This is a genomic window from Arthrobacter sp. UYCu712, from assembly GCF_040547005.1.
Lineage (GTDB): Bacteria > Actinomycetota > Actinomycetes > Actinomycetales > Micrococcaceae > Arthrobacter.
This window is the reverse complement of the sequence record NZ_JBEPOZ010000009.1, coordinates 114846-170963: the sequence shown is the minus strand read 5'-3', so window position 1 is coordinate 170963 and position 56118 is coordinate 114846. Positions and strand designations below refer to the sequence as shown.

The 56118-nt window shown below is 66.6% G+C and carries 50 protein-coding genes and 4 pseudogenes; 27 read left to right on the top strand and 27 right to left on the bottom strand.

The features are described from left to right. Positions 1-59: 59 nt before the first annotated feature. Entirely contained in the window at positions 60-1472 is a 1413-nt protein-coding gene (locus ABIB51_RS11480; RefSeq protein ID WP_354188055.1) for an aminotransferase-like domain-containing protein, read from the bottom strand. Between ABIB51_RS11480 and ABIB51_RS11475 the strand changes: the two genes are divergently transcribed. The 4 genes and pseudogenes from ABIB51_RS11475 to ABIB51_RS11460 all read left to right on the top strand — a co-directional run bounded on the left by ABIB51_RS11475 (position 1471) and on the right by ABIB51_RS11460 (position 3704). Continuing rightward, positions 1471-2412 carry a DMT family transporter gene (locus tag ABIB51_RS11475; protein WP_354188054.1) on the top strand — a complete coding sequence of 314 codons (942 nt, stop codon included), beginning with the start codon at positions 1471-1473 and terminating at the stop codon, positions 2410-2412. The two genes, ABIB51_RS11480 and ABIB51_RS11475, sit on opposite strands and share 2 nt — an antisense overlap. 46 nt (positions 2413-2458) lie before the next feature. Next, entirely contained in the window at positions 2459-3085 is a 627-nt protein-coding gene (locus ABIB51_RS11470; protein WP_354188053.1) for an FMN-binding negative transcriptional regulator, read from the top strand. A gap of 27 nt (positions 3086-3112) precedes the next feature. After that, a pseudogene (locus ABIB51_RS11465) lies at positions 3113-3541 on the top strand (DUF2975 domain-containing protein). Further along, positions 3513-3704 (top strand): hypothetical protein, encoded by a 192-nt coding sequence (locus ABIB51_RS11460; protein ID WP_354188052.1) that lies wholly within the window; start codon positions 3513-3515, stop codon positions 3702-3704. Before ABIB51_RS11465 ends, ABIB51_RS11460 begins: the two are co-directional and overlap by 29 nt. Before the next feature lie 46 nt (positions 3705-3750). Here the strand turns inward: ABIB51_RS11460 and ABIB51_RS11455 are convergent, their stop codons facing one another. Next, positions 3751-4167 (bottom strand): DUF4259 domain-containing protein, encoded by a 417-nt coding sequence (locus tag ABIB51_RS11455; RefSeq protein WP_354188051.1) that lies wholly within the window; start codon positions 4165-4167, stop codon positions 3751-3753. Between the two features lie 85 nt (positions 4168-4252). Here ABIB51_RS11455 and ABIB51_RS11450 point away from each other — a divergent pair, with 85 nt between their 5' ends. Both ABIB51_RS11450 and ABIB51_RS11445 read left to right on the top strand, forming a co-directional pair. Continuing rightward, positions 4253-4447, top strand: a complete 195-nt coding sequence (locus ABIB51_RS11450) for a hypothetical protein (RefSeq protein ID WP_354188050.1) — start codon at positions 4253-4255, stop codon at positions 4445-4447. 21 nt (positions 4448-4468) lie between these two features. Then, positions 4469-5056, top strand: a complete 588-nt coding sequence (locus ABIB51_RS11445; protein WP_354188049.1) for a hypothetical protein — start codon at positions 4469-4471, stop codon at positions 5054-5056. A gap of 256 nt (positions 5057-5312) precedes the next feature. Here ABIB51_RS11445 and ABIB51_RS11440 read toward each other — a convergent pair whose 3' ends face one another. Beyond that, positions 5313-6434, bottom strand: coding sequence for a 3-isopropylmalate dehydrogenase (locus ABIB51_RS11440; RefSeq protein WP_354188048.1), 1122 nt, complete (start codon positions 6432-6434; stop codon positions 5313-5315). Further along, positions 6431-7117, bottom strand: a complete 687-nt coding sequence (locus tag ABIB51_RS11435) for a GntR family transcriptional regulator (RefSeq protein WP_354188047.1) — start codon at positions 7115-7117, stop codon at positions 6431-6433. Before ABIB51_RS11435 ends, ABIB51_RS11440 begins: the two co-directional genes overlap by 4 nt. Positions 7118-7424: 307 nt before the next feature. Between ABIB51_RS11435 and ABIB51_RS11430 the strand changes: the two genes are divergently transcribed. The 3 genes from ABIB51_RS11430 (at position 7425) to ABIB51_RS11420 (ending at position 10617) form a co-directional block, all read left to right on the top strand. After that, a complete protein-coding gene (locus ABIB51_RS11430; protein ID WP_354188046.1) occupies positions 7425-8873 on the top strand; it encodes an aldehyde dehydrogenase family protein in 1449 nt (482 codons plus the stop codon). A 39-nt stretch (positions 8874-8912) separates the two neighbouring features. Next, positions 8913-9722 carry an SDR family NAD(P)-dependent oxidoreductase gene (locus ABIB51_RS11425; protein ID WP_354188045.1) on the top strand — a complete coding sequence of 270 codons (810 nt, stop codon included), beginning with the start codon at positions 8913-8915 and terminating at the stop codon, positions 9720-9722. Between the two features lie 79 nt (positions 9723-9801). After that, positions 9802-10617: a FadR/GntR family transcriptional regulator gene (locus tag ABIB51_RS11420; RefSeq protein WP_354188044.1), complete on the top strand. Its 816-nt coding sequence runs from the start codon at positions 9802-9804 to the stop codon at positions 10615-10617. Between the two features lie 75 nt (positions 10618-10692). Here ABIB51_RS11420 and ABIB51_RS11415 read toward each other — a convergent pair whose 3' ends face one another. The 5 genes from ABIB51_RS11415 to ABIB51_RS11395 all read right to left on the bottom strand — a co-directional run bounded on the left by ABIB51_RS11415 (position 10693) and on the right by ABIB51_RS11395 (position 17487). Continuing rightward, complete coding sequence (locus ABIB51_RS11415; protein ID WP_354188066.1) at positions 10693-12117, bottom strand: amidase; 1425 nt, start codon at positions 12115-12117, stop codon at positions 10693-10695. 70 nt (positions 12118-12187) lie between these two features. Continuing rightward, the gene (locus ABIB51_RS11410) at positions 12188-14086 is read right to left on the bottom strand and encodes a dipeptide ABC transporter ATP-binding protein (protein WP_354188043.1); all 1899 of its coding nucleotides are present in this window, start codon (positions 14084-14086) and stop codon (positions 12188-12190) included. 3 nt (positions 14087-14089) lie between these two features. After that, entirely contained in the window at positions 14090-14971 is an 882-nt protein-coding gene (locus tag ABIB51_RS11405; RefSeq protein WP_354188042.1) for an ABC transporter permease, read from the bottom strand. Next, the gene (locus ABIB51_RS11400) at positions 14971-15918 is read right to left on the bottom strand and encodes an ABC transporter permease (protein WP_354188041.1); all 948 of its coding nucleotides are present in this window, start codon (positions 15916-15918) and stop codon (positions 14971-14973) included. Before ABIB51_RS11400 ends, ABIB51_RS11405 begins: the two co-directional genes overlap by 1 nt. Before the next feature lie 51 nt (positions 15919-15969). Next, a complete protein-coding gene (locus tag ABIB51_RS11395; RefSeq protein ID WP_354188040.1) occupies positions 15970-17487 on the bottom strand; it encodes an ABC transporter substrate-binding protein in 1518 nt (505 codons plus the stop codon). A 206-nt stretch (positions 17488-17693) separates the two neighbouring features. Here ABIB51_RS11395 and ABIB51_RS11390 point away from each other — a divergent pair, with 206 nt between their 5' ends. Then, the gene (locus ABIB51_RS11390; RefSeq protein ID WP_354188039.1) at positions 17694-18455 is read left to right on the top strand and encodes a FadR/GntR family transcriptional regulator; all 762 of its coding nucleotides are present in this window, start codon (positions 17694-17696) and stop codon (positions 18453-18455) included. Between the two features lie 176 nt (positions 18456-18631). Then, a pseudogene (locus ABIB51_RS11385) lies at positions 18632-19336 on the top strand (leucine zipper domain-containing protein); the annotation flags it as partial. A gap of 202 nt (positions 19337-19538) precedes the next feature. On the opposite strand, the gene ABIB51_RS11380 reads toward ABIB51_RS11385, so the two are convergent. Further along, positions 19539-20387 (bottom strand): hypothetical protein, encoded by an 849-nt coding sequence (locus tag ABIB51_RS11380; protein ID WP_354188038.1) that lies wholly within the window; start codon positions 20385-20387, stop codon positions 19539-19541. Between the two features lie 546 nt (positions 20388-20933). Here ABIB51_RS11380 and ABIB51_RS11375 point away from each other — a divergent pair. Beyond that, positions 20934-21659, top strand: coding sequence for a haloacid dehalogenase type II (locus ABIB51_RS11375; protein ID WP_354188037.1), 726 nt, complete (start codon positions 20934-20936; stop codon positions 21657-21659). Between the two features lie 232 nt (positions 21660-21891). Here ABIB51_RS11375 and ABIB51_RS11370 read toward each other — a convergent pair whose 3' ends face one another. The 4 genes from ABIB51_RS11370 to ABIB51_RS11355 form a co-directional block, all read right to left on the bottom strand. Continuing rightward, positions 21892-23655 (bottom strand): acetyl/propionyl/methylcrotonyl-CoA carboxylase subunit alpha, encoded by a 1764-nt coding sequence (locus tag ABIB51_RS11370; RefSeq protein WP_354188036.1) that lies wholly within the window; start codon positions 23653-23655, stop codon positions 21892-21894. After that, positions 23655-25343 carry a 5-oxoprolinase subunit B/C family protein gene (locus ABIB51_RS11365; protein ID WP_354188035.1) on the bottom strand — a complete coding sequence of 563 codons (1689 nt, stop codon included), beginning with the start codon at positions 25341-25343 and terminating at the stop codon, positions 23655-23657. Before ABIB51_RS11365 ends, ABIB51_RS11370 begins: the two co-directional genes overlap by 1 nt. Positions 25344-25391: 48 nt before the next feature. Next, entirely contained in the window at positions 25392-26729 is a 1338-nt protein-coding gene (locus ABIB51_RS11360; protein ID WP_354188034.1) for an MFS transporter, read from the bottom strand. Positions 26730-26822: 93 nt separating this feature from the next. Continuing rightward, entirely contained in the window at positions 26823-27581 is a 759-nt protein-coding gene (locus ABIB51_RS11355; RefSeq protein ID WP_354188033.1) for a LamB/YcsF family protein, read from the bottom strand. Positions 27582-27688: 107 nt separating this feature from the next. Between ABIB51_RS11355 and ABIB51_RS11350 the strand changes: the two genes are divergently transcribed. From ABIB51_RS11350 to ABIB51_RS11330, 5 genes and pseudogenes are all read left to right on the top strand, one after another. Beyond that, positions 27689-28393 (top strand): GntR family transcriptional regulator, encoded by a 705-nt coding sequence (locus tag ABIB51_RS11350; RefSeq protein WP_354188032.1) that lies wholly within the window; start codon positions 27689-27691, stop codon positions 28391-28393. Positions 28394-28727: 334 nt separating this feature from the next. Next, the gene (locus ABIB51_RS11345; protein WP_354188031.1) at positions 28728-29753 is read left to right on the top strand and encodes a LacI family DNA-binding transcriptional regulator; all 1026 of its coding nucleotides are present in this window, start codon (positions 28728-28730) and stop codon (positions 29751-29753) included. Positions 29754-29832: 79 nt separating this feature from the next. Continuing rightward, the gene (locus ABIB51_RS11340) at positions 29833-30777 is read left to right on the top strand and encodes a ribokinase (RefSeq protein ID WP_354188030.1); all 945 of its coding nucleotides are present in this window, start codon (positions 29833-29835) and stop codon (positions 30775-30777) included. An 8-nt stretch (positions 30778-30785) separates the two neighbouring features. Then, positions 30786-31256: an RpiB/LacA/LacB family sugar-phosphate isomerase gene (locus ABIB51_RS11335; RefSeq protein WP_354188065.1), complete on the top strand. Its 471-nt coding sequence runs from the start codon at positions 30786-30788 to the stop codon at positions 31254-31256. A gap of 176 nt (positions 31257-31432) precedes the next feature. After that, positions 31433-32692, top strand: a pseudogene (locus ABIB51_RS11330) (MFS transporter). A gap of 98 nt (positions 32693-32790) precedes the next feature. Here the strand turns inward: ABIB51_RS11330 and ABIB51_RS11325 are convergent. Continuing rightward, on the bottom strand, positions 32791-33858 hold the full coding sequence (locus ABIB51_RS11325; RefSeq protein WP_354188029.1) for a LacI family DNA-binding transcriptional regulator: 1068 nt from the start codon (positions 33856-33858) through the stop codon (positions 32791-32793). Positions 33859-34042: 184 nt separating this feature from the next. Here ABIB51_RS11325 and ABIB51_RS11320 point away from each other — a divergent pair, with 184 nt between their 5' ends. From ABIB51_RS11320 to ABIB51_RS11300, 5 genes are all read left to right on the top strand, one after another. After that, on the top strand, positions 34043-34903 hold the full coding sequence (locus ABIB51_RS11320) for an ABC transporter substrate-binding protein (RefSeq protein ID WP_354188064.1): 861 nt from the start codon (positions 34043-34045) through the stop codon (positions 34901-34903). Positions 34904-34982: 79 nt separating this feature from the next. Further along, the gene (locus tag ABIB51_RS11315) at positions 34983-35771 is read left to right on the top strand and encodes an amino acid ABC transporter permease (protein ID WP_354188028.1); all 789 of its coding nucleotides are present in this window, start codon (positions 34983-34985) and stop codon (positions 35769-35771) included. Beyond that, the gene (locus ABIB51_RS11310; RefSeq protein ID WP_354188027.1) at positions 35768-36538 is read left to right on the top strand and encodes an amino acid ABC transporter ATP-binding protein; all 771 of its coding nucleotides are present in this window, start codon (positions 35768-35770) and stop codon (positions 36536-36538) included. The genes ABIB51_RS11315 and ABIB51_RS11310 overlap by 4 nt, the downstream gene beginning before the upstream one ends. After that, on the top strand, positions 36538-37578 hold the full coding sequence (locus ABIB51_RS11305) for a Gfo/Idh/MocA family protein (RefSeq protein WP_354188026.1): 1041 nt from the start codon (positions 36538-36540) through the stop codon (positions 37576-37578). Before ABIB51_RS11310 ends, ABIB51_RS11305 begins: the two co-directional genes overlap by 1 nt. Positions 37579-37622: 44 nt before the next feature. Continuing rightward, positions 37623-38744, top strand: coding sequence for an NAD(P)/FAD-dependent oxidoreductase (locus tag ABIB51_RS11300; RefSeq protein WP_354188025.1), 1122 nt, complete (start codon positions 37623-37625; stop codon positions 38742-38744). A 48-nt stretch (positions 38745-38792) separates the two neighbouring features. On the opposite strand, the gene mmsB is transcribed toward ABIB51_RS11300, so the two are convergent. From mmsB to ABIB51_RS23215, 9 genes and pseudogenes are all read right to left on the bottom strand, one after another. After that, a complete protein-coding gene (mmsB, locus tag ABIB51_RS11295; RefSeq protein WP_354188024.1) occupies positions 38793-40082 on the bottom strand; it encodes a multiple monosaccharide ABC transporter permease in 1290 nt (429 codons plus the stop codon). A 5-nt stretch (positions 40083-40087) separates the two neighbouring features. Next, entirely contained in the window at positions 40088-41617 is a 1530-nt protein-coding gene (mmsA, locus tag ABIB51_RS11290) for a multiple monosaccharide ABC transporter ATP-binding protein (RefSeq protein WP_354188023.1), read from the bottom strand. 107 nt (positions 41618-41724) lie between these two features. Continuing rightward, positions 41725-42852, bottom strand: coding sequence for a multiple monosaccharide ABC transporter substrate-binding protein (chvE, locus tag ABIB51_RS11285; protein WP_354188022.1), 1128 nt, complete (start codon positions 42850-42852; stop codon positions 41725-41727). Between the two features lie 252 nt (positions 42853-43104). Next, positions 43105-44013 (bottom strand): aldose 1-epimerase family protein, encoded by a 909-nt coding sequence (locus ABIB51_RS11280; protein ID WP_354188021.1) that lies wholly within the window; start codon positions 44011-44013, stop codon positions 43105-43107. After that, positions 44010-45530: an L-arabinose isomerase gene (gene araA, locus ABIB51_RS11275; RefSeq protein WP_354188020.1), complete on the bottom strand. Its 1521-nt coding sequence runs from the start codon at positions 45528-45530 to the stop codon at positions 44010-44012. Before araA ends, ABIB51_RS11280 begins: the two co-directional genes overlap by 4 nt. A gap of 44 nt (positions 45531-45574) precedes the next feature. Next, positions 45575-46285 (bottom strand): L-ribulose-5-phosphate 4-epimerase, encoded by a 711-nt coding sequence (locus ABIB51_RS11270; protein WP_354188019.1) that lies wholly within the window; start codon positions 46283-46285, stop codon positions 45575-45577. Beyond that, complete coding sequence (gene araB / locus ABIB51_RS11265) at positions 46282-48006, bottom strand: ribulokinase (protein ID WP_354188018.1); 1725 nt, start codon at positions 48004-48006, stop codon at positions 46282-46284. The genes ABIB51_RS11270 and araB overlap by 4 nt, the downstream gene beginning before the upstream one ends. 110 nt (positions 48007-48116) lie before the next feature. Further along, complete coding sequence (locus ABIB51_RS11260; RefSeq protein ID WP_354188017.1) at positions 48117-49139, bottom strand: LacI family DNA-binding transcriptional regulator; 1023 nt, start codon at positions 49137-49139, stop codon at positions 48117-48119. A gap of 229 nt (positions 49140-49368) precedes the next feature. Beyond that, positions 49369-51366: pseudogene (locus tag ABIB51_RS23215) on the bottom strand (beta-galactosidase). Here ABIB51_RS23215 and ABIB51_RS11245 point away from each other — a divergent pair. Then, entirely contained in the window at positions 51322-51864 is a 543-nt protein-coding gene (locus ABIB51_RS11245; RefSeq protein ID WP_354188016.1) for a LacI family DNA-binding transcriptional regulator, read from the top strand. The pseudogene ABIB51_RS23215 and the gene ABIB51_RS11245 overlap by 45 nt on opposite strands. Before the next feature lie 84 nt (positions 51865-51948). Next, on the top strand, positions 51949-52284 hold the full coding sequence (locus tag ABIB51_RS11240; protein ID WP_354188015.1) for a hypothetical protein: 336 nt from the start codon (positions 51949-51951) through the stop codon (positions 52282-52284). A 16-nt stretch (positions 52285-52300) separates the two neighbouring features. On the opposite strand, the gene ABIB51_RS11235 is transcribed toward ABIB51_RS11240, so the two are convergent. Beyond that, a complete protein-coding gene (locus ABIB51_RS11235) occupies positions 52301-53062 on the bottom strand; it encodes a LysR family substrate-binding domain-containing protein (RefSeq protein WP_354188014.1) in 762 nt (253 codons plus the stop codon). 163 nt (positions 53063-53225) lie between these two features. Between ABIB51_RS11235 and ABIB51_RS11230 the strand changes: the two genes are divergently transcribed. Then, positions 53226-53630: a DUF5997 family protein gene (locus ABIB51_RS11230; protein WP_354188013.1), complete on the top strand. Its 405-nt coding sequence runs from the start codon at positions 53226-53228 to the stop codon at positions 53628-53630. 59 nt (positions 53631-53689) lie between these two features. Here ABIB51_RS11230 and ABIB51_RS11225 read toward each other — a convergent pair whose 3' ends face one another. After that, on the bottom strand, positions 53690-54073 hold the full coding sequence (locus tag ABIB51_RS11225) for a VOC family protein (protein ID WP_354188012.1): 384 nt from the start codon (positions 54071-54073) through the stop codon (positions 53690-53692). A gap of 92 nt (positions 54074-54165) precedes the next feature. On the opposite strand from ABIB51_RS11225, the gene ABIB51_RS11220 reads away from it, so the two are divergent. After that, complete coding sequence (locus ABIB51_RS11220; protein ID WP_354188011.1) at positions 54166-54855, top strand: hypothetical protein; 690 nt, start codon at positions 54166-54168, stop codon at positions 54853-54855. Then, on the top strand, positions 54852-55490 hold the full coding sequence (locus tag ABIB51_RS11215; RefSeq protein ID WP_354188010.1) for an NADPH-dependent F420 reductase: 639 nt from the start codon (positions 54852-54854) through the stop codon (positions 55488-55490). The genes ABIB51_RS11220 and ABIB51_RS11215 overlap by 4 nt, the downstream gene beginning before the upstream one ends. 27 nt (positions 55491-55517) lie before the next feature. On the opposite strand, the gene ABIB51_RS11210 is transcribed toward ABIB51_RS11215, so the two are convergent. Then, positions 55518-56000 (bottom strand): pyridoxamine 5'-phosphate oxidase family protein, encoded by a 483-nt coding sequence (locus ABIB51_RS11210; RefSeq protein ID WP_354188009.1) that lies wholly within the window; start codon positions 55998-56000, stop codon positions 55518-55520. Positions 56001-56118 lie beyond the last annotated feature (118 nt).

Genomic DNA, 56118 nt, shown 5'->3' with positions numbered 1-56118 from the left:
CTGCGGCGACGCCCGACCGCAAATTCCCGGTGCGGCCCGAAGAGTGCCCCCGGTCCTGGCTAGCGGCTGTTGCGTTCGATGGCCTGGCCGATGATGCGCGCGCCTTCCGGGAAGGCGCCGGGGTTGGGGCCGGCGTAGTTCAACCGGATGAACGGGCCCGCCGGTTCGGCCGGGAACCATTCGGTGCCGGCCGCGATGATGACGCCGGCACTCTCGCAGTCGCGGGCCAGCCGTTCGAGGTCGGTCCCGTCGGGCAGGCGTGCCCAGAGGTTTAGCCCGCCCTTGGGGACGTGGCTGAGGTGGGCTTGCGGGGCGTGCTCCCGCAGACTGCTCACCAGGAGGTCGCGGCGCGCCTGAAGCTGGTGGCGCAGGCTGCGCAGATGCGTCTGCCAGGCAGGCTGGGTGACGACATCCAGGGCAGCGGCCTGGAGGAGGCCGCTGACGTACATTGACTCGGCTGCACGGTCGGCCAGGATGCGTTCACGGGCCGGTCCCCGGGCGATGACGGCGGCGACACGGATGGCCGGGGACACGCTCTTCGTCAGTGAGCGCAGGTAGACGACGTGGCCGGAGTCGTCGCGCGCTGCGATGGGCACGGGGGTGGTGGTGATGCTGAAGTCGTGGGCCCAGTCGTCCTCGACGAGGAACGCGCCGTACTGGCGGACCACCTCCAGGACCAGTTCGCCCCGTTGTGCGGCCCATTGTGCCCCGGTGGGGTTCGCATAGTTGGGTTGTGCGTAGAACAGGCGTGCGCCGGTCTCCTCGAAGGCCCGGGCCAGCTCCTCCGGGTCGGGGCCGTCGGGCCCGCTGGGCACCGGGATGACGCGGACGCCCGCTTGCGCGGCGGCCAGGAGCGCCCCCCAGTAGGTCGGGGATTCCACGAGCAGGGGCTGCCCATGGCCGACCAGCGCCCTGAATATGGAGCTGAGTCCGCTCTGGCTGCCGGGCAGGACGACGACGTCGCTGGGTTGCGGCGGAGTGACCCCTGCCGGGGTCGAGGCGCCGAGTTCGCGCGCAAACCAGGACTGCAGTTCGGGAAGCCCCGGCGCTGGCGGACGCGACAAGGCCGCATCGCTCCGGACCGCCCTGGTGAGTGCCGCACGCACGAGGCGCTCTGGCAGGAGCTCCCCGTCCGGGTAGCCGGAGTGGAACGCAATGACATCGTTCGCTGAGCTGCGCATCGTGGTGGAGGCCGAGCGGGCGGGCGCCTGGGGTGAACCCAGCGCCGCCGTCTGCCAGCCGTAGTCCGACGGACGCGCCGTGCGGACGGCCCGCACGAAAGTCCCGACGCCGGGCCGGCTCTCGATCAGGCCCTGCGCGGTGAGGGCCTGAAGGGCCTTCTGCACCGTCACGGGGCTGGCCTGGTACTCGGCAACCAGTGACCTTGTGGACGGCAGGCGGGCGCCCGGCGCGGCCCCGGCGATCCAGGTCCGTAGCCGCACCGCAATCCGGGAACTGCTATCGTTGTCCATGAGAGACAATAGTAGCGCTACTACGCTCGTTCGGCCAGTGATACCGCCCAGGCAGCCCAACGGCCTGTGGTGGGGCCTCCTCGGAGTAGCGGCGTTCTCGTTCACCGTGCCCTTCACCAAGGTGGCCGTCGAGGGACTCTCGCCGCTGTTCGTCGGATCCGCCCGTGCCGTGATCGCCGCAGTCCTGGCCGCCGTCGCCCTTTCACTCACCCGGCAGCGTTTTCCCCGCGGCGCACAGTGGACGCGGCTCGCGGTGGTCGCCGGCGGGATTGTGGTGGGCTTCCCGCTGCTCACCTCCTTTGCCCTCACGACGACGCCCGCCACCCACAGCGCCGTGGTCATCGCGCTGCTTCCGGCCGCGACGGCAACGGCAGCAGTCCTCCGCGCCCGCGAACGTCCACGGGCAGCCTTCTGGGTTGCGACAGCCATTGGTGCGCTGGCGGCGATAGCCTTCGCCTTTGCGCAGTCCGGAGGCCTCGGGCAGCTGCACTGGGCGGATCTGCTGCTCCTCGGCGCTGTCGTGGCCGCCGCCATCGGCTACGCGGAAGGCGGCCTGCTCGCACGCGAACTCGGCGCGTGGCAGACGGTGTCCTGGGCCCTTGTCCTCGCAGCCCCCCTCATGGTGTTCCTGGCGGCGCTCTCCGCGGCCCAGCATCCGCCGTCGGGCACGCCGGTCCAGTGGGCCGCCCTTGCCTACCTTGGCATCGCCAGCATGTTCCTCGGCTTCTTCGCCTGGTACCGCGGCCTCGCCATCGGCCCGATGGCCCAAGTGAGCCAGATCCAACTCGTCCAGCCCGTACTGACCATCTGCTGGGCCGGACTCCTGCTGGGCGAATCCCTGACCTGGACCACCACCATCGGCGGCCTCGCCGTCATCCTCTGCGCCGGCGCCGCTGTCCGCGTGCGACAAAACCCGCCGTCCGCGGCACGGAATCCCTGACGGTACCCAAGCCTCGACGATCCTGCATCCCACAAAGGAGCAACCCATGTACATCCCAGCGCACTTTGCAGCCGAGCCCGACGCAATCCACACCCTCCTGGCCCGGCCGGCCGCATCCAACCTGGTCACCATGACCTCGCAGGGCCTGCTCGCCACCCTGCTACCCTTCATCTTCGACCCCTCGGTGGGCGAGCACGGCGCCCTGCTTGGGCACGTCGCCCGGAACAACACCCAGTGGCCCGAACCCGCCATCGGGGAGTCCCTCGTCATCGTCCAGGGCGCGGACGCCTACATTTCGCCCTCCTGGTATGCGTCCAAGGCCGAACACGGGCGCGTCGTCCCGACCTGGAACTACTCCACGGCCCATGTTTACGGGAACCTCATCGTCCACGACGATCCGGCCTGGCTCGGCAGTCTCGTCCGGCGGCTGACCGATCTTCACGAGTCCGGATCAGAACGGCCTTGGGCCGTGGACGATGCGCCCGAGCGCTTCATCGCCGGCCAGCTGCGCGCCATCGTCGGCGTAGAACTGCTCATCACCAGGATCGAAGCGAAGACAAAACTCAGCCAGAACCGGCCCGACGCCGACATCGACGGCGTGGTGGCCGGGCTAGGAACCCGTGGCCACGCGGAGAGCGCCGCAGACGTCCAGCGGGCGAGGCTAAAAGAATAGCCCCGCCAGCCCCGCCGCGCGGCGTACTTGAGATGGCCGCTGCTGACGTTCTCGGTACTGGAGTTGCTGTGCGTCCAGGTGGTGATTGTGTCCACCTGGCTGCTGCTCACCATGGTCAAGGACGACCGCATCTGAAGCGAGAAATCCCTGGTGTGGGTGGACGCGATCGTATGGGCGATCGTCGCCGCCTGGGTGATGCTGATGGCCGTGTTCACCTACTTCGCGCTGAGCTGGGGTATTGATCCCGGTCTGCCGATGTTGGTGATGGTGATGCTGATGGCCGGAGCCGCGCTGGTCCTGCTGATGGTGGTGATGCGTGCACTGCTGCGGCAGGCCACGATCCAACCTCCGAACAGCATCAGGTGCAGAAAGCCCTTGGCTCTTCCCCGGAAGCCGGGCAGGCCAGCACCTCCACCCGAACACGATCATGCTCAGGCTCCGTGGCCTCGGAATTGAACTGCTCGGATCACGGAACACGGCACTGGACGAGCACCTCTCCGTCACCCCGCCACCACTGGTCGCCGACGCACTCGGCTACAGCTACCAAGTCGCATTCCTCCATGCCGACGCCGCAGGCGAAGGATGGTCTCGCTACGTCGATCGGCGGACTGAAGCCTGAATGGTTAGTCATCCTAGGGAAACCGTGAACGGGCCGGTTACCGTCCTCAGGGCAGGCGTGAGCGCCAGCGGTCGATTTCAGCAGTGAACTCGGAGGTTTGTCCCGATTCCCCCCAAAGTTGGGCCAGTTCATTTCCTGCTGCCTCTTTCATACGGTCAAGCACGGCCGCGGCTTTCGTCTTCAAATACGCAGGCAGGGGATCGGACGTCCGCGGCCATGGCTCCGGGGCATAGGCGGCATCGCTGCCAAGCATCTCCGGTTCATTCCACGCGACAAAGAGTGCAGCGGCTGCCAGCCCTATCGAACCGTCTGGTGCCTCCAGGTCTGGCGTGGACTCAAGGACTGCGTCCAGTGCGTTTTCGATGACCGGCGCAATTGTCGCTACGGTGTTGGCGCCATCGAATTCGTAGGAGAAGTCCGCTGCGTCGTCGTTTCCAAAAACCGATCCATCCCATGCGCCCATAATGAATGCCCCCTGAGTCGACTGTTTGACCGACGATGAGCGGCCTCGCTGAGATTCTTGCACGCATACCAGTGGAGGCCAACCAATGGTTCTGCCCGTAAGCAAGGCAGGCCAGCACCTCCACCCGAACAACATCATGCTTCAACTCGGCAGCGTCGCACTTGAACTGCTCAGCGCAGGAACCACCGCCATGGACGAACACTTCTGCGTCACCCCGCCGCCGCTGGTCGCCAACTCACTCCGCCACAGCCGCCAGGCCGAATCAGGCGCGATTTGGTGAGGCTATGCGACACTTCCAAGCATGGTAGCTGCCGCTTTCTATTTCGCGGCCCCAGAGGACCACGCGGGGCTGCTCGACTACCTGGGGGAACCTGACAAAGCCACTTTGCGTCCGTGGCCGGTTGTTCGAACTCCCCTGGAGATCCTCAGCCGCGGGAAAGCCCTCGCCTCCCCGCAGGTGATGGTGATCAATCGGGACCTCGGCCCACCGGTCTCTCTTCGCCTGGGTGACGGCGCAATGGATGGGCCGACGAGGGCTGGCCTCTTCAACCGCCTCAATTGGGACCGGTTGCGCCCTTCCCTCGACGAAGCTCTAGTGGACCCGAATACCTCCCCGGTGCTCTTCTGGGAGCCCGCCGAAATCTCCATTGAAGTCTTAGGTGTGAGCAAGCTCGGGTCGCAGGCCGATGCAATGGCCGCGATATCGGAGGAATATGAACGCTGGGTCAACCGGACGATCGGCTGGATACGCCGCAATGGGACGAAAGTGCGGGGACTTGAGGGAGGGGCGGTTCGGCCGGACCTCGATATCCAGCTCGGCTTCGTTAACAGTGTTTACGCACTTCCTAGAGCGCTTCGAGCACTCGAGCACGGCGCGGTCGGCCGCTAAAAATCGCTGGAACATCCCTAATGTGTGCCATTTCCGAAGCGAATACGCACAAACCTGATACGCAGGGGTGCCAGTAGAACAATGAACATTGCATCTGATGCAGGATCGCATCCGGAACCTCTCCTCCACGCGACCGCCTCCAGGGACGTTGAAGTCCCCCCCGGAGTGTTAGACAGGGATTAGTCTGTTGGTCAACAATCATCGCTTGATGCGAATTCGTCGCTTTGCAACGCTTGGCAGAGTCGACGCCCTGCCCTCAGCCCCGCATCCCCGCCAGTTCCCCCATGAGTGACCTCCCTGGCACTGCTGGCACGGATTCCCCGGCGCCCACCAGCGCCGCGATCTCCAGACCCAGTTCCATAGTCGATCGCCCCATACCTGCGCCCGAGGGCGCGGGTAGCTGGGCCAGTACGTGCACGGCGGAGGCCTCTACGGCGAGGGCCGCTGCCTCCTCGCCCAGATGTGCCAGCATCAGGGCGGTGGAAAGGATAGAGCCGATGGGATTGGCCCAACCCCTGCCCGCTATATCCGGGGCGGAGCCGTGAATGGCCTCGAACATGCTGGGCGCCGAACCATCCAGATTAAGGTTGGCGCTCGAGGCGATGCCCAGGCCGCCTTGGATGACGGCGCCCAGGTCCGTGATGATGTCACCAAACAGATTGTCGGTGACCACCACGTCAAAGCGCTCGGGCGAGAGCGGAAGGTGGAAGCACATCGCATCCACGTGCACGTAGTCCAACTCGACGTCGGGGTACGTCTTGCTGAGGTCGTTGACCGTGTCCTGCCACAGTCTTCCGGCTTCGACCAGGATGTTGGTCTTGTGGCAGAGCGTCAGTTTGCCGCGCCGTTTCTGGGCCAGCCGGAAGGAAAAGTCCACCACGCGCTCCACTCCGACCCGGGTGTTGACCGATTCCTGCACGGCCACGGCGTAAGGTGTGCCGGCATGCACCGTGGAGCCCCGACCCACGTAGGCGCCCTCGGTGTTTTCCCGCACAATAATCATGTCGCATCGCTCGGGCGTCAGCCCGGTGATGGGCGTCTTGACCCCGGGATAGAGCTTCACTGGTCTCAGGTTCACAGCCTGCTGGAAAGTCCGGCGCATCTCCAGGATGAAGCCGCGCTCGAGAATTCCCGGGGCCACGGCCGGGTCTCCCATGGCGCCGAAGAGGATCGCGTCCTGACTACGCAGCCGCGCCTGCAGATTCGGCGTCCACAGCTCTGAAGTGCGCAAATAGTGCTGGGCGCCGGCAGTCACTTCCATCCGCTCAGTGCTGAATCCGAAGGCGGATTCGGCAGCGTCGAGGACCGCCAGCGATGCCTCGATGACTTCCGGGCCGATCCCGTCTCCGCGGATGACGGCAATCTTGTGGGTGCTCATGGGGCTCCTTGCTCTGATGATGCGGATGAAGTCATTTCGCGGCGGATCAGGGCGGCGGCAGCGCGCAGCCGTGCGCGGGCCAGCCGTTCGGCGTCGTCAGCGTTTCCGGTTTCCAGCGCGACCACGAGAGCGGCATGTCCGGCCTGCGCGGCAGCCGCGGCCTCGGGCGTGCAGAGGGCGTGCGGTCTGAAGAGTTGCTCGGTCAGCCGGACGACGGCGCTCTGCCGCTGCACGAAACCGTTGCCCGATGCCCGCAACAGGCGCTCATGGAATCTGCCGCTGAGCAGTGCGAAGCGCTGCTCCCGGCCCGGCAGCAGTTCCCGGGCCTCCGCCCCCGCAAGCTCGCGAAGTTCCGCCAGAGCGGGCGGCTCGGTCGATGAGACTCCCCTGGCAGCGGCAATTCGGTCGCAGGCGAGCCGGGCGGCCATGCCCTCCACGGCCTCGCGAAATTCCAGTGCGGCGAGCACCTCCTCAGGGCCCATCGTGGACACCCGTGCCCCGCCGCGGTCATCCGTGCGGACCAGGCCCTGTTCCTCCAGCAACCGCAGAGCCTCCCGCAGGGGTGTCCGGCTAACGCTCAGCTCGGCGGAGAGCTCGGCCTGGGGCAGCCGCTCCCCCGGCGTATAGCGGCCATCGAAGATGCGTTCCCGCAACAAGGCGGCCGTCTCTTCCACAAGCGACACCGCGCTGCGCCAAGCCGCCCTCTGGACCATCTACACCGCCTCTTTCGGTTCGTAGTCAGGGAATGCATGCGGCGGGCCAAGGAGATGTCCGGCGGTCAGGACAGCGAATCTGTCGACGCCAGCGAAGTGCCCGCGGGATCCCATTCCGGTTCTTCACTGCGACCCTGCCGGTTTACATAGGTAATTGTCAATACAACTCCAAAAATTGAGGCACCAGCATGCGGATTATGGCCCGAGCGTTGACCGCGAGCTCTGCCCACGTCTAACCTGAGACTGTTACTGGTCAGACCACTAAGGAGCGGGCACTATGTCCACCTTCACGATTCCCTACCCGGACGGACTCCCCATCGGCGAGGGCTGGGTCGATTGTCCGGACCATCAGAAGGTCGTCTTCCCGTATGATGGCTCCCTCGTGGCGGATTCCCCTGTGGGCAGCGTCGATCACGCCCGCCGTGCTGTGGAGGCCGCGGCCGCTGTGCGCAGCGAAGTAGCGGCCCTGAGCACCGGCGCCAGGCGATCCCTCTTGATGGCGATCCACGGTGCTCTGGCCGCGCACGGCCCCGAACTCATCGAGCTGCTGATTCTGGAAACCGGCAAGCCGCGCATCGACTGCAACACAGAGCTGGCCAGGTCTTTGACCACGTGGGCCGCCAGCGCCGAGGAGGTGGCGCACACGCACGGGGAGACCGTCCCGCTGGATCTGCAGCCGCTCGGCGAAGGCATGATTGGTTATTGGACCCGCCGACCGGCCGGCGTCGTCGTCGGCATTACGGGTTTCAACTATCCACTGCTGCTCGCGAGCCACAAGCTGGCCCCCGCACTCGCCGCAGGCTGCCCCATCATCGTCAAACCCGCACCGAACACGCCGCTGGCCTCGCTCTGGGCAGTGCACTTGATCCGTCAGGTCCTGATCGCGCACGGGGTGTCCGCCGCCGCCGTGCAGCTGGTCACCGGCGGCGTCGAGGTAGGCGCCAGCCTCGTGGCCGATCCTCGCACGGCCGTCGTCTCATTTACCGGCTCCGCCACCGTGGGCCACCAGATAGCTCGGGCCGCCGCACCGCGCAAGTCCGTCTTGGAACTCGGTTCCAACGCCGCTCTCATCGTCGCGGACGACGCAATGATTGCCGACGCCGTCGACGCAGTGATCCGTGGCGGCTTCTACGCCAACGGCCAGGCTTGCATCTCGGTTCAGCGCGTGGTCCTAATCGAATCCATCGCCGAGGAGTTCGAGCTCGCCCTGCTGGCACGGATGGGCGAGGTGCGTGTCGGCGACCCCCGCGAGGAGAGCACTCGGGTGGCCCCGGTCATCAACGAGAGTTCCTCCCGCCGGATCACCGGCTGGATCGAGGCGGCCCTGAAGGACGGGGCCCGTCTGCTGACTGGGGGAAACCTGATCGGGCGTAGCATCGCCCCCACCGTGATAGCAGAGGTGCCCGACGGCGCCGAGCTGTGGCGCGAGGAGATTTTCGGCCCCGTGGTCTGCCTGCGCCGCGTGCCGAGTGTGGAGACCGCGATAGAGCTGGTCAACGAATCGCGCTACGGGCTACAGGCCGCCATCTACACTAAGTCCCTTGCGTCGGCGTTCGCGGCCATCAACAAGCTCGACGTCGGCGGCGTGGTGGTCAACGAGATTCCCGGCTTCCGCTCCGACATCATGCCCTACGGAGGCGTCAAGGACTCCGGGATCGGCCGCGAGGGTCCGCGCTTCGCTATCGAGGAATTCACCGTGACCCGCATGGCCATGATCCGCCCCTAGTCAGCACCTGTGGCGACACGCCAAACTTCCCTCAGGCGAATGCGAGCCACCCAACCCAGCGAAGAGAGTCGTGCTTTGGACTACACCCAGCTTTTCCACTTTTCCGGCCGCCGCGTCATGGTGATCGGCAGCGGCAGCGGCATCGGACGCGAGTCCGCCGTGGCCCTTGGCGCGCATGGCGCGGCCGTGGTCTGTGCGGACCGCGACGGCGCGGCAGCAGCCGACACAGCCGCGATGATCGGGGATAACGCCAGTTCCATCACCCTGGACGTGCTGAACCATGAGGCCGTGGGCGCCGCTGCGCTGCAGTTCGGTGACATTGCTGCGCTTGTCTTCACCGCGGCCACTAATGTGCGCAAACGCATCGCGGACTATACGTTGGACGAGTTTGACCGTGTGGTGAATCTTAACCTGCGTGCTTCCTTTAGCCTCATCCAGGCCTTTGCGCCCGCCATGGCCGCGAACGGCGGCGGCAGCATCATCGGATTCGCCTCGATCCGTGCGGTCACGGTGGAACCGGGGCAGGGCGTCTACGCGGCCAGCAAGGCGGGCCTGGTGCAGTTATTGCGCACCGCTGCGGCCGAATATGGTCCGTCCGGCGTGCGCGTCAACGCCATCTCCCCGGGGGTTGTAGAGACTCCGCTGACCGCCCAGATCAAGAACAACACAGAATGGTACGACGCCTACGCCAGCAAGAGCGCGTTGGGCCGCTGGTCCCGGCCGGAGGAGCTGGCGGGCGCCGTCGTCTACCTGGCCTCTGACGCCTCCAGCTTTGTCACGGGGTCTGTTCTCACGGTCGACGGCGGCTGGACTGCCGTGGATGGCCGCTTCGATCCGCCAAATGCCTAGACGAACCCCGTTTGGTCGCCCCCAGGCCGGGCGCGGATCGCCGCCGGGGCAGCATCTTCTAGAATGACAGCAGTAGACCATGCGCACCAGCAAAGGGAGTCAGACCGTGGCCGATGCTGTACCCGCTGCGCCCCGCGCCAAACGCGCCTTCGAGGCGGTGGTCGATCACGTTGAACAGGCCGTCCTCCACGGCGAGCTAAAGGTCGGAGACCGGCTTCCCGGCGAGCGGGAGTTGGTCACCCGCTTCGAGGTGGGCCGCTCCTCGGTGCGGGAGGCCATGCGCGTGCTGGAAAGCGGCGGCCTCATCGCGTCCCGGCCCGGGGACCCGCGCGGAGCAGTCATCCTGGCCCCCACCGCCGCCCCGCTCAGCAAGCTCATGACCCGGCTTACGGTCTCCTCGAGCAGCAGCCTCGCGGATTTACTCATCTACCGCATGACGCTGGAGTCGGCCGCCAATTCACTGGCGGCCTCGCGTCGCAGCGAGGCCGACCTGCTCAAGCTGGAAAAGGCCATGGCACGGATGCGCCAATGCATGGCCCTAGGACGACACGAATTCAGCCGCGCCGACCTCGACTTCCATGACGTGGTTGCTTGGGCCAGCGGCAATGCCATGATCCAGGTCTCGGCCGAGGCGGTCCGGGACTCCATCGAATCGCTCATCGAGAGTTCGATTCGCGGTAGCGGTGATGACGAAGAACTGATGTTGCGCACGCTCTCCCACCACGCGGACGTCTTCGCCGCGATCCGGGACCGGGACGCGCACCGCGCCGAATTCCTCGCCCGCAGGAGCCTCTTCGAGTACTACGGCCAACTGCTAGCTGAAGACGACCGCGCGGCCCTTGCCGCGCTGGCATCCTTCGGCGCACCGACTCCGGACCCCACTGGCACCGACTAACCATTCGGCGTTGCCGGACGCGAGCCCGCGGCGCATGGGCTGCCCGGAAGGTCCCGGCTGCCATCCGCAGCGAAACTAGTCGAGCGCTGCCCAGTTTGGAACCGCGGAGGCCGGGCGCACGGATTCGTACCAGGCTGCCGCGCGCAGGATCTGGGCGTCCGCGCCCACCGGGCCGGCCAGCTGCACCCCGATGGGTCGGCCGTCGGGGGTGAAACCACAATTGACCGTGGCTGCGGGCTGTCCCGACATATTGAACGGCACAGTGAATGCGATGTGCGCCATGGTGCTGTCAGGGTCGTCGACAGGCATAGGCTGCTCGGCGGCAAAGGCGGGCATCGGCGCTACAGGTGAGAGAACGACGTCGAACCCTGCCGTGGCGGCAATGGTCGCCTTCTGCATTTGGTCGATGCAATTGAAATGGCCTATGGTCGCGGCCCCGTCGAAGCTGGCTCCCCGGGAGCACCAGCGGATGATGTAGGGCAGCACCAGCTCCTGATGATCTTGCGGCAGGGCGCTGTAGTCCGCCCAGGAACGGGTTCGCCAGAAGTTGTCGAGCCCGTCGAGCATGTCCTGGTTGATGAACGCGCCCAGATCGGTAACCTCCGCGCCAGCCCGGGCGAAGACCTCCGCAACGGCTTGCACGGCCGCCAGAACTTCCGCGTCGGCGTCGGCACCCGCCCCCGCATCGGTCTGGAGCGCCACCTTCATCCCCCTAATAGTCGGTCCGCTAATCCCCCCATCGGGGTCCAGCCAGTTCATCGGAGGGTATGGGCGGGCCGTGTAATCGCGAATATCGGGCCGGGCCAGCACGCTCATGAAGAGCGCCGCGTCCGCTGCCGTGCGGGCCATTGGGCCTGCAGCCCGGCCGAGATACGGCACGTCCAGCGGTATTAGGCCGGCGCTGGGCTTGAGCGTGGCCAGCCCCTGCCAGGTTCCGGGCAGACGAATGGACCCGCCGATGTCCGTTCCGACGTGCAGGGGACCATAACCCGCCGCAGCGGCGGCACCGGCTCCGGCGCTAGAGCCGCCTGTTGTCCAGTCGGGGTTCCAGGCGCTGCGCGTCACGCCGTGCAGGCTCGAGACGCCGGAGGAGAGCATGCCCCAGTCTGGCATCGTAGTGGAGCCCATGATGATGCCGCCGCTCTCTAGGATGCGGTCCGTGATGGGCGCATTGGCGGCTGGCACTCGCGGGCCGGGCAGGGCAGTGCCGCTGGGCATGGGCACTCCGGCGCGGGCAACATTTTCTTTGACCGTGGTGGGCACGCCGTCCAGGGCGCTCAGGGGGCTTCCCGCGCGCCAGCGACGCTCGCTTGCCCGCGCATCCATCAGCGCGTCCTCGGGGTTGAATACGAAGAGCGCGTTGAGTACCGGCTCTCGCTCCTCGATGCGGCTGATCACAGCGGCACAGACCTCCACGGGAGAGAGCTCTCCTGCGGCGTAGGCCGCCCCGAGGTCCCGGGCGCTAAGAAGATGGATTTCGGTGGACAGCGTGGCGGCCATGGTCGGTTCCTTCAATTCGGTCACGGCCGGCGTTCGTTGTGGACGTCGCCGGCACTGACTGCTGGCTGGTTTAGTGCTGCAGGGCCGCCTCACGGGCGGCCAATTCAGCTCGTAGGGACATGGTGGCACCCACCAGTGTGCGGGTGTACTCGTGCTGCGGCCGCTCGTAGATCTGCTCCGTGCTCCCGCTCTCCACGATCTCCCCGGACCGCATGACCACCACGTTGTCGCAGATGTGCCGGACCACGCCCAGATCGTGCGAGACGAAGACCAAGGTCAGCTGGTACTGATCCACCAAATCGGAGAGCAGGTTCAGCACCTGGGCGCGGACGGAGACGTCCAAGGCGCTGACCGGTTCGTCCGCGACAAGGACCCGAGGTTTGCAGATAAGCGCGCGGGCGATCGAGATGCGCTGGCGCTGACCGCCGGAGAACTGATGCGGGAATCGCTCCGCCGAATCGGCCGGCAAATCCACTGCAGCGAGCATTTCCCGCACGAGCCTGCGCTGGAGTGCGCTGTCGACACGTTGGCCCGGGGCCAGCAGGGGCTCGGCGATGATGTCTTCGACCCGCATCCGGGGGTTTAGCGAACCCATGGGGTCCTGGAAGACGATCTGGAGCTCGCGGCGCAGCTCAATGAGTTGGCTCTCGCGCGCCCCTGCCACTTCGTTGCCGGCCACCCGCACGCTGCCCGCGCTCGGCTGGTCCAGCCCGGCCAGGATTCGCAGCAAGGTGGACTTGCCGGAGCCTGACTCCCCCACTACCCCGAATCGCTGCCCGGCCTGCACATCAAAGGAGATGCCGCGCAGCGCTCTGACCTCTCCGGGCTTCTTGAACAGGGACGTCCGGCCGCGTTCGTAATTGCGCACCAAATCCTTCACGCTGATGACGGGCTCCTTGGCAGCATCGACACCCACTGACACGGCAGGTCCTCGACCGGTCGGGGGCTCGTCCAACGCGGAGCCGTCTGTCCGGCCCGCGGGGGGCGTGCTTTCGTCTACTCCCGACCCGCCGGGGTGGTACTCCTCGGCTGCAGGCTGGCCCGCGGCGGCGGAGGTCTTGAGTCGCAGTACGCTCGGCGGAACCATAGACAGGACTTCCTGGACAGTGGGCGGAGCATAGGCCGCGGCGGAGGCCACCGTGAACAGCCGGCCATTCTCATCTGAGGCGTCCAAGTCCGAGGCCGCGAGCAGTCCCCGCGTGTAGGGATGCTGCGGACGCGTAAAGACCTCGTCCGTGGAGCCCTCCTCCACCACGATGCCATGGTTCATGACCAGGACCCGGTCGCAGACGTTGGCCACCACTGACAGGTCATGTGTGATGAACAGAAGTCCCGTGCCGCGCTGCTGCACGGATTCCAGAATCAGATCCAGCACCTGGCGCTGGACCGTGACGTCCAGCGCCGTCGTCGGCTCATCGCAGAGCAGCAGCTCGGGGTCGTTGGCCAGGGCCATCGCCAGCATGACGCGCTGGCGCTGACCGCCGGAGAGTTGGTGCGGATAGGCCGTGGCAGCCTCGGCGGGGTCCGGCAGCTTGACGCTCGCCAGCAGCTGTACGGCCTTGTCCCTTGCCTCGCGGCGGCCGGACACTGTCTTGTGCTTGAGCATGACTTCGGCAACCTGAGGACCAACCTTCATGAGCGGATTCAGGGCCGTAAGCGGCTCCTGGAAGACCATGGTCATGTCGTTGCCGCGGATCCGGCACATCTGCCGGTCTGTGGCCGTGACCAGGTCCTCCTCCCGCCCGGCCAGCCGGATAGAGCCAGTGGCGTTGACTCCCGGTGGCAGCAGACCCATCAGGGCTGTGGTGGTCATGGACTTGCCGGAGCCGGATTCACCGATGAGCCCTACCCGCTCGCCGCGGTCCATTGTCAGGTTGAAGTCCCGCACGAGGGAACGGTCCTTGGTGGCAATATTGAGTCGGGTCACCTGCAGCAGCGGCCCGGTATCTGGGTTCTTCGGGGTACTCACGGCTTACCGTTCTCCATTCAGCTTCGGATCAAAGCGGTCTCGCAGGCCGTCGCCCAGCAGGTTGAACCCCAGCACCGCGACCGCGATCGCGACGCCCGGCCAGACGACAAGCATGGGGAAAGTGCCCAGGAACTGCTGCGATTCCTGCAGCATGCGCCCCCAGGATGGCACCGGCGGCGGGGTGCCGAGACCTAGGAAGGACAGCGCGGCCTCGGCCAGGACGGCGAGTGCGAAGGTCACGGAGCATTGCACCACCACCATGCCCGCGATGTTTGGCAGCACATGGCGGCGGGCGATACGGAAGGCGCTCTGGCTCGAGGCCCTTGCTGCGAGGACATACTCGGTGCTCATAACCTGGAGGGTGCCGCTGCGGGCCACCCGGGCGAAGCCCGGGATCGAACCGATGCCGATCGCGACCATCGCCGTCGTCGTGCTCGCGCCGAAGACGGCGCCGAACATGATTGCAAGCAACAGCGCGGGGAAGGCCAGCAGAATGTCGGCACCACGCATCGTGACCTCCTCGGTCGCGCCGCCCCGCATGCCGGCGAGGATGCCCAGCGGGGTGCCGATCATCACGGCAATTCCCACTGAGATGAGTCCAACCATGAGTGTGATTCGAGCGCCGTAGAGAATGCCCGAGAAGACGTCGCGGCCGAACTTGTCGGTGCCCATTAGATGCAAAGCGCTGGAACCCTGCAGCCGGTCCGTGGGGAAGGCCTTTACCGGGTCATACGGGGTCCAGAAGAGGGAGATCAGCGCAACAAGGACGACGATGACCACAATGATGGTTCCTACCGTCAAGGTGGCCGAAAACCTGTGACCGAGGCGCCTGACGACGCCAAGCGACTCGCCGGGAAATGATGCAGAGCCGGTGGATTGGGACATTAGGCCTTCTTCCGGATTCGCGGGTCCAAGACCGTGTAAAGCAGGTCGACCACCAGATTGATGATGAGCGTGATCGCCACTAGCACCATGACGACCGATTGGACCGTGAGCATGTCGCGATTACCTACGGCGTCCAGCAGCATGGAGCCCAGGCCGGGGATGACGAAAACTCGCTCCACGACGACGGCCCCGACGATCAGCGCGGCAAGCTGCACGCTCGTGACTGTCAAAACGGGGATCGAGGCGTTGCGCAGGCCGTGGCGCACCAAAGCCTCCAACCTCCCCAGGCCCTTGGCCCGGGCCGTGCGCAGATAGTCCTCGCTCATGACCTCCAGCACCGCGGAGCGTACATACCGGGTCAGGATCGCTCCCTGGACGGAGGCCAAGGCCGCGACGGGAAGGACGAGGCGACGGAGGAAGTCGCCAAAGTCCTCCCCGGGAGGGACCCAACCGTTGGAGGGAAACCAGCCCAGCCCGACGGCGAAGACGACCACGAGCAGGATGCCAGCCAGGAAGCCGGGAATGGCAACACCGAGTTGGCTCAGGCCGCTGATCAGGACGCCGCTCGGCTGGCGGTGCCGTACGGCGGCCAGAGTGCCGAAGGGAATCGCGATGAGCAGGGCCACGATCATGGACAGCACCACCAGGATCAGGCTGACCTGGACCCGGTCCGCGATCATCGGGCTGATGTCCTGCCGCGTGACGTAGGAGACGCCGAAGCTGCCCTGCGGCAGGCCCGTGACCCAGTCGACGTACTGCACGGGCAGGGGACGGTCAGTGCCGAGCTGCCTTCGGGTCTCCTCGAGAAGCTCGGGTGAGGCATTGACGCCGAGGGCAATCTGCGCGGGATCGCCTGGGATAGCGCGCATGAGCAGGAACACCGCCACCGTGGCCGCAATAAAGGTCGCAATGAACCTGCTCACGTTAACCATTAGCCGTACGACCATCCCGGCCCCCTTTCTAGTGCTCTAGCGTGTGGTTTCGGACATCCGGCGGTCTTACTTCCAACCCGTCGCGGTCAGGTCCAACGCCTCGGTGACGGAATTGGCTGGAATGCCGGTCACGCCGGCCTTGGCCACCACCAGATTCGGGAACAGAAAGAGCACGTTGGCGGGGGCATCCTCGGTGATCGTGCGGACCACCTGCTTCATGCCGGCCACATAGCCGGCCTGATCCGCTGTGTCAGCCGCCGCGGCGACATCCTTGATCTTCGAATTGTCGTAACCGATGTAGTAGTCCGGGTTGTTAAAGACGGTCAGCAGATCGCGGCTTTCAACGGCCAGCACAACGGACATCTGGTACTCGTGCTTCGTGAAGACCTTGTCGAGCCACACGGCGGGAAATTCGGCCGTCTCGATCGTGGCATTGATGCCGACCTCGGCGAGCTGGGAGACAACAATCTGGGAGACCGCATTCGCGTAGGGCCGGGTGGGGACAGTGAAGGTGATCTTCAGGTTTTCCGCGCCAGCTTCTTTAAGCAACTGCTTGGCCTTGGCCGGATCGTAGGGGTAGGCGTTGTTGTGATCCTCGTAGTACGGGTCGGTCGGCGGAACCGGGGCACCCAGCAGGGTACCGTGCCCGCTCCATGCGGTGTCCAGAACGGCCTTGCGGTCGATCGCGTACATTACGGCCCGGCGGACCCTCACGTCGTTGAACGGTGCCGCCTTGTTGTTCATGGTCAGCTCCACCTTGCCGTTGGAGGTGCCGTCCAGGATCTGGAAGCCCTTATCCTGTTCGAAGGTGGGCAGAAGCTCGGGTGCCTGCATGTTGTAGACGACGTCCACGTCGCCCGAGCGCAGGGCATTCGTGGTGGCCGTGGCATCTGCGAAGTAGCGCAGGGTGACGGTCTTAACCTTTGGGGCGGTACCCCAGTAGCCGTCCCGGGCGGCCATCTTGATGGCCTCGCCCCGCTTCCAAGAGTCGATAGTGAACGGGCCCGTGCCGATGGCAGTGTTGGCCAGGTCCCCCACACCTGAGGGATCGAACATGGCGCCTACCGGAGTGCCAAGATCGAAGAGCCAGGCGTTGCTCGGCCTGCTCAAGACCACGGTCACCTCGCTGTCGCTCACAACGTTGACAGCGTCCACTACGTCCATCTTCTTTTTGAGGCTGGATACCCATGCAGACTTGACCCGCTCCAGGCTGAACTTTACGTCCGCAGCCGTGAATGACTCGCCGTTCGAGAACTTTACATCCTTGCGTAGCGCGAAGGTGTAGCTCTTACGGTCCTCGCTCAGAGTCCAGGACTCGGCCAACGCGGGTTGGATCTTGCCCTCCTGATCGATCTTCACGAGGCCCTCGTAGACGTTCGCCATCAGCGCCTGCGGGATGGCGGCACCCGCCGTCTTGGTGAAATCCAAGTTGCTCGGCTCGCCCGTGAGCGCAACGGTCAGCGAGTTCTTGGCCTCTGCTTTGTTCGTTGACCCCGCGCTGGAGCCTGCGGAACACGCAGTAAGGGACATGGAGGCTGCCACAAGGGCGGCGGCCGCCGTTTTGAAACGCTTCGAGCTGCGCATAGGGGCTCTCCATCGGCTATAGCGGGATTCCGCGGTGGAAAAAATCGTGTGACCTACATAACATCTAGCTAAAACGACATTACTACCTAGTTTGCTGGTCTGACCAGTCATCGCAGTTAACAAGTTATCTAAGTCAACTTGGGTCCGGGTGAGCCGTATGCTTGCTTCAGGCCAGCACCCGAGGTGGCCTTGCCGAAGGATCCCCAATGAACAACGTCACCTTCAGACCGGCCGTTGCTGTCCTGACTTACGAGCGGGTCGTGGAACAGATCGAGCATGCCATCGTCTCCGGGGTCATTAGGCCAGGCGACCGGCTCGCCAGTGAACGCGAGCTCATGGTGCAATTCTCCGTCAGCCGCCCCACGATCCGGGAGGCCCTGCGGGTCCTGCAGGCCCAAGGATTGATTGCCTCCAAGCCGGGCGGACGTGGCGGGCCCGAGGTCCTGGCCCCCTCCCCCGAAACCCTGGCCCGGTCCTTCACCACGATGGCCCGCGTCGCGTCTCTCTCGCTCTCGGAGCTGGTCCAGTTCCGCATCGTGTTGGAAAGTTCGGCCTGTCAACTCGCGGCCGCCCTGCACACACCCGAGCAGCTCTCTGCGATGGGCGATGCGATCGGCCGCATGGAAGCGGAAGTGGCCAACGGCTCGGATAGCTTCAACCGCGCCGATCTCGACTTCCACGCGAGCATCTGGGCGGCGAGCCACAATGACTTGCTGCAGATCTGTGGTCAGGCGGTTTCCGGTTCCATCCTCAAGCTCATGGACGACCGGATGGACCGCGCCACGGACAAGAGCCGGGCGATGCAGGAATCCTTGGAGCGTGACCGGACTATCTTTGCCGCCATCGCGGAAGGCAACAGCGCCGGCGCCGGCGACTCCGCGCGCAACGCAATCGCCTCCTATTTCGAGCAGTACCTGGACGAAGACGGCGCGAGGGGCCTTCAGGCCCTGGGCGCCGAAATCGACTGATTATTGGGCCCGGTCTCTGCACGGGACCTCTCTGTCAGTGCCCCATAGAGGTGAGTCAGAAGTGCTAGATGTATTGACCATGGACGTTAGGAACGCTCGGCGTGGATAGGTGACAAAAAGAAGACCTCCGAGTGGAGTAGGGCTTGTCTGGAGTCCGATCCACAAGGAGGTCTTCAATGTCCCATGCTAACGCGCTCCTCACGCCCAAGGGCAGGCTCCGGCTGGCCCGTTGCGTTGTCGACGACGGGTGGACCCTTCGCCGGGCGGCTGAACGGTTCCAGGTGTCGGTTACGACCGCAGCACGTTGTGCTGGCCGCTACCGGGACCACGGTGAAGACGGGATGCAGGACCTTTCCAGCCGGCCCGTCAGCTCCCCACAACGGACGCCCGTGCGGCGGGAGCGGCGGATCATCGCGCTCAGAGTCAACCGCCGGTGGGGGCCGGCCAGGATCGGATTTCTGCTGGGTATCCACCCGTTCACGGTGCACCGGGTCCTGTCCAGGTTTGGGCTGGCCAGGCTGTCGTGGCTGGACCGTGCCACCGGAAGAGTGATCCGCCGTTACGAGCACCTCAGCCCCGGGGACCTGGTCCATGTGGACATCAAGAAGCTGGGGCGGATACCTGACGGCGGCGGCCACCGAAGCATCGGCAGGGCCGCCGGAAACCGAAACTAGACCGGCACCACGGCGAACCCTCGACCGGGCTACGCTTTCCTCCATAACGCCGTCGATGACCATTCCCGACTCGCATACACCGAGATCCTGACCGACGAGAAAAAGGACACCGCAGCCGGCTTCTGGGAACGTGCCAACGCCTACTTCGTATCCTGCGGAATCACCGTCAAACGGGTCCTGACCGACAACGGATCCTGCTACCGCTCCGGCCCTGGCTGTCCAGCAGGGCTCCGCCGGAATTCCCGGGGTTGATGGCGGCGTCAGTCTGGATGACATTGATGCTGATGGAAGCCTCAGCAGACGGGGGAGCGGGAAGTCTCTGACCCGGGAGGCGTATTGACGATGCGCGGTGGTGGACCGTGCGCCGCGACCGTCAGGCAGCCATTCTGGCCCCCCGTTCCGGACCGGTTCACCGTGATGCGATCGAGGCCACCGCGCCGACAAAGGTCGGCAAGAGGGCCAGCGACGCCAGAAGGAGCATGCCGCGCCCCACCCACAGGGCGGCCCGCGGATGCCGCGAACGGGTGGAAGGAACGACCTTGGCCCAGGGCAGCACGAGCAGCGCGCCGAGTCCAAGCACGAGCCCGGCCGGCGGGAAAAGAATCGCCGCCAGCAGCGGCAGATAGGACTTCCAGGTCGTTCTGCTCACGGGGAGGAGACGGTCACTGACAGCCCCGGCCACTGCCGCGACGAGCGCACCGTGGAACACGGCGAGGGCTGCGAAGAGTACGACGGTCAGCCACCCGGGTTCGACAATATCGAAGTCAACATTCTCTGGCCGCAACGGCTCCACGGAAGCTCCGAAAACCAGCAGAAGCACGACGCCCAGCGCCGGACCCGCCCACCTCCCTTCGGGCAGCCACCGGCGGATCAGCACGTAGGTAAACGCTGCTGCGAAGCCCGCCGGAAGGCCCGCGAAGATCAATAAAGTCAGCGTGCCCTCGACCGTGGGGATACCCACGATCGCCTGAGCCTCGGTAAGCCTTCCTTGCGCCGACGCCGGTGATGTGAGGGCCAGGATGCGCATCACAAGCCGGCCGCCGGGCCACGCAACCAGGAACGCGGACGCGACCGCGGCTACCGTCGCCACGTTCGCCCACCACAGGTAGCGGCGGAATGCCGCGGCAGGGGTCTCCGGTCCGGTGGCAGGCCGGGCCAAGGCGGCCAGTAGCCACACAGGACGGTTTCCAAAGCCAATGACCAGTCCCCCGCCGATGACCAGCAGTAACCTGCAGCCCGCCACAATTATCCAAGACACGACACCATCACCACCCAGAAACCGGTGCACTCATTGTGGCCTGCAGGCCGCCCGTTTGCCAGACCGGCGGGAGGCAGCTGCAGACATGACTACCTACGCGGAAATGACCGGTTCGTTGGCGTCCCGGTGTCCGGACCCGGCTCTCTCGAGGGGCAGGGTCAATGGTCGGAATATCAGGCATGGACGAATTCAAAGGGCCTTAGCCTCGATTTTTCACGATGCTCGTTGATGGCCGCTGATTTGTGGCCGCGGCTGATGGGCGGTTGATTTCTGTTTTCGGGCAGTCCGGTGTGGCCTGTTGGTTCGCACCCTTTCCCTGATTAACACGCCATCCCGACGGGCCCGCCATGAAAACCTTGGGCTAGGCGGACCTGACGCAGGCCACCTGTCTGGGCCTCATCCCGGGCCCCCACCCTTTTCGACTCCCGGAAGGCGAAAACTTCCCGGCCTACGCGGCCGATCATTTCGCGGGGGACGACACGAATCCCAGGCCGACCGTCGCCCGCATCGTTCGTCGGGATGCGCACGGATACGATCAGTGCGTGGATGCCTTATCCCCACGGAATTGAGCCCCTGATGCCCACCCGGCCCGCCGTTATCGTTTTTGATGTCAATGAAACCTTGTCGGACATGTCGGTCATGGGTGGCCGGTTTGCCGAGACCGGGGCACCGTCCTTCTTGGCCAAAGTCTGGTTTGCCGGGGTGCTGCGGGACGGTTTTGCCCTTGCCGCCGCCGGAGGCAGGGCGAAGTTCGCGGATGTCGCGGCTGAGTTACTGCGGGTGAGCCTGGCGGGGCTGCCATTGAACCGGGGGGTGGAGGAGGCCGTCGGGCACATTATGAGCGGCTTCGCTGATCTTGCTCTCCACCCTGACATTGTCGGCGGAGTCCGGGACTTGAGGGCCGCAGGGTTCCGCCTGGTGACGCTATCCAACGGCTCGACCCAAGTGGCCGGAAAACTCTTGGGCGACGCGGGAATCCAGGAGGCCTTTGAGACCCTGCTGTCGGTTGAGGACGGGCCGGCCTGGAAGCCCGTTCCGGCTGCATACACGCATATTGCGAAGACCTGCAGTGTGGAACCGGGACAGATGCTCCTGGTAGCTGTCCATCCCTGGGATATTCACGGCGCAGCCCGGGCCGGATTGCGCACCGCTTGGATCAACCGTGCCCACGCCCCGTACCCTGCGTACTTCACGCCGCCGGAGGTCACCATCAGGTCCCTTCGTGAACTCACCCCACTCTTGAGCGCCGACGGGTTGGACCGTCCGCGCTGATCGGGAATGTTAGGCACGCAGATCTACTGGGCATCTCGCATCCGGGGACCGCGCTTGCCGGAACCAGGGACCGCGCCGCGGAAGTCGGTGTTCGTCGGCTCGGGAATGGACTAGGTACATGCCTTTATGGTCCAGCCCGCCACTGGGAGGACCATGGGTGCGGACTGGGTGATCCGGGGGCTGGAGCCTCTAGCGCCGGGTCCCGGGACGCCGTCGGGCTGCCCGAGCCGGGTCAGCCGATCAGCGCCAGCACCGCGCCGGCAGCCACCACGCCGCCCGCTTCGGCCCGCAGGTCCGTGACAGTCCCGGCCCGGTGAGCGGAAATCTGGGTTTCCATCTTCATCGCCTCCAGGACAACCACCGGATCCCCCGCGGACACCACGGTGCCCGGTTCCACGAGCCACTTCACCACGGTGCCGGCCATATCGGCGCGCAGCTCCCCCGGATCAGCGGCACCGGCGGCGCCGCCGTCGGATGCTCCGTCCAGGGACAGCCCGGCGGGCAGGGGACCGCCCGAGCGCGCCCAGCCGTCCAGCAGATCGGCCGGAAGGCCGACCGCGAGGCGCCGGCCGTCCACCTCGACGGTGATGGTGCGGCGTTCGCCGTCCGGCGCGGTGGTGCTGTAGTCGGGATCGGCGGTGATGGAGACGGTGTCCGCGAAGTCGGTCTCGATCCAGCGGGTGTGGATGCCCAGGCCGTCCTCTGAGGTGAAGTCCGGGGATTCCAGCACGGCCCGGTGGAAGGGCAGCACGGTGGCCACGCCCGTGATGGTCATCTCGGCGAGGGCGCGGCGGGCACGGCGCAGCGCCTGCTGCCGGTCCGCGCCTGTGACGATGAGCTTCGCGAGCAGGGAATCGAACTGCGGCGCGACGAAGGAGCCGGACCGGACGCCGGTGTCGAGGCGGATGCCGGGGCCGGTGGGGCCGGCGAACTCGCCGATGGTCCCGGGTGAGGGCAGGAAGCCGCGGCCCACGTCCTCGGCGTTGAGCCGGAATTCGAAGGCATGACCGCGCGGCGCCGGGTCCTCACTGAACCGCAGTGGCTCCCCCGCCGCGATGCGGAACTGCTCCTGCACGAGGTCGATTCCGGTGGTCTCCTCGGTGATGGGGTGCTCCACCTGCAGGCGGGTGTTGACCTCGAGGAATGCGACGGTGCCGTCCGCGGCGACGAGGAACTCCACCGTGCCGGCGCCGGAGTAGCTGGCCTCCCGGCAGACGGCCTTGGCGGCGTCGTAGATCAGCCTGGTCTGCTGCCCGGTGAGGAACGGCGCGGGCGCCTCCTCCAGGAGCTTCTGGTGCCGGCGCTGCAACGAGCAGTCGCGGGTTCCGACGACGACGACGTTGCCGTGCGCGTCCGCCAGGACCTGCGCCTCGACGTGGCGGGGACGGTCCAGGTAGCGCTCCACGAAGCACTCCCCACGGCCGAACGCCGCGACGGCCTCGCGGACGGCGGAGTCGAAGGCTTCCTCCACCTCGTCCAGCGCACGGACCACCTTCATGCCGCGGCCGCCGCCGCCGAAGGCTGCCTTGATTGCCATTGGAAGTCCGTGCTCCTCGGCGAAGTCTCGGGCCTCCGCGGCGGAATCCACCGGGCCGTCGCTGCCGGTCACCAAGGGCGCGCCGGCACGGACGGCCGCCTCGCGGGCCGTGATCTTGTTGCCGAGCAGCCGGATGGCGTCCGGGGTGGGCCCGATCCAGGTCAGGCCGGCGTCGAGGACCGCCTGGGCGAAGTCGGCGTTCTCGGAGAGGAAGCCGTAGCCGGGGTGGACGGCGTCCGCGCCGGACTCGGCGGCCACGGCCAGAAGCTTGGCGATGTTCAGGTACGTATCCGCAGGCGAATTGCCGTCCAGGCTGAACGCTTCATCCGCCGCAGAGACGTGCAGGGCGTCGGCGTCGATGTCCGCGTAGACGGCGACGGAGGCCAGCTGCGCGTCGTCGCAGGCCCGGGCAATGCGGACGGCGATTTCTCCGCGGTTGGCGATCAGGACCTTACGCATCAGTTACTCGCTTTTCGTTCGGGGGCCGCCGTGGCGGCGGACTGTTCGGTGGTGCCGGGCGCCGCGTGCTTTTCGGCGGGTGCCCAGCGGAAGCGGATCTTGCCGCCGATCGGGACCTGCGCGGCGGTGTCGAGCTGCTGGTCCACCAGCACGGCGATCACGGGGTAGCCGCCCGTGATGGGGTGGTCGGCCAGGAAGAGCACGGGCAGGCCTTCCGGCGGGATCTGGATGGCCCCGGCGACGGTGCCCTCGCTGGGCAGTTCGCCGGTGCGGCTGCGCTGCAGCGCGGTCCCGTCCAGGCGCATGCCCACGCGGTTGGACTGCGGCTTGACGTCCCATTCCTGGCGGCAGAATGAATCCAGCGCCTCGGCGTCGAACCAGTCGGCGCGCGGTCCGGGGACGACGTCAAGCACGGTCACCCCGGAGTCCGGGTAGCCCGGCTGCAGTTCGGGATCCCCGACGACGCCGGACTCGGACTCCCCGCCGGAGGGGATTTGCTGGCCGGCGGCCAGCGGTGCCGGCCCGATGCCGGACATGGTGTCCGTGGAGCGGCTGCCGAGCACCGGGACGGCGTCCACGCCGCCGCGGACGGCGAGGTAGCTGCGGAAGCCGCTCCCGGGAACGCCGAGCGTCAGGGTTTCGCCGTCGAGCAAGGCAAACGGGGCTGCCATCGGGACGGTCCGCTGGAACGGTCCGGACTCCGCGTCCGGCGTCTCGATCACCAGTTCCGACGGCGCCCCGGTGACGGCGAGGACCTGGTCCCCGACCGCCTGGACCGTGAGCCCTCCGGCGACGGTTTCGATGGCGGCGGCCGACGGCGTGTTCCCGACGAGGCGGTTGGCCCGGCGCAGCGAGGCCCGGTCCAGCGCGCCGGCGGCGGAGACGCCCAGGCCGGAGTGGCCGTGCCGGCCAAGGTCCTGGATGAGGCTCTGCAGTCCCGGCGACACGATCCGCAGGCCGGAGGCGATGTCCTGCTGGACGTCAGCGCCGGCGGCGGGATGCTCCGCGGGCAGCGTCACGGATTCGCGGACGGCGCGGAACTGCACGCGGTGGCCTGGGGCGGCCAGGGCGGGCTGCTCGCGGTCCAGGTCCCACATTTTGGCGCTGGTGTGGCCGATCAGCTGCCAGCCGCCGGGCGAGCTGCGCGGGTAGACGGCCGAGTAGTTGCCGGCCAGCGCCACCGAGCCGGCGGGGACGGCGGTGCGCGGGGAGCTCCGACGCGGCACTTCGAGGGCCTGGTTCTCCCCCACCATGTAGCCAAATCCGGGGGCGAAGCCGGCGAACGCCACGGTCCAGATCTGGCCGGTGTGGGCGGCGATCACGCCGTCCGGGCCGAGGCCGGTCAGCTTACCGACTTCGGCGAGGTCCTCGCCGTCGTACACGGTGTCGATGACCACCAGTTCGCCGTCGCGCTGCACGGGAGCCGTGAGGTCGAGCTGGAGCAGGAGTTCCGCGAGCCGCCGGGCCGAGGCCGGCGAGTCCGTCTTGACCAGGACGGTCTCGGCCGCGGCCAGCACGTCCAGCTGGCCTGGCAGGGGTTTCTCGAGGAGCAAGGCCTGCAGGGCCAGCACGTCCGGGGTGCCGGCGAGTTCGGCGAGCACCGCGCGGGTCCCCACCGCCCGCACGGAGCGGACCCTGTGTGCTGCGGCGTTCTGTGCTGCCAGGGTTTTCCCCGCTGTCTCAATCATGAGCTGCTTCCATCGTTGCCGGTTGCCGGTGAAAAGGATCCGCGCCGCTTAGGCGTGGGCATCCTGAAGGAGCCGTTCTTCTTCCTTGGTCTGCGGGTTCCGGCCCAGGGCCAGGCCGACGACGGTGACGACCGAGGCGACCGCGAGGTAGCCGGCGATCAGGTACCAGTCGCCGGTGGCGGCGTAGAGGGCGGTGAAGATCAGCGGTGCGACGGCGCCGCCGATCACGCCGGCCAGGGTGTAGGCCAGCGAGCTGCCGGCGTAGCGCAGCCGGACCGGGAACTGCTCGGTGATGTAGGCGGCCTGCGGGCCGTACATGAAGGCGTGGAAGGCCAGGCCGATCACGACGCCGAGGGTCAGCATGGGCACGGATTTGTCCTGGATCATAAGGAAGAACAGCGGAATGTACACGGCGGTGCCGACGGCGGCGATGCCGTAGACGAGGCGGCGGTTGAAGCGGTCCGTCAGGGCGCCGGCAAAGGGGATTAGGAACAACTGGAAGGCGGAGCCGATCAGGATGGCCGAGAGGACATTGCCGGTGGTCATGCCCAGTTCCTTGGTGGCGTAGACGGCCACGAAGACGGTGAAGAGGGCGTAGAGCACGTCGGGGCAGACGCGGGAGAGGGCGGCGGCCACGAGGGCGCGGGGTTCCTTGGTGAAGACCTCTTTGATGGGGGCCTTGGGCTGCTCGCCGTGGGCCTGGATGGCCTTGAAGACGGGGGTTTCCTCGAGCTTGAGCCGGATCACCAGGCCGAAGACCACCAGGAGGGCGGAGGCGAGGAAGGCGACGCGCCAGCCCCAGGAGAGGAAGGCCTCGTCGGTGAGGGTCGCGGCGAGGATCGCCAGGACACCGTTGGCCATCAGGTTGCCGGCCGGCGGGCCGATCTGCGCGGCGGAGGACCAGAAGCCGCGCTTGTTGGCGTCACCGAACTCGCTGGAGAGCAGGACGGCACCGCCCCATTCGCCGCCGACGCCGATGCCCTGGGCCAGGCGCAGCAGCACCAGGATGATGGGGGCGGCGACGCCGATGCTCGCGTAGCCCGGCAAGAGACCGATCAGCACGGTCGCGACGCCGATCAGCATCAGGGTGAAGACGAGGACGTACTTGCGGCCGATCTTGTCACCGAGCCGGCCGAAGATCACTCCACCGATGGGGCGGGCCAGGTAGCCCACGGCGAATGCGGAGAAGGACAGCAGCAGGCCGACGAACTCGTTGTTGCCGGGGAAGAAGATCTTGGGGAACACCAGGGCCGAGGCCACGGAGTAGATCGCAAAGTCGTAGTACTCCAGGGACGTGCCGGTGAGGCTCGCGGCGTAGGCCTTGAGGGCGCCGGGCGGCACCTTCCTCTTGCTGGCGGCCGGAGTGGCCTGGTGCGGTGCGGACATGATTTTCCTCCAGGGTGCGGGTGTGCTGCCTGTTGCTCGGGTGTACGTGCGGGATGGCCCGGCGGGGACCATGGTGTGAAGCGGCGGTACTGCTTAGACGAATGCGGCGGTGGTGATGCCCGCGGCGGTGAGCGCTTCGCGGACGGCCGCGGCCATGGTGACGGCTCCCGGGGAGTCGCCATGGACGCAGATGCTTTCGGCGCTGATTTTCAGGATGGAGCCATCGATGGTGCGGACGGCGGAATCGGTGGCCATCCGGAGGACGTGCTCGGCGACGAGAGCGGGGTCCTCCAGCACGGCTCCGGGGAGCGTACGGGATACGAGTGTGCCGTCCGGGTTGTAGGCGCGGTCGGCAAAGGCTTCGGTGACCGCACGGAGTCCGGCGGCCTCGGCGAGGCGGAGCACTTCGGAGCCCGGCAGGCCCAAGATAGGAAGGTTCGGGTCAACGGACTTCACGGCGTCGACGACTGCCTGCGCCTGGCCGGTGTGCGCAACGATCGCGTTGTAGAGGCCGCCGTGCGGCTTCACGTACCGCACCGTGCCGCCCTCGACGGCGGCCAGCGCCTGCAGCGCGCCGATCTGGTAGACGACGTCGTCCGCCAGTTCTTTTGGATCGATGTCCAGGAAGCGCCGGCCGAAGCCCGCGAGGTCGCGGTAGCCGACGTGGGCGCCGATCACGACGCCGGCGGAAACCGCTTCGCGGCAGGTCCGGCGGATGACGCTGGGGTCACCCGCGTGGAATCCGCATGCCACGTTCGCACTGGACACCGAGCGGAACATCGCTGTGTCGTCGCCCAGGGTCCAGCGTCCGAAAGACTCGCCGACGTCGCTGTTCAGGTCAATGGTTGCCATTTGTGATCCTCGTCTCATGGTAGCCCCCTACTAAGGATGCATCACTTTGGCCGATTGTTCAACAATCTGACGATTCAACATTGGAACAATCGTGTAGATTCGGCAGCATGACGACTTCCGATGCAGTTGCCGGCACGGCTTCCGGCGCGGCTCCCGGCGCGGCTGCGGCGCGGTTGCGCGTGACAGTTCCCTCGGTGGCGGACCGCGTTGCCGCCGAGCTCCGCCTGCAACTGGCCGAAGGGTTGTTGCTGCCGGGAACCCGGCTCACCGAGTCGGCCATCGCGGAGGACCTCGGGGTGTCCCGCAACACCGTCCGGGAGGCCTTCGCCGAACTCGCCGGGGAGCGGCTGGTGGTCCGCCTCCCCAACCGCGGCGTGTTCGTGGCAAGCCTTGGCCCCGGCGACATCCACGATGTCTACACCGTGCGCCGCGCCATCGAGGTCAGCGCGATCCGCGCCGGAGGCAGTCCTGAGCGGGTGGCAGCTGTCCGGGCTGCGGTGGAGGAGGGCAAAGCCGCTGCTGCCGCGGACGACGAAGAAGGACTCGGCACCGCAAACCAGCACTTCCATGGCGCCATCGTGGCCCTGGCGGGGAGCCGCCGGCTGGGCACGATCATGTCCCAGGTCCTCGCCGAAATGCGCCTGTTCTTCCATAAGGCGACGCTGGACGCGCATTTCTACCGCGGCTACCTCGACGACAACGAGACGATCTGCGCCGCCCTGGAAGCCGGCGAAACGGAACGGGCCGCCGGCCTTCTGCTGGCATACCTGGACCGCTCGGAAGCGAAGCAAAGCGCCGTCCACGGGGACTGAGCGGCGCCCGGCCTGGCTTGACTGCCCGGCGCGCCGCGACGCGCACCTTGCTGCGCAATGCGCAAATTTCCTGCCGACACCGGAATTCCCGCATCGGCAGGAATTTCGCGCCTCGGTGGACACAGCACGCGTCGCCGGGCATATTACGCGTCGCCAGGCATTCTGCGACTCGCCGGGCACTTTCCGCTTCGCCTGCTGGCCGAATAGGCTCCGCATTCGCATCTGAACCAACCATTGACAGATTGCAGCCTGCGTCACATACTCGTGGAACCGATTCCATGGAATCGATTCCACAAACAGTTTATGAGCGGTTCAAAGGCGAAAGGGCGCAGCAGTGACGGGACCTTCCATCACCATCAAGGACGTGGCAGCACTGGCCGGCGTCTCCGCCGCGACGGCGTCCAGGGTGCTTTCCGGAAACCCGGCAACCTCCCCGCAGTCCCGGGAGAAGGTGGCCGCCGCCGTCGCCGAGCTGGACTTTCACCCCAACGCCCAGGCGCGCGCTCTCCGCTCCACCCGGACCAACGTCATCGGACTGCTCCTTTCGGACGTCCGCAACCCGTTCTTCGCTGATCTGGCGCACGCGGCCGAGCAGGCGGCCCTCGCGGAGGGGCTCGTCACCCTGCTGGGCAACGCCAACGAGAGCATTCCGCAGCAGGACCGGTACCTGGACACCTTCATTTCGCAGCGCGTTGACGGCGTGATCGCCGCACCGCAGGGCGAGGGGAGCTCCAGCCTGCACGCCCTGCTGGAACGGGACATCCCCACCGTGTTCGTCGACCGGACCGTCGACGGCATCGACGTCCCGAGTGTCACCACCGACAGTGATTCCGGCATCCGCCAGGCCGCGGAGCATCTCGCCCGGCAGGGCCACGAGCGTGTCGGCTATATCGCCGGACCGCAGACCACGTCCACGGGACGGGACCGGCTCAAGTCGTTTTGCCGCGCGGCCCGGGAGTTCGGGCTCAGCACCGACCCCGCCCTGACGTATTTCGGCGACTTCCAGTCCGCCAGCGGCTCGGCCGGCGCGCACCACCTGCTGGGGCTCGCGCAGCCGCCGACCGCACTGCTGGCCGCCGACAGCCCCATGGCCGTCGGAGCGCTGGTCACCTTGAACCGGAAGGGGCTGCGCATCGGCCGCGACATGGCCCTCATCGCCTTCGACGACATCGAGTGGTTTTCGCTCCTTGATCCGCCCCTGACCGTCATCTCCCATGATGTGGAGGCGATGGGCCGTACCGCGGTCAGGCTCTTGCTCGAAGTGATCGACGGGCAGAAGCCGGAATCGGTCGTCCTCCCGAGCGAACTCATTGTCCGTGCCTCCTCAGGCACTCCGGACCCCAGCCTGGGGCAGCCGTGACAACTGCTGCCCACTTACGTCCGACCCCTCTGATTTGCGGCTTGGGGCACCGTCCGACACCACCGAAGGAGCAGGTCCAATGAGCACGGTTTTTGTGGTCGGAAGCCTCAATATCGACCAGAACATCCGCGTCCGTTCCCTGCCGCGGGCGGGCGAGACCGTCCGCGGCTCGGACGCAACGTTCAGCCCCGGCGGCAAGGGCGGCAACCAGGCCGTCGCGGCCGCCCGGGCCGGGGCGACGGTGACATTCACCGGCGCCGTCGGCGACGACGCCCATGGCCGCAAGATCCTTGCGGTCCTCGCCGAGGCGGGCATCGACGCCGGCCACGTGCAAGTCAGCGGCACCACCGCCACGGGAGCGGCAATCATCGCCGTCGACGACCAGGGCGAGAACCAGATCATCGTCAGTCCGGGCGCGAACTCCGGGCTCACCGCCGCCGACGTCGACGCGGGACTTGCCGCCGTCCGGGCCGGTGATGTCCTGGTCCTGCAACTGGAGATTCCGACGACGCTGGTCCGGCAGGCCGCGCGGACCGCTAGGAGCCGCGGGGCGTTCGTCATCCTCAACGCCGCCCCCGCCCCCCGGCAGATCGACGGGCTGCTCGACGACGTCGACCTCCTCGTGGTCAACGAACAGGAAATCCGGGTTCTGGCGGACCTTGCCGGGGTGTCCGGGAGCCATCAGGAACTGGTCCAGACACTTCCCCCGGCTCTGGGTCCGGCCATCGTCTGCACCGCCAGCGCTGAAGGGTCCTTCACGGTTCTCGACGGCGGCCTGGTGCATGTGCCGGCGGCCAGAGTAGACGCGAAGGACACCACGGGAGCCGGCGACACGTTCGTGGGCTACCTCGCGGCAGCCCTGGCCGGCGGCCCCCGCGAACTGCCTGCCGCAATGATCCACGCCACCCGCGCTTCAGCCCTTGCCGTCACACGCACCGGCGCCATGGAATCGATTCCATGGCTTCATGAAGTACCGGCGCCCGCGCCGAATCCCGCAATGCCCAGCCTCGTCGTCCCGAACTAAGGAGACCCCTGAAAATCGCACTCGGCAACGATCACGCCGGCTTCCCGCTCAAGGCCTTTGTCCAGTCGGTCCTGGAGGATCTCGGCCATGAGGTCATCGACTGCGGCGCGCCCAGCGAGTCGCCGGTCGACTTCCCGGACATCACCCGGGCCACCTGCGATCTTGTCCGGTCCGGCGAGGCCGATCGGGCCGTGCTGGTCTGCGGCACCGGGGTCGGCGCCGTGATGGCGGCCAACAAGATCCCGGGCATCCGCTGCGCCCTGGGACACGACGTCTATTCCGCCCACCAGAGCGTGGAGCACGACGACGCGAACGCAATCGCCATGGGTGCCTGGCTCATCGGAAGGGCCACGGCCAAGGAAGTCCTCCAGTCCTTCCTCGACGCGAAATTCGACAACGACGAGGACACCATCCGCCGGGTCCAGAAGCTGCGCGAAATGGAGCTCGAGGGAGCCAGGGAACTGGCCGCCGAAATCTGACCCGGCCGGCACCGCACGACCAATCGTTTACCTGGCCTTCGGCATACTGCCCAAGGCTGTCCAGCAATATCAAAGGAGATATAGAACATGACGGCAGCAATCACGGACCGGCCGCGCCAGGCCGCCCACGGTTCACCCGGAAAGATCAAGACCGCCATGGCTTCGGCCGCCGGCACGTGTGTGAGGCTGCGGCCCTGTACTTCGGCAAGGTCTTCTTCCCCAACACGGACCCCGTGGTCGGAACGCTTCTAGCCTTCGCCACCCTGGCGGTGGGCTTCCTGATGCGGCCTATCGGCGGAGCCATCGGCGGCTACCTCGGCGACAAGTACGGCCGCAAGCCCGTGCTGGTCGGCGCGCTGCTGACCATGGGCATCGCCACCGTCCTGATCGGCTGCCTCCCCACCTACGCGCAGGTCGGCATCGCCGCGCCCCTCCTGCTGGTCATCATCCGGATGATCCAGGGCCTCGCCTTCGGCGCTGAATGGGGCGGCGCCGTCATGATGACGTTCGAGCACGCGCCCTGGAAGAAGCGCGGGCGTTTCGCTGCCATCCCGCAGGCGGGCAACCCGCTGGGCATCACCCTGGCCAACGCCGCGTTCCTGCTCTCCGCTTCCCTGCAGACCGACTAGGCCTGGCGGCTGCCGTTCCTGGCGAGTTCCATCCTGATCGTCGTGGGCCTGGTTGTCCGGATGAAGCTTGAGGAATCCCCCGAATTCGAACACACCAAGGCCATGGGCGCAATCGTCAAGAACCCGCTGACCACTGTGATCAAGGACGACTGGCGGAACATCCTGCGGGTGATCTCCCTGCGGATCGTGGAGAGCTGCGCGTACTACGTCACGGCCACTTACCTGCTCTCCTACATCACGAAGAACAACCCCGACGACCGGGCCATCGGCCTCACCGGCATTGTGATCGCCAGCCTCCTGGCCATCCCGGTCACGCTGATCGCCGGCGCCCTGACCGACCGGATCGGCCGCCGCAAGCTCTACCTCGGCGGAGCCATCGCCGTCATTGTCTTCGGCTTCCCGATGTTCCTGCTCAGCAACACCGGCAACCCGTTCCTGATCGTCCTGGCGTTCGTGATCGGCATCGGCATCGGCATCGGCATCATCCACGCGACGTTTACCGGTACGCAGGGCGCCTGGTTCGCGGAGCTGTTCCGGACCAACACCCGGACGTCCGGCGCCTCCATCGGCTACCAGGTCGCCGCTTCCATTTCCGGATTCGCGCCCTTCCTGGCGGTGCTCCTGGCCTCGGTGTTCGGCTGGGCCGGCGGCGCCTCGCTGTACGTCCTGGTGGGCGTCATTGGCCTGATCGGCGTGCTGAACACCCGTGAAACCTGGGGCGCCAAGGAAAAGGCTGCAGTCGACGCCATCATCGCCGGTGAACCGGCCGCTGCCGAGGACCAGCCGGCGCCGTCGGCGGCCCGCTAGCAGCACAGCTGAGACCCCCGCAGTAAGGAGCGACCCGGGTTGGCCTATTGGGGGCCAACCCGGGTCGCAGCCGTCTGCGGAACCGGTTGTTAGTTTGTTTACGGGTGACGCACCCCGACCGAGCCTCGACGGATCAGCGTCGCCGTGAATTCGGGTGCCGCAGCGGACGTCTTCCTTCCTTCGATCTGCCGGATCAGCGCCGTCGCAGCGGCTGCGCCCATCTCGTAGACGGGCTGCGCGATCACCGTCAGCGGAGGCGTCGTCAGGCGCGTCCAGGCGAAGTCGTCGTACATGAGGAACGAGACATCCTCCGGGATGGACAATCCAAGCTCCTGGATGGCTTCCACGACGCTGAGGCCGATGAGCCCGTCCGAGGCGATGATCGCCGTCGCAGGCTCCGGCCGCTGCAGGAGCTCCCGTGTGATCTTCTTGATCGACTCGGCATCTCCGGCATTGAGCCGGACCAGATTGTCCGGCTGGGCCAATCCCGCTTCCTCGAAGGCGCGTTTCATTCCGTCCCGCCGGTCCGAGATCTGGGAAGAGTCCAGCGGCATCCCGTCGCGGTAGGCCTCCACCGACTTCAGGGTCGAGATGAACGCGATCCGCCGGTGTCCGGACTGGATCAGGTAGCTCGTGGATTCGTGCGATATCCCCTCCATATCGACCGACACAGTATCGACTTCCAGCCCCGGCGCCTTGCGGTCCAGAAGCACTAACGGCCGGCCCGATTCGTAGACCCGGCGTAAATGTTGTGTGTCCACGGACGATGCCGGGGCCACGATCAGGCCGTCCACCCGCTTGTCCAGGAGGACCCGGACGGCGTCCACTTCCGCGGCCGTATCCTCGTCCGTGTTGATCAGGATGACGTTGAAGCCGCTCTTCTTCGCCGTGTCGGTGATACCCCTGGTGACCAGGCCGAAATGGGGGTTTTCAATGTCGCCGACTACCACCCCAATGGTGTGCGATTTCCCCGTGTTCATGCTGCGGGCAAGCTCGTTGGGCCGGTACTCCAGCTCTTCGGCGGCGGCCAGGACCCGTTCGCGTACGTCCTCACTGACCGCACCATAGTTGCCCAGGGCGCGGGCCGCCTGCGCCTTCGAAACCTGGGCGGCTTTGGCGACGTCGGCGACTGTGACGTCACGGCGACGGGAAGCATCACTATTCATAACGACCTTTCCTGGCGGACTCTTGACGCCCCTTGTGGCTTCGATTACATTTCTATCAATCGATGTGAGTCCGGTCTCAATCTTAGGGAATGAGACCGGACTCAGCAAGAGTCGCATCGACAGTCCCCGCGAGGCGGTTCCACCGGCCGCCTAGCCCGCTCCCCCACGATTGGAAAACGCTGTGATCACACGAACGAACCTGCGCCCCGGGGTGCTCATCGCCGCTGCCGTTGCCGCGGTCCTGGCCCTTTCCGGCTGCGGGGGGTCCGCCTCCCCGTCCTCCTCAGCGGCGGACAACCCATACGGCCTGATCGAGCCCGGCTCCATCCGCGTCGCCAGCCTCGGCGATTCCAAGCCCTACGCGTTCGCAGACGCCCAAGGAAACTTCACCGGGTTCGACGTCGAACTCTTCAAAGACGTCGCCCACCGCGCCGGCGTCGACAAGGTGGTTTTCACGGGACAGGACTTCTCCGGGTTGCTGGCCGCCGTCGCCAACGGCCAGTTCGATGCCGGCGTCGCCGCCATCGGCATCACGGACAAGCGCAAACAGACGGTCGACTTCTCCGACGGCTACCTGGCCGGCTATTTGACGGTGATCACCACTAAGACCTCAGGCGTCAGCAACGCCGAAGCGCTCGGCGGAAAGCGTCTGGGCGTCGTGCAGGGAACACTGCAGGAGGCCTACGCGGTCAAGAACTTCACGTCCGCGAGCCTGGTGCGCTTCCCGGACAACAACACCGCGATCTCCGCGGTCAACAGCGGCTCCGTGGATGCGCACTTCCTGGACTACGAGGCCGCCAAGGCCTATCAGGATCAGTTCGGGCTGATCAGCGCCGCCGACATCCCCTCGTTCGACGCTCCCGCCGGATTCGCCGTAGCCAAGGGGAAGACCGCCTTTACGGACGCACTCAACAATGGTCTGGCCGCCGCCATGGAAGACGGGACCTGGAAGAAGCTCTACCAAAAGTGGTTCCCGGGTTCCCCGATGCCCGAACAGTACCTGCCGAAGGCCGAACAGACGGCCACCCCGGCACCCAGCAAGTAAGCCTCCCGGCTTGCGGCCGGGCGGACCACAATCAGCGGTCCGCCCGGCGTACCCCAGCTAACTACGTCTGAGAGCAACCATGGACTGGTTCACCACCATCATCCGCACCTTCTTCGACTTCGGCTCAATGGCCGAAGTCCTCCCCCAGCTTCTGGGTGTCGGCCTTCTGAACACCCTGATCATTTCCATTGCCGCCACAGTGATCGGCGTGGTGCTTGGCATGATTGTCGCCGTTATGGGGATTTCCCCCTCTCGGTGGTTGCGCATCCCGGCCCGGGTCTACACGGACTTGTTCCGCGGGCTCCCCGCCATTCTCACGATCCTGCTGATCGGCCAGGGGTTCGCCCGCCTGAGCCAGTCGATCTTTGGACCGTCCCCCTACCCCTTGGGGATCATCGCCCTCAGCCTGATCGCCAGCGCCTACATCGGCGAAATCTTCCGGGCAGGCATCCTCAGCGTGGACAAGGGACAGGGCGAGGCATGCCGCGCCCTGGGCATGAGCTATGCGAAGTCCATGGCCCTGGTGGTGGTTCCGCAGGGCATCCGGCGGGTGCTGCCCGCCCTGGTCAATCAGTTCATCGCCATCGTCAAGGATTCCTCCCTGGTCTACTTCCTGGGGCTGCTGGTCTCCGAACGCGAACTGTTCCGCGTGGGCCAGGACGCCGCAGTGCTCTCGGGCAACCTCTCCCCGCTGGTCATGGCCGGAATCTTCTATCTCATCATCACCGTGCCGCTCACGCATCTGGTGAATTATTTCGACAACCGTTTCCGCACCGGCAAGCGACGCCCGTCGGCCCCCAGCAGCGGCCTGAATGAAGTCAAGGAACTCGACGCGGCCTCGCCGCTGACCACCGGGAGCAACACATGAGCGCCAACATCAGCAGCACCCTCGCAGACATCGAGACCTTCCAGGGCTCCAGCCTTGAGCTGAAGAACCTCACTATGGCCTTTGGCGAGATCGATGTGCTGCGCAACGTCAGCCTCGCCGTCGCACCGGGCACCACCACCTGCGTGATCGGTCCGTCCGGTTCCGGCAAATCCACCTTGCTGCGCGGCGTCAACCGTCTCCACGAACCCAAGAGCGGCGACGTACTCCTGGCCGGGGAAAGCGCGTTGGACGTGAAGCCGGACACTCTGCGTCGGCGGATCGGCATGGTGTTCCAGCACTTCAACCTCTTCCCGGACCACACAGCGCTGGAGAACGTGGCGTTGGCCCTGTGGAGCGTCAAGGGCATGCCCAAGTCCGAGGCGATGGAACGCGCCCGGCGCCGGCTCGCAGAGGTGGGCCTCGCAGAACGGGCAGACCACCGGCCTTGTGATCTCTCCGGCGGGCAGCAGCAGCGCGTCGCCATCGCGCGGGCGCTGGCCATGGAACCCGAAGTGATGCTCTTCGACGAAGCCACCAGTGCCCTGGACCCGGAACTGGTCAAGGGCGTCCTGAACCTGATGGCCTCGCTCGCCAAGCGCGGCATGACCATGGTGGTGGTCACCCACGAGATGGGCTTTGCCCGCAGGGTGGCAGACCAGGTGGTTTTCATGGACGAAGGTGAAGTCGTCGAATCAGGATCGCCGGCCGATCTCTTTGACAACCCCCAGAGCGAACGGCTCCAGCGCTTCCTCTCCGAGGTGCTCTGATGAGGACCGTTGCCGGCGGACCCATCCGCACCGCCGTCGTCGGCTTCGGCGTCTCCGGCCGCGTCTTCCACGCGCCCCTCCTCGCCGCGGACCCGGCGTACTCGCTCGATGTGATCGTGACGGCGGATCCGGAACGCGCCGCCGCGGCGGCATCACGGTACCCGCGGGCACGGGTTGTCCCGACGCCGGAAGCCCTGTTCGCACTGGCCGGAGACCTCGATCTGGTGGTCCTGGGTACGCCGCCGTCGACGCACTTCGACCTCGCCGCAACGGCAATCGCCCTCGGCCTGCACGTGGTGGTGGACAAGCCATTCGTCACCACGTCGGCCCACGGTGAGGAGCTAGCCTCGAGGGCCACCGACGCCGGCGTCGGGCTGACGGTCTTCCAGAACCGGCGCTGGGACGCCGACTTTTTGACCCTCAAAGAGATCCTCGAAACCGGCGCCCTGGGCGAGGTCCGGAGCTTTGAATCCCGGTTCGAATGGTGGCGGCCGGAGGGCTTCGGCAACTGGCGGGACTCCGCCACCCTGGCCGAGGGAGGGGGGATCCTCCACGACCTCGGCGCCCACCTGATCGATCAAGCCCTCCAGCTGTTCGGACCCGTGGCCCGAAGCTACGGGGAAACCTCCCCGCACGGACCTGACGGCTCAGCAGAGCAGGAGGCGTTCGTTTCCCTGCTGCACGAGTCCGGGGTCCGGTCCCGGCTGTGGATGAACGGCGCAGCCGCCCAGGTGGGACACCGGTTCCACGTCCTTGGCTCTACAGCCGGCTACACCAAATGGGGACTGGACGGTCAGGAGCAGGCGCTCGACGCCGGTGTGCTGCCCGCGGATCCCCGCTACGGCGTCGAACCCGAAAGCGCCTGGGGAGCCTTGGGGATCGACGGCGGGACCACACCGGTCCCGGCCCGGAAAGGCAGCTATCCGCTGTTCTACGGGCACCTTGCTGCAGCCCTCCGCGGCGGCGGGCCGTTGCCCGTTGATCCGGTCCAGTCCATTGAAGTCCTGAAAATCATCGAAGAAGTCCACGCCCTCGCCTGACCCAAGCCGCCCCCGCGAGCCGCACCCTAAGAAAGAGAGTCCCTATGACCTCCGCAGTCTCCGCCAAGCGTGTCGCCGTTATTGGCAGCGGAATCCTTGGCGTTTCCACAGCCGTCCACCTGCTCCGCGACGGTGCCTCGGTGCTGCTTCTGAGTGAAGCCGGCCTCGCCAGCGGGGCCACCGGCCGTTCCCTGTCCTGGCTGAATTCCGCCGGCGAACGGTCCACGCCCTACCACCAGCTCCGCATTGCAGGAGTGGACCGTTACCGGACGCTGTTCGCCTCGGATCCCACCAGGGAGTGGCTGCGGTTCGACGGTGGCCTCATGTGGAACGCCGCAGGCCAAACCGGCGCCACCAAAACCCGCCACGCCTACGAGCAGGACAAGGGCTACGACTCCAAGCTCCTCGCCCCCGAAGAAATCGCAGCATTCACGCCGGGGGTCAACGCCACGGCCGTGCCGGAAAACGCGATCTTCAATCCGGGCGAGGGCTGGGTGAGCCTCCCGGACCTGGTGGACTTCCTGATGGCCGAGTTCCACGAGCTCGGCGGCGAACTGGTCCTCAACGCAGGTCGGGCCTCCGTGGTGGTCAGGGACGGACGGGCAGCCGGGGTCGAAGTGGCCTCCGGCACGGTCTACGACGCCGACGTCGTCCTGGTCGCCTGCGGCGCCGCGACGCCGGCTGTGGTGGCCCCTCTGGGGGTCGAAATTCCCAACGCCTCGCCGGTCTCCATGCTGGTCATCACGAAGCCCGTCGAGCACTCGGCCACAGCCGTCATGAACACCCCCCGCGCGGCCGTCCGGCCCAACCCGGGAGGCACTCTGGCCCTGGATCACGACTGGTACGAGGAACGCATCACCGATCACGGGGACGGCACGTTCGGCATTCCCGATGAAACAGTCCAGGAACTGGCAGACGAGGCCGCCAAACTCATCGCAGGCAAACCGGAGCTCAAGCCGGCGTCCTGGAAGATCGGCTACAAGCCGATCCCGGGTGACGGCGAGCCCGTCTTCGGCGAATTGCAGAAGGTCCCCTGCTGCTTCGTCGCCTTCACGCACTCCGGGGCCACGCTCGGACTCATTGCGGGAGAGCTGCTGGCCGACGAGATCTTGAGCGGTTCCAGGCACCCGATGCTGGCCACGTTCCGGCCGGAACGCTTCGTCTGACGGACGACTGCGGGAGTGGCGGCCGAAGCCGCCACTCCCGCAGTTTTGTTAGTTCGCCGCCGCTACCGGGACCGGGCGCTCGTCCGCCGGCTTCCCGGCGTCGGCACCGGCCGCGGGCGGTGATTTCAGCTTGAGGCGCTTGCCGATCGTGGCCCCGCCGCCCTTGCCGCTGCGGTTCTTGTTGAAGATGTCGAAGCCGACGGCGAGGAGCAGCACCAGGCCCTTGATGAGCTGCTGGTAGTCGGTGCCGAGGCCCAGGATGGACATGCCGTTGTTCAGCACACCCATGATCAGGCCGCCGATCAGGGCCCCGGCCACGGTGCCGATGCCGCCCTGCACCGCGGCGCCGCCGATGAAGGCCGCCGCGATGGCGTCCAGTTCGAACCCGGTGCCGCCAGCCGGCTGGGCGGAGTTGAGCCGGGCCGTGAACACGAGTCCGGCCAGTGCGGCAAGCACACCCATGTTCACGAACAGCCGGAACGTGACCGCCTTCGTTTTGATACCGGACAGCTCTGCCGCATGCAGGTTCCCGCCGATCGCGTAGGTGTGCCGTCCGAAGACGCTGTTGTTCATCAGGGCCGTGTAGACGATGACGAGGACCGCGAGCACGATCAGGACGATCGGTGTTCCGCGGTAGCTGGCGAGGAGGAAGGTGATGGTCAGCATGAGCAGGGCGATGAACGTGGTCTTGGTGGCGAACCAGGCCATCGGTTCGTTCTCGAGTTCGAACTTCTTGCGGATCCGGCGTTCCTTGACCGCCTGGATCACCAGCGCCAGGGTGGCGCCGACCCCCAGGATGACCGTCAGCCACTCCAGGACCGAGGTGCCGCCGGAAATGTCCGGCAGGAAGCCGCCGCCCAGCGCCCTCAGTTCCCCCGGGAAGGGGGTGATCTGCTGGTTCTTGAGGGTGATCAGGGTCAGGCCGCGGAAAATCAGCATCCCGGCGAGGGTGACGATGAAGGCGGGGATTCCGACGTACGCGATCCAGTAGCCCTGCCAGGCACCCACGAGTGCCCCGACCAGCAGGCAGGCGGGGATGGCGAGCCACCAGGCCCATCCCCAGTGCACGATCATGACACCCGCGACGGCGCCGATGAAGCCGGCGACCGATCCGACGGACAGGTCGATGTGGCCGGCGATGATCACCATGACCATGCCGATGGCCAGGATCAGGATGTAGCTGTTCTGGACCACGAGGTTGGTGACGTTCTGCGGCTCCAGCAGGATTCCGTCCGTGAGGATCTGGAACAGCAGGACGATCAGGATCAGGGCGACAAAGATGCCAACCTGGCGGAGGCGGCTTGTCAGGAAACCCAGGGATTCTCGGAGGGCGGACATGTTCGCTATTCCTTCTCTTTGGTCATGAAGTGCATAAGGGTTTCCTGCGATGCTTCGGCGATCGGGATCTCGCCGGTGACGTGCCCGGCGGACAGGGTGTAGATCCTGTCGCAGATGCCCAGCAGCTCGGGAAGTTCGGAGGAGATCACAATGACCGCTTTTCCTTCCGCGGCCAGCTTCGCGATGATCGTGTAGATCTCAAACTTCGCGCCGACGTCGATCCCGCGGGTGGGTTCGTCCAGGATCAGCACGTCCGGGTCGGAGAACATCCACTTGCTCAGCACCACCTTCTGCTGGTTCCCGCCGGACAGCTTGCCCGTGATGGCGGCGACCGAGGGGGCCTTGATGTTCATGTTCTTCCGGTAGTCGTTGGCCACGACGGTTTCCTGGTTCTTGTCCACCCAGCCGCCCTTGACCAGCTTTCGGAGCGCGGCCATGGAGATGTTCCGCTTGATGTCCTCGATGAGGTTCAGGCCGTAGCGCTTGCGGTCCTCGGTGGCGTAGGCGATGCCGTGCTTGATGGCGGCGGAGACGGTGCCGGTGTTGATTTCGGTGCCGTGCTTGAAGACCCTGCCGGAGGTTGCGGTGCCGTAGCTGCGCCCGAAGACGCTCATGGCCAGCTCCGTCCTGCCGGCGCCCATCAGCCCGGCCAGCCCCACCACTTCGCCCTTGCGGACGTTGAGGCTGGCGTTGTTGACCACCATCCGGTTGTGGTCCTGCGGGTGCCGGACGGACCAGTCCTCGATCCGCAGGACTTCCTCGCCGATCTGGGGATCCCGGTCCGGGTACAGGCTTTCCAGGTCCCGGCCCACCATGCCGCGGATAATGCGTTCCTGGGTGATCTCGCCGTCGCCCAGGCGGAGGGTTTCGATGGTCTTGCCGTCGCGGATGATGGTGACGGCATCCGCGACCTTGCGGATTTCGTTGAGCTTGTGGCTGATGATGATGCAGGTGACGCCCTGGCCCTTGAGGTGCAGGATCAGGTCCAGCAGGTGTCCCGAGTCCTCGTCGTTGAGGGCCGCCGTCGGTTCGTCGAGGATGAGGAGCTTGACTTCCTTCGAGAGCGCCTTGGCGATCTCCACGAGTTGCTGCTTGCCGACGCTGATCTGCTGGACCGGGGTGACCGGGTTTTCGCTCAGGCCCACCCGGGCCAGGAGTTTCGCGGCCTCCAGGTTGGTCTTGCGCCAGTCCACCCAGCCGCGGTTGGCCTGTTCGTTGCCGAGGTAGATGTTCTCGGCGATGGACAGGTACGGGCTCAGGGCCAGCTCCTGGTGGATGATGACGATCCCGCGCTTCTCGCTGTCGCTGATGCTGGAGAAGTTGCAGGGTTCGGTTTCGAAGAGGATCTCGCCGTCGAAGGAGCTGTGCGGGTAGACGCCGGACAGCACCTTCATCAGGGTGGATTTCCCGGCGCCGTTTTCCCCGCAGATGGCGTGGACTTCGCCGCGGTTCACCTGCAGGGTGACATCCTGGAGGGCCTTCACGCCCGGGAAGGTCTTGGTGATTCCTCGCATTTGAAGAATGGGTGTGTTCATCGCCAATTCTCACTGACTGGTAGTACCTGAGACGTCCTGCGGCTGCAGGGGTCTACGGGAAGGGTGGCGGCCCGGACTCGACGGCGGACCGCCACCCTCCGACGTGGCTACTTGACGTCGGCCTCGGTGTAGTAACCGGAGTCGATGAGTTCCTTCTTGTAGTTCTCATTCGTGATGATGACGGACTTGAGCAGGTATGCGGGGACCACCTTGACCTTGTTGTTGTAGGTCTTGGTGTCGTTGACCTCGGGCTCCTGGCCCTTCAGGAGGGCGTCGACCATCTTCACTGCCTGGGCACCCAGCTGGCGGGTGTCCTTGAAGATCGTGGAGTACTGCTCGCCGGCGATGATGGACTTCACGGAACCCTTTTCGGCGTCCTGGCCGGTAACGATCGGCAAGCTTCCCTTGGCGTAGCCGCCGGTGCTGGTCAGGGCCGAGATGATGCCGATGGACAGGCCGTCATACGGGGAGAGAACGCCGTTGAGCTTGGTGCCGGAGCTGTAGGCGGCGGTGAGGATGTCCTCCATGCGCTTCTGGGCCACGGGGGCCTGCCAGCGCAGGATTGCGGCCTGCTCGAACTTGGTCTGGCCGCTGGGGACCTTCAGGGTTCCGGCGTCCAGGTACGGCTTGAGGGTGTCCATGGCGCCGGTCCAGAAGAAGTTGGCGTTGTTGTCATCCGGGCTGCCGGCGAAGAGCTCCACATTGAACGGGCCCTTGCCTTCGACCTTGTTGCCGCTGGCGTCGACGAGGCCCAGGCCGGTAAGCAGCGAAGTGGCCTGCTGCACGCCCACCGTGTAGTTGTCGAAGGTGGTGTAGAAATCGACATTCGGGGTGCCGTTGATGAGCCGGTCGTAGGCGATCACCTTGACGTTCTGTTCCTTCGCCTTGGCGAGGACGTCGGTCAGCGTGGTGCCGTCGATGGCGGCGATGATGAGGGCCTTGGCGCCCTTGGTGAGCATGTTCTCGATCTGCGCCACCTGCGTGGGGATGTCGTCGTTGGCGTACTGCAGGTCGGCCTTGTAGCCGAGCTTCGTCACGGAGTCCGAGACGTTCTTGCCGTCGGCGATCCACCGCTCCGAGGTCTGCGTCGGCATCGAGATTCCGACGAGGGAGCCGGCGGCATCGGCGGCGCTGGCGGACGGTGCGGCCGTGCCGGGCCGGCTGCCACAGCCGGTGGCCCCGGCGGTCACAGCGAGGACAACCGCAACGGCGCCCAGGAGTTTCCTGATCTTCACAATTTTCTCCTTCCGCGGACCCGTGGTCCGCGAAGTTGCTCCTGATCGCAGTCCTGCACGTCATTGTGCCCCTGCGGGGCGGTAACAGCGGGAGGATTGCGGAGGTCTGAATGGAACGGGGATTCAGCCGGCAAGGGAACTGCGGCTGATTGTTATCGCTAACAATATGGTCAAAGATAGCTTCTCAAAACATGTGAGTCAACGCACATTCGGCGTTTATTCTCCGCAGGCCGACGCCGGGCCGTCCGGAGCTCAGGCGGCGAAGATGCACCAGGACGCGTCGTGCGATGCTCCGGGTTCGAGCCGCACCAGGTCAGTGCCGGTGTTGAAGGCATCCGGCGGGCAGGTCATCGGTTCGACGGCGAGCCCCAACCGGTTGGGCAGCGGCGGTTCCGTGTCCCCGGTGTAGAGCTGCAGCCAGGCGCAGGTGCGGTCCCAGGCCATGCCGACGCCGGTCCCGCCCGGGTCCCGGACGACGACGCGCGCCCGGCCGCCGCCGTGCCCGCCGCCGTCGTACACAATGTCGGTGAAGGCATGGTCGATCTGGGTGGATCCGATGACGCGGGCGGCACGGAAGTCGTACGCGTGCCCGTCAACGTGCCGGGCGGCACGCGGCAGCAGCCGGTCCGGCGTCACTTCGAGGAATGTCCGTGCGGGGACTTCCAGGCTCCATTCGTCCAGCGGGGCAGGGCCCGCCAGAAGGTAGGGGTGCGGACAGACCCCGTAGGGCGCCGCCCGCTCCCCCACGTTGGCTGCCGTCACGGCCGTATGCAGCCCGTCGCCGTCCAGCCGGTAGCGGGCGGTGATGGACAGCGCGAAGGGGTAGCCCGGCGTCGGTCCGATGGCGCAGGTGAGTTCCAGGGCGGAATCCGTCCGGGACTCCGGCTTCCAGTCCAGCTCCGGGGTGAAGCCGTGCAGGGCGCACTGCCGGCCGGGCTCGTTGACCGGCACCTGGTGGTCCGCGCCGTCAAAGGTGTACTGGCCGTCGGGAATCCGGTTCGGCCAGGGCGCCACGATGACGCCGCGGTAGTCCGGGTTGGGCCCGCCGGCCGGGAACGGGACAACAAGGTCCCGTTCCCGGTGCCGCAGCTCGCGGACGGCGGCGCCCCGGGCGGTGATGACCGCCGCGTAGGCGCCCGCCCGGATCGCATACTCGGTCACAGCCCGCTTGCCAGCTTGTAGTAGGCGGAATTCCAGGCCAGTTCCTTCTTGAACCCCTTGATGGTGGTGCCTTCATCAATGGTCAGCAGCTCCGTCCGGGCGATCTCGGCGAAGTCCTCGAAGACGTCCATGCCGACGGCGGTGGTCAGGACCGTGTGGTGCGCTGCCCCGGCGGTCAGCCAGGCGGCCGCGGAGGTCGTGAAGTCCGGCTTGGGCGACCAGAGCGCGCGGGCAACCGGCAGGTTGGGCAGCGGCTCGTCAAGGTCCATGACGTCGACGGCGTTCGCCACGAGGCGGAAGCGGTCGCGCATGTCGGACAGGGCCACCACGACCCCGGGTCCGGCGTCGGTGTCGAAGACCATCCGGACCGGGTCTTCCTTGCCGCCGATGCCGAGCGGGTGGATTTCCACGCGTGGCTTTGTGGCGGTCAGGGAGGGGCAGACCTCGAGCATGTGCGCGCCCAGTATTTTCTCCTGGCCCGGGACGAGGTGGTACGTGTAGTCCTCCATGAGCGAGGCGCCACCGGGGAGTCCGGCGCCCATGACCTTGGCGGCCCGGACCAGGATGGCAGTCTTCCAGTCGCCCTCGGCGCCGAAGCCGTAGCCGTCGGCCATGAGCCGCTGGACGGCCATGCCCGGCAGCTGCCGGAGTTCGCCGAGGTCCTCGAAGGACGTGGTGAAGGCCGCCGAGCCGTTGGCTTCCAGGAAGCTGCGCAGCCCCAGTTCGATCCGTGCGCTGTAGCGCAGGGACTCGTGGCGGGCTTCGCCGGCCTTCAGTTCGGTGGCCACGTCGTAGAGCCGCTCGTACTCCGAGACGAGGGCGTCGACGTCGGCCTCGGGGGCGCCATGCACGGCGTCGGCGAGTTCGTTGACGGACCAGGTGTTGACCGAGACGCCAAAGCGCAGTTCCGCTTCGGTCTTGTCCCCTTCGGTGACCGCAACGTTGCGCATGTTGTCGCCGAAGCGGGTGAGCTTCAGGGTGCGGACGGCCGCCCAGCCCGCGGAGGCGCGCTGCCAGGATCCGACCTGGCGGGACACCTCGGGGTTGGACACGTGCCCGACGACGGTTTTGCGCGGGATGCCGAGGCGCGACTGGATGTAGCCGAACTCGCGGTCGCCGTGCGCGGCCTGGTTCAGGTTCATGAAGTCGAAGTCGATATCCGCCCACGGCAGTTCGACGTTCGCCTGGGTGTGCAGGTGCAGGAGGGGTTTGCGGAGCAGGTCCAGGCCCTGGATCCACATCTTGGCCGGGGAGAAGGTGTGCATCCAGGCGGTCACGCCGATCACGGCGTCGTCAGAATTCGCATCCAGCGCGGTGCGGCGGATGGCGTCCGAGTCGGTGAGCACCGGCTTCCAGACGATCTTCACCGGGACGTCGGACGAGGCGTTGAGCGCGGCGGCAATCTCCTGTGATTGCGCGGCCACCTGCTTGAGGACGTCCTCGCCGTAGAGGTGCTGGCTGCCGGTGAGGAACCAGACCTCGTACTGCTCAAGGGACGTGTTGTTGGCGTTGGACATGTTTTCTCCTGCGGAAGGTAGAGGGCGAGGGCGGGTATCGCGGCCTAGTGGCCGTAGACGTTCTGGTAGCGGGCGTAGAGGGAGTCGATCTGGGCCGGGTCGATGGGCAGGGGCTCACCGAGCTGGCGGGAAATATGGACGGTCCGCGCCACTTCCTCGCACATGACCGCGGCCTTCACCGCCGAGCGGGCATCCTTGCCCACGGTGAAGGGTCCGTGGTTCTGCATCAGCACGGCCGGCGAGGTGGAATGGGCCAGGGTGTCCACGATGCCGCGGCCGATCGAGTCGTCCCCGATCAGCGCGAACGGGCCCACCGGGATGGGGCCGCCGAACTCGTCGCCCATCATGGTGAGCACGCACGGGATGGGTTCGCCGCGGGCGGCCCAGGCGGTGGCGTACGTGGAGTGTGTGTGGACCACTCCGCCGACCTCGGGCATATTGCGGTAGACGTAGGCATGCGCCGCGGTGTCCGAGGACGGTGTGAGTTCGGGGTTTTCCCATTCCGCGGCGCCGCCGTCGGCCTGGGCGGAAAGCCTGCTGACCGGGGTGCCGTAGAGGTCCGTGACGACCATCAGCTCGGGGCTCAGCTCGGCGTAGGAAACCCCGGACGGTTTGATGACCATGAGGTCGTAGCCGGGTACGCGTGCGGAGACGTTTCCCGCGGTCCAGACCACCAGCTGGTAGTGCGTGAGCTCGGCGTGCAGGGCGCAGACCTCTTGGCGGAGCCGTGCGATGGATTCCAGCAGCGCGCTCATGCGGAGGCTCCTTCCCGGATGGGGGCGAGGAGGGGCCGGGCGGCATTTCGCTGGATGGCCTTGAGCCGGTGCATGACGTCGTTCGCTCCCCTGCCGAAGTGGTCGTGGAGCGTGCGGTACTCCTGGAACAGTTCCTCGTAGGCGGCGACGTTCGCCGGGATGGGGGTGAACACCGCCCCCGGTTCGGAGCCCATGGCGGCGGCGGCGGCCCGGATGTCCGGGTACCGGCCGGCTGCTACCGCGGCGTGGATGGCCGATCCGAGGGCCGGTCCCTGGGTGGAGCCGATGGTGGAGAGCTGCAGTCCCGTGACGTCGGCGTAGATCTGCATCAGGAGCTCGTTTTTCAACAGCCCGCCGGCGACGATGAATTCCTTCACCGGCACCCCGGAGCCGCGGAAGGCGTCCACGATGGTCCGGGTGCCGAAGGCCGTGGCCTCCAGCAGGGCACGGTAGGTGTCCTCGGGCCGGGTGGCAAGGGTCTGTCCGAGCACGAGGCCGGACAGTTCGTGGTCCACCAGCACCGAACGGTTCCCGGAGTGCCAGTCGAGGGCGATGAGGCCGTGCCCGCCGATTGCCTGGCCCGCGGCGAGTCCTGTCAGGTATTCGTGGATGCCGAGCCCGCGGGAGGCGGCGGCTTCATGGTATTCGGGCGGGACGCCGTACTTGGTGAACCAGCCGAAGATGTCACCCACCCCGCTCTGCCCCGCCTCGTACCCCCACAGCCCGTCCACGATTCCGCCGTCCACCACGCCGCACATGCCGGGCACCTCACGCAGCTCGGTTCCGTTCACTACGTGGCAGGTGGAAGTGCCCATGATGGCGACGAGCTGGCCTGGCTCCACGGCCCTGGCAGCCGGGGCGGTGACGTGGGCATCCACGTTCCCCACCGCGACGGCGATCCCCTCGGGCAATCCGGTCCAGGCGGCGGCCTCGGCGGTCAGCCGGCCCGCAGCATCGCCCAGCCGGCCGATCGTGTGTTCCAGCTTGGTGCTCACAAAGTCTTTGAACTGCGGGTTCAGGGCGGCCAGGAAGTCTTCGGACGGGTAGCGGCCGTCCTGGAAGATCCCCTTGTACCCGGCCGTGCAGGCGTTACGGACGTAGTTGCCGCAGAGCTGCCAGACGATCCAGTCGGCGGCCTCCACCCAGCGGTCCATCGCGGCGTAGCTTTCCGGGTCCTCTTCGAGCAGTTGCAGTCCTTTGGCGAATTCCCATTCGGAGGAGATCAGACCGCCGTAGCGCGGGAGCCAGCTCTCCCCCCGTTCGGCAGCGAGGGCGTTGATCCGGTCCGCCTGCGGCTGCGCGGCGTGGTGACGCCACAGCTTCACGTAGGCGTGCGGCCGGCCGGCGAACCCGGAGATTTCGTTCAGCGGGGTCCCGTCCGCATTGACCGGAACCATGGTGCAGGCGGTGAAGTCGGTGGCAATCCCGACGACGGCGGCCGGGTCGATTCCGGCGTCGGCGATCGCGGCCGGGACGGCGTGGCGCAGGACCTCGCGGTAATCATTGGGAACCTGGAGGGCCCATTCGCCGGGAAGCCGGATGCCGGCGCCGCCCGCCGTGTCCTCCGGAAGCTCGCTGGTGAGAACGGCATGCGGGTAGTCGAAGACGCCGCTGCCCAGTTCCTTGCCGTCGCGGACCCGGACGACGACGGCCCGCCCGGAGAGCGTGCCGTAGTCCACGCCAATGACAAAGTTTTCGGTTCCGTCCACTGAGACGTCCATCAAATCCTCCAATAGGTTCCGCAGCGTTGCGAACCTCTATATTGTTAGCGCTAACAAACTTGCTGTCAAGAAGTCTGGCACAGTCTTTGTCCGAATCGGGGCTCCGACCCTTAGGGCAGCCGCGGCCTGGGCGCGGTGCTTGCGCGCACCACGAGCTCCGGATTGACCACCAGGGTGCCGCCTGCGGCGCCGTCCTCGATCTGGGCGCGCATGAGGTCCATGCAGCGCTTGCCGAGCTCCTCGAAGTCCTGGCGGACGGTGGTCAGCGGCGGCATGAAGTACTCGGATTCGGGCTGGTCGTCGAAGCCGACCAGCGAAACATCCTCCGGCACGCGCACGCCCTTTTCCCCGAACGCCCGCAGCAGCCCCAGCGCCATCTGGTCGTTGCTGACGAACACTGCCGTGGCGCCTTGTTGTTCCGCCAGCTGCTGCCCGATCCGGTAGCCGCTGCCCGCGCTCCAGTCACCCTCCACCAGAAGATCGTCGCTGAGGCCGGCTTCCGCCAGCTCCTCGCGCCACCCGTCAACACGGCCTTGCCCATCGATCCAGCCGAGCGGACCCGAGACATGGCCGATCCGCTGGTGGCCAAGCCTGATCAGATGGGCGACGGCCAGCCGCGCTCCGAGCTTCTGGTCGACCATCGCACCGCTCAGCCGCCCTTCCCCGGCTCCCCCGACGACGATCACCGGGACATCCAGGTTCAGGCGTTCCAGCGCCTGCAGCGTCCCGTCGTGCGGCACGATGACAATCAACCCATCCGCGCCCTGGTCCGTGAGGTGGCGCACCGCATCGGAAATGACCTCAGGACCGGCCCCCTTGATCGCGGCAATGCTCACGAAATACCCTGCCTCCCGGGCGGCCTGCTGGACTCCCAGCAGCGTATTCGCCGGGCCATACTGCCCGAGTTCGGAGGCGAGGACGCCGATGGTCTGGGTGCGCCGGGTCACGAGGCTCCTGGCGGCCGTGTTGCGCCGGTAGCCGAGTTCGGCGATCGCCGCCTCGACCCGCTCCCGGGTTGCCTTACTGACATTCGGGTGGTTGTTGATCACCCGCGAGACCGTCTGGTGGGAGACTTTGGCCCGGGCTGCAACGTCCTCGAGGCGCGGCAGCCGCCGGTCGTTGTTGTTCCCCATGCGAGGCACCTTCCTCCGTACGCGGCCGGTCCGCGTGCAATCAAGTTACAGGAGGGCACCGGACGCGCCATGGCCCTCCGCGGCCGGCCGCCATTCTGTTAGCGCTAACGGTAGCGCATTCCCGGGGTCCCGGACGGGGCGTTCTGACCGTCCGGGGGCCGCCCTCGTCCTCGATGGCGTGGAATGCCGGCCCGGACCCTCGCAGGTCCGGGCCGGCGGTCTGCGGGGCCTAGGCGTTGCCGTGATGCGTGTGGATCACGCGTACGGTGCCCGCGGGTATCTGCGCAGTTCCGGTGACAGCGTCCGCGGTGATCAGCTCGATGCCTGTCGCCGGATACTCGGCGTCGGCGTCGGCGTGGTTGATCAGGAAGGTGAACGCGTCCGTGCCGGTGCTGCGGATCACCACTTCGAGCCCTTCCGCCTTCCCGGATGCCGGTTCGAGTCCGGCGGCCCGGGCCGCGTCGAGCACGACGGCGGTGAGGTCGTCGCCGTCGAGTTTGGTGGAGACGTACCAGGCAGTGCCGCTGCCGAATTCGTTCCGGGTGAGGGCTGGCAGCGTGGTGGCCGGCCCGCTGATGTAGGTTTCCAGGACCGTGGCGGTGCCGGGGTGGATCTCCTCGGACCACGCGGTGCCTGTGCCGCCGCCGCTCAGGGTCACTGTCTCCCCGGCCCGCAGCGGCAGGAATTCGTGGATTTCCAGGCCGAGGATGTCCCGCAGCGCACCCGGGGAGGCGCCATGCGGGACGGTGTCGTTGGAATCGACGATGCCGGAGAAGTAGGACACCAGAAGGTGGCCGCCGCCGTCGACGTAGCCGCGCAGGTTGGCGGCCGCCGCGTCGCCGACCAGGTACAGCGCTGGCGCGAGGACGAGGTCGTAGCCGGAGAAGTCGGCTTCCGGGTGGGCGAAGTCGACGCTGATCCCCTGGTTCCAGAGAACCGAGTAATACGCCTCGATGCGTTCGCGGTGGTCGAGGTCGCTGCTCGGACGCCATTCCAGGTCCTGGGCCCAGAAGGACTCCACGTCCCAGAGGATCGCTGCGCGGGCGTGGACGGTGGAGCCCTTCACGGCCGAGAGTTTCCCGAGGTCAGCGCCGAGCTCCAGGACTTCTTTCCAAATCCGGGTTCCCGTTCCGGCGTGCGGGAGCATCGCGGAGTGGAATTTTTCCGCCCCGTACCGGGAAGCGCGGAACTGGAAGAACATGACCGCGTCGGCGCCGCGGGCGAGGTGGACCAGGCTGTTGCGGGCCAGTTCGCCGGGGCGTTTGGCGATGTTGCGGCCCTGCCAGTTCACGGCCGAAGCGGAGTGTTCCATCAGCATCCACGGGCGGTTGCCGGCCAGGGAGCGCGTGAGGTCCGCGTCCATGGAGAGCAGGATGTGATTGTCGGTGCGTTCGGCAACCAGGTAGTGGTCGTTGGCGACGATGTCGACCTCGCGGCTCCAGGCCCAGTAATCCGGGGACAGGCAGTTAGTGGCCATGAAGTTGGTGGTGACCGGCACGCCCGGGGCGTACTTGCGGATCACGTCCCGCTCGGCAATGAAGCACTGGAGCAGGGCGTTCGAGCTGAACCGGCTGAAGTCCAGGCGCTGGGCCTGGTTGCTGACGCTGACCGCGACGCGGGGCGCGTCGATTTCGTCCCACTCGCCGTACTTCTAGCCCCAGAACAGGGTGCCCCAGGCCGCATTCAGGGCCTCAAGGCTGCCGTAGCGGGCACGCAGCCATTCCCGGAAGGCGAGGACGGAGGAGTCGTCGTAGGAATCGCCGACCGGGGCGCCGTATTCATTGTGGACGTGCCACAGCACCACTCCCGGGCGCGATCCGTACCGGCGGGCGAGCTGTTCGGTGATGATGGTGGCGGCGTGGAGGTATTCGGGCGAGCTGGGGCTGGCCATCCCGCGGGACCCGCTCCCCAGGGCAACGCCTTCGCGGGTGAGCGGGCGGGCCTGCGGGTACTTCTTCCAGAACCACGCCGGCGGGGCCGCCGTGGGCGTGCCGAGGTCGATGCTGATCCCGGCGTCGGTGAGCAGGTCCATGAGATGGTCCAGCCATTCGAAATCGTATTCGCCCTCGCGCGGCTCCAGCAGCACCCAGGAGAAGATACCGACGCTGACCAGGTTGATACCTGCCTGCTTCATCAGGGCGATGTCTTCGACCCAGACCTCCCGGGGCCACTGTTCAGGGTTGTGCCGCTGGGGTTCGAAAAGAAGATGGGGTACGTCGCCGCCGATGACTACGAGGGGGCACGCGATGTCCTGGCGTTTCTCCGCGAGAAAGGGCGGAAACGCATCGCGACCATCACCGGCCCCCAGGACACCTCCGGCGGCATCCGCCGCCTGGCGGCGTACCGCGCCGACCAAGGCCAGGACCTGGACGAGGGTCTCGTGGCTTACGGAGATTACAGCCGGGAAAGCGGAGCCAAAGGTATGCGGGAGCTACTGGACCGGGCACCGGACCTCGACGCCGTCTTCGCCGGCACCGACCTGATGGCCCTCGGAGCGATGGAAGTCCTCAAGGAAGCAGGGCTGAGAGTCCCGGAAGACGTGTCCGTGGCCGGATTCGACGACATCACCGTCTCACGCACGGCCAGCCCGCCGCTGACCACCGTCCGGCAGCCCTTTGAACGGATCAGCGAGGAGATGGTCCGTCTGCTCCTCGGCGTCATCAAAGGCGAACGCCCCGCAGCCATCACGATTCCGACTGAGCTGGTCATCCGCGAATCGACCTGATCGCGCCGGTCCGCAGCAGGCTGCGCGCCTCCGGACCCGGGCTCCGCGCGGGGACACCCGGGAACCGCTTGTTAGGCTGGATGAATGAAACTTCGCCTTGCCGCCGTGTCCGCCGCCTCCCTCGTGATCGCCCTGACCGGCTGCGGCCAGGTGCAGGACGCCGCCAACAAGGCCGTCAGCGACGGCGCTTCCCAGGTGGCCACGGCAGCAGGCAGTGAAGTGAAAAAGCAGGCCTGCGCCCTCGTCGAGGACGGCCTGGTCAGCGTCAAAGACAAGGAACTGCTCGGCGGACTCGTCGCCGGGGCGGAGACCGCCGGCGTTCCCTCGGACATCACCACGCCGCTGCGGCAGATTGCCGAATCCGGCGACCAGGTGCCGGCAGAGTCCGTGACGGCCCTCAAGGACGCGTGCGCAGCCTGAGCCTACCGGCTGCGCTTTAGCGCTTGCCTTTTTTGCGTGACCCCTTGCCGCGGCCCTTGTCCGGGTTCGGTGCGTAACGCTGGGCCACCTTCGGCTTTTTGACAGCGGGGCCGCGCCGGTCCGGCTTCGGCTCGCGTTTGGGCTTTTCCTGCTGGGCAGAGGGCTGCCGGGAACTCGCCGCGGTGCGGCCGCGGACAATCCCGATGAACTCCTCGATTACCTCATCCGTGGAACCGCTCGGCCAGGCCAGGGCGATCTCCGTAGTGGCCGCACCCGTGAGCTTCCGCGCCACGGTGTCCTTGACGTTGTAGTGGCGCGCCACGGACATCGGCAGGATCACCAGGCCGGCGCCGGAGGCCACCACCTGGAGCGCCATTTCCGGGCCGCCGAGATCCGCCACGTCCAGGAAGGTCTCCTTGGACAGGTCCGCCAGCGCAACTTCCTCGAAAACGGAGATCTCATGCCCCTTGGGCGCCACCACGACGGGTTGTTCCTCATATAGCGGGATGACGTTCAGGCCTTCGCGCTCCACGGGAAGGCGCACGAAGCTCAGGTCCGCGGCGCCTTCGCGCAGCACAGCGAGCTGGGCGCCGTCCTCTGACATAAAGGAGTGCAGCGGAACGTCCGGCATCCGTTCTTCCCAGCGCCGGACCCATTTGCCGGGGGTGACTCCGGGGACGTAGGCGAACCGCAACTCCCGGGGTGCTGCTTCGGCGGGGTCGTCGCGGGTCTGGGCGGTTTCGTCGGGGGTCTGGGGGGTTTCTTCTGCTGCGGACACACGTTCACAGTACCGCCGGGCCGGCCCAAGGTCCCGCCCGGGCAGCGATAGGGGGCAGCCCGGTACCCGTCCGGTGCTGCTCTGTACTCCTCTGGTGCTGCTCCCGTACTGCATTGGTACTGCTCTGGTGCCTTACAGGCATCCCGCCGGATACCCTTGAAGCATGACCTCTGCAAACTCCCAGTCCATGAAGCCGGCCACCGTTGCCAAGAAGCTTGGCATCTACCTGCCCGCAACACCCCAGGAGTTCCAGGATTCGGTAATCACCCGCGCCGACTTCGCCGAGCTCCAGGCCAACCCGCCGGAGTGGCTGGCGGAACTGCGCCGCAATGGCCCGCACCCCCGCCCGGTGGTGGCGCAGAAGCTGAACGTCTCGATCAGCGGGCTGGCCCGGGGCGGTGTCGAGGAAGCGCTGACGTCGGCGGAAATCACCGCACTCCTGCAGGCTCCCCCCGCGTGGCTCGTCGCCGAACGCTCCACGCACGCTGCCGTCCGGACCGAGGCCCAGCGGGTCAAGGACGAGGCCGCGAAGAAAGACGCCAAGAAGGCCCGCACCCAGGTCGAGTAGCCGCCCGGTCCCCCGGGACCGGAATTCCGCACCGGCTGACCGTCCGAGGGTGCTTGACCTCAGTCCTGGTGCAGCTGGACGAAGTTGCCGCAGCCGTCATCCATCACGGCTGACGTGCCCTCGGGGCCCTCGCTCGGTTCCCCCTGGAACATCACGCCCTTGGCGGTGAGCCGCTCGTATTCGGCCCGGACATCGCTGACTCCAAAGACGATCGCGGGGATGCCGGCGTCGTGCAGGCCGTTCATGTACGCGGAACCGATCGGATTGTCGCTGGGTTCGAGCAGCAGCCCGGCCGTTCCGCCGCCGCTTCCGGCGGGGTCCTTGACGATGTAAAGATTGTGCTCGGGCAGGGCCATGAGGCTATCGAAACCAAGGATCCCCGTGTAGAACTCGTTGGCCGCTGCTGGGTCCTTGACGTGGATACTGCACATTTTCAGTCGCATGGGCCCTAGGCTACGCCGCGACAGCCCAGGTGTGAACCAGCCCTGCGGCGCGCCTCTGCAGGGCATTGACGGGCCGCCCCGCAGGGATTCCAATGGAATCAGCGGAACTGCGCCCGCCCCGGGCAGCTTCCCTGGAGGTGTTTGAAATGCCGGCTCTGTCCGAACCAGCCCCCCTTATGGCGTGGCAACTGCTCGCCCTGGCCGTGGTGGTCGTCGCCGCGGTGGCAGGATCTGTTTATCTGGCCCGGAAGCATCTGGTGTCCGACGCCGGATTGCCGGATGCGGTGTTCTGGGACGGTTTCGCAGGGCTCGCCGTGGTGGCGCCTGCCGTGATTCTTCCGTCCCTCGTCTCACCGTGGGCCGGGTTGATGCTCGGCCTGCTCGCCGCAGGCACCGCCGGGGCCGCGTACCGGGGGACTCCCAGGCTGTTCCGCTGGCAGGAAGCACGGCGGTCCGCCCGGGAGACCCTCGCGGTCAATGACGCAGCCGACATCCGGCACCGGAGCGCTCTGGCCCGGTGGCAACGCTATGAACTGGACCCCGGATACTGCATCGACTACCCCGCCATGAGCGACCCCGGCCGGCCGGAAACTGCGGCGCTGATCCGCGCCATGAAGGCCGCCGAGCTGCTGAGCGGCGGACGCGACGCCGGGTACGGGCCGGCTGTCGACAGGCTGGAGCGGGCTTTGGCGGATGCGGAGCGCGCGGCCGGAGCCCCGGCCGTCTCCACTCCCGGGAACTCCCCCGTCTCGCGGCAGATGTATGCGAAGGGAACACCATGACAGACATCACGATCATCGGCAGCGGCAACATGGCCGGCGCCATTGGCACCCGCGCGGTGGCGGCCGGACGTACGGTCCAGATCCTGGACCGTACGCCGGAGAACGCCGCCAAGCTCGCTGCTGAACTTGGCGGCGGCACTACGTCCGGCGGGTTGAACGAAATACCCGACGGAGACCTGGTGGTGCTTGCCCTCTGGTTCGGTCCGGCGAAGGAAGTCGCCACCCACTACGGCGACACGCTCAGCGGCAAGACCGTGATCGAGATCAGCAACCCCGTCAATACGGATACCTTCGATTCACTGGTTGTCGCTCCCGGGTCCTCCGCCGCCGAGGAAATCGCCGCACTGCTGCCCGGTGCCACCGTGGTGAAGGCGTTCAACACCACGTTCGCCGGGACGTTGGCCCAAGGCACCACCGGCGGCATGCCGGTGGACGTCTTCATCGCTTCCGATTCCGGGGACGCCCGCAATGAGGTAGCGGCGTTCGTCTCGGCGGCTGGACTGCGGCCGCTCCAGGTCGGCGGACTGCACCACTCCCGTGAACTCGAGGGTTTCCAGCTCCTGGTCATGGGTCTGCAACTCAACCCCGCCTACGAGAACTTCAACTGGGGCACCGGATTGAAGATCATCGACTAGGAGCCGCAGCGGTAGACCCGGCAGCCCCTAAAGCTCGACGGTCCCGCTCTCGCCCACGCTCATCCGGCTGTGGGTCACTTTCGATTTGATCCATTGCAGCACCGTTGCCGCCGTCCCGCCCGGGCTGGTCCAGTACTCGGCGGATTCCGAATCGACGTGGAGCAAGACGACCTCAGGAGTGTCCGGTCCGTCCGGGAACCAGGCCTCCACCACCTGGTTCCACATCTCATGGATCAACTGGCGGTCTGTCACGACTTCAGCGGTCCCGGCCACCGAGACCCATTCGGTGCGCTGGCCGAAGGAGACGTTCACCGCCGGGTTGGCCCGGATGTGGGCCACCTGCGAGGTGTTTGCCGAGGTGAAGAACCACATGTCGCCGTCGTCCTTGACGTCCTGGACGGCCAGCGGCCGGCTGACGAGCGAGCCGCGTTCGTTGACTGTGGTGAACATTCCAATGTGCGAATCGTTGATGATGTCCGTTACTTTGCTGATGCTTCCGGCATCCGACATGCTGTCACCTCGTTCTCATTGCAACGGAGGAAGGTCCCCCACATGCCAGCCTATTGGTAAGTGTGCTTACTTTCCAGTGCACACTTCCTTGGCTGCCGGATGAAGGACCTTCCCCTGG

Bases quoted from the DNA above. Each gene is read 5' to 3' on its own strand.
- ABIB51_RS11310 (WP_354188027.1), top strand. From the start codon at position 35,768: ATGAGCGCCAACATCAGCAGCACCCTCGCAGACATCGAGACCTTCCAG.
- ABIB51_RS11215 (WP_354188010.1), top strand. From the start codon at position 54,852: ATGACAGACATCACGATCATCGGCAGCGGCAACATGGCCGGCGCCATT.
- ABIB51_RS11225 (WP_354188012.1), bottom strand. From the start codon at position 54,073: ATGCGACTGAAAATGTGCAGTATCCACGTCAAGGACCCAGCAGCGGCC.
- araA (WP_354188020.1), bottom strand. From the start codon at position 45,530: ATGTCCAACGCCAACAACACGTCCCTTGAGCAGTACGAGGTCTGGTTC.
- ABIB51_RS11480 (WP_354188055.1), bottom strand. From the start codon at position 1,472: ATGGACAACGATAGCAGTTCCCGGATTGCGGTGCGGCTACGGACCTGG.
- ABIB51_RS11340 (WP_354188030.1), top strand. From the start codon at position 29,833: ATGAGCACGGTTTTTGTGGTCGGAAGCCTCAATATCGACCAGAACATC.
- ABIB51_RS11400 (WP_354188041.1), bottom strand. From the start codon at position 15,918: ATGGTCGTACGGCTAATGGTTAACGTGAGCAGGTTCATTGCGACCTTT.
- ABIB51_RS11425 (WP_354188045.1), top strand. From the start codon at position 8,913: ATGCGAGCCACCCAACCCAGCGAAGAGAGTCGTGCTTTGGACTACACC.
- ABIB51_RS11365 (WP_354188035.1), bottom strand. From the start codon at position 25,343: ATGATTGAGACAGCGGGGAAAACCCTGGCAGCACAGAACGCCGCAGCA.
- ABIB51_RS11470 (WP_354188053.1), top strand. From the start codon at position 2,459: ATGTACATCCCAGCGCACTTTGCAGCCGAGCCCGACGCAATCCACACC.
- ABIB51_RS11315 (WP_354188028.1), top strand. From the start codon at position 34,983: ATGGACTGGTTCACCACCATCATCCGCACCTTCTTCGACTTCGGCTCA.
- ABIB51_RS11260 (WP_354188017.1), bottom strand. From the start codon at position 49,139: ATGGGGAACAACAACGACCGGCGGCTGCCGCGCCTCGAGGACGTTGCA.
- ABIB51_RS11455 (WP_354188051.1), bottom strand. From the start codon at position 4,167: ATGGGCGCATGGGATGGATCGGTTTTTGGAAACGACGACGCAGCGGAC.
- ABIB51_RS11440 (WP_354188048.1), bottom strand. From the start codon at position 6,434: ATGAGCACCCACAAGATTGCCGTCATCCGCGGAGACGGGATCGGCCCG.
- ABIB51_RS11350 (WP_354188032.1), top strand. From the start codon at position 27,689: ATGACGACTTCCGATGCAGTTGCCGGCACGGCTTCCGGCGCGGCTCCC.
- ABIB51_RS11270 (WP_354188019.1), bottom strand. From the start codon at position 46,285: ATGAGCGCGCTGCTGGAATCCATCGCACGGCTCCGCCAAGAGGTCTGC.
- ABIB51_RS11415 (WP_354188066.1), bottom strand. From the start codon at position 12,117: ATGGCCGCCACGCTGTCCACCGAAATCCATCTTCTTAGCGCCCGGGAC.
- ABIB51_RS11370 (WP_354188036.1), bottom strand. From the start codon at position 23,655: ATGCGTAAGGTCCTGATCGCCAACCGCGGAGAAATCGCCGTCCGCATT.
- ABIB51_RS11240 (WP_354188015.1), top strand. From the start codon at position 51,949: ATGAAACTTCGCCTTGCCGCCGTGTCCGCCGCCTCCCTCGTGATCGCC.
- ABIB51_RS11390 (WP_354188039.1), top strand. From the start codon at position 17,694: ATGAACAACGTCACCTTCAGACCGGCCGTTGCTGTCCTGACTTACGAG.
- ABIB51_RS11300 (WP_354188025.1), top strand. From the start codon at position 37,623: ATGACCTCCGCAGTCTCCGCCAAGCGTGTCGCCGTTATTGGCAGCGGA.
- ABIB51_RS11360 (WP_354188034.1), bottom strand. From the start codon at position 26,729: ATGTCCGCACCGCACCAGGCCACTCCGGCCGCCAGCAAGAGGAAGGTG.
- ABIB51_RS11445 (WP_354188049.1), top strand. From the start codon at position 4,469: ATGGTAGCTGCCGCTTTCTATTTCGCGGCCCCAGAGGACCACGCGGGG.
- ABIB51_RS11220 (WP_354188011.1), top strand. From the start codon at position 54,166: ATGGAATCAGCGGAACTGCGCCCGCCCCGGGCAGCTTCCCTGGAGGTG.
- ABIB51_RS11325 (WP_354188029.1), bottom strand. From the start codon at position 33,858: ATGAATAGTGATGCTTCCCGTCGCCGTGACGTCACAGTCGCCGACGTC.
- ABIB51_RS11305 (WP_354188026.1), top strand. From the start codon at position 36,538: ATGAGGACCGTTGCCGGCGGACCCATCCGCACCGCCGTCGTCGGCTTC.
- ABIB51_RS11395 (WP_354188040.1), bottom strand. From the start codon at position 17,487: ATGCGCAGCTCGAAGCGTTTCAAAACGGCGGCCGCCGCCCTTGTGGCA.
- ABIB51_RS11375 (WP_354188037.1), top strand. From the start codon at position 20,934: ATGCCTTATCCCCACGGAATTGAGCCCCTGATGCCCACCCGGCCCGCC.
- ABIB51_RS11210 (WP_354188009.1), bottom strand. From the start codon at position 56,000: ATGTCGGATGCCGGAAGCATCAGCAAAGTAACGGACATCATCAACGAT.
- ABIB51_RS11405 (WP_354188042.1), bottom strand. From the start codon at position 14,971: ATGTCCCAATCCACCGGCTCTGCATCATTTCCCGGCGAGTCGCTTGGC.
- ABIB51_RS11430 (WP_354188046.1), top strand. From the start codon at position 7,425: ATGTCCACCTTCACGATTCCCTACCCGGACGGACTCCCCATCGGCGAG.
- mmsA (WP_354188023.1), bottom strand. From the start codon at position 41,617: ATGAACACACCCATTCTTCAAATGCGAGGAATCACCAAGACCTTCCCG.
- ABIB51_RS11355 (WP_354188033.1), bottom strand. From the start codon at position 27,581: ATGGCAACCATTGACCTGAACAGCGACGTCGGCGAGTCTTTCGGACGC.
- araB (WP_354188018.1), bottom strand. From the start codon at position 48,006: ATGGACGTCTCAGTGGACGGAACCGAAAACTTTGTCATTGGCGTGGAC.
- ABIB51_RS11460 (WP_354188052.1), top strand. From the start codon at position 3,513: ATGCTCAGGCTCCGTGGCCTCGGAATTGAACTGCTCGGATCACGGAAC.
- ABIB51_RS11230 (WP_354188013.1), top strand. From the start codon at position 53,226: ATGACCTCTGCAAACTCCCAGTCCATGAAGCCGGCCACCGTTGCCAAG.
- ABIB51_RS11420 (WP_354188044.1), top strand. From the start codon at position 9,802: ATGCGCACCAGCAAAGGGAGTCAGACCGTGGCCGATGCTGTACCCGCT.
- ABIB51_RS11475 (WP_354188054.1), top strand. From the start codon at position 1,471: ATGAGAGACAATAGTAGCGCTACTACGCTCGTTCGGCCAGTGATACCG.
- ABIB51_RS11450 (WP_354188050.1), top strand. From the start codon at position 4,253: ATGGTTCTGCCCGTAAGCAAGGCAGGCCAGCACCTCCACCCGAACAAC.
- mmsB (WP_354188024.1), bottom strand. From the start codon at position 40,082: ATGTCCGCCCTCCGAGAATCCCTGGGTTTCCTGACAAGCCGCCTCCGC.